The following is a 42596-nucleotide window of genomic DNA, read 5'->3' as shown; positions in this document are numbered from 1 at the left end:
TGGCGCGATAGACGCCGAGGGCAACGTCAACATTATGGGTGTAACCGCAGTTGATGAGACCGGCGGAATCGCTTCCGACGGCGCGGTGTCCATAACCGTTGGCGGCGGTGCTGCGACTCTTACCGGCAACGTGTACGGCGATCTCGGAGTGACGGTGACGGCTGACTCGGTTAATGCCACGGGTTCCCTGAACGCCGAAGCAGGGAGCGTTTTCGTGTGGGCTGACAACGGCGCGGCGACCCTTGCCGCAGTGACCGCAGGCATTGATGTGACTGTGGTTTCCCAGACCGACGCCGTTACCCTAAACGGTCTCGTGACCGCAGGCGACGATGTAACGGTGGGCGCTTCCACCGCATTGGATGAGAACGGCGGAATCATTGCCGGCGACGCAGTGACGCTGACTTCCGCCCTTTCCACGGTCACGGTTGACGGCGCGATTGAGGCAGGCGGCATTGTCACCACCGTGGCCCAGACCGGGCTTGACGTCAACAACGACATCACCGGCGATGGTGGAGTTCTTCTCACCTCCAACACCGGCGACGTGGCGGTTGACGGCGACATCCGGGCCTTTACGGAAGGCGTGATCACGATTGCCGCCACCACGGGCAACATCAATATAGGCGGCGCGGCGGCTTCCTCGCTGACCACCGACAACGGCCTCATCACCCTTACTTCCGGTAACCCCGGAACGGTGATACTTGGCGGAACCACCAACGTGGTTTCCACCGGCATAGGCGGCCTTGACGTGAACGCCGGAACGGGCTTCAACTCCCTGGCAGGCGGACAGGTCAACGTGGGCGGAACGGTCGCCATCAACGTGACGGACGGCGCTGCGACGCTTTCGGGCAACGTGTATGGCGACATGGGAGTGACGGTAACTGCTGATTCTGTAAACGCCACCGGTTCACTGAACGCAGAGGCGGGCAACGTCAACGTGATGGCCGACAACGGGGCTGTGGCCCTTGCTGCAGTGAATGCGGGCTTCGACGTTATGGTTGGCGCAAGCGACACGGCCACCCTTAACGGCCTGATTACTGCGGGCGACGATGTAACGGTCAACGCCCAGAACGCGGTGAACGAGCTTGGTGGAATAGCAGCTGACGGCGAAGTATCCCTCAATTCGGCTACCAGCACGGTTGCGGTCACCGGGGCCATCGACGCAGAAGGCAACGTTGGGATCGGTGCGGTTACGGGCGTGACTGAAGCCGGTGGAATCGCTTCCGACGGCACGGTCGCCATCAACGTCACCGACGGACCTGCGACGCTTTCGGGCAACGTGTACGGCGATCTGGGTGTGACAGTGACGGCCGATTCGGTGAACGCCACGGGTTCCCTGAACGCCGAGGCGGGCAATGTCAACGTTCTGGCCGATAACGGCGCGGTGGCCCTTGCGGCTGTGAACGCGGGATTCGACGTGACGGTGGGCGCAAGCGACACTGCCACGCTGAACGGCCTCATCACGGCAGGCGATGATGTAACGGTCAACGCACAGAACGCTGTGAACGAGCTTGGCGGCATCATCGCCGACGGCGACGTGACCCTTGCTTCCGCGACCAGCACGGTTGCGGTCACCGGGGCCATCGACGCAGAAGGCAACGTTGGGATCGGTGCGGTTACGGGCGTGACTGAAGCCGGTGGAATCGCTTCCGACGGCGCGGTGGCCATCAACGTGACGGACGGCGCGGCGATGCTCTCCGGCAATGTTTACGGCGACCTTGGAGTGCTGGTTAACGCCGACTCCGTCAACGCCACCGGGTCCCTCAACGCCGAGGCGGGCGATATTGTTGTCACCGCCGACAACGGAGCAGTGGCTTTGGATGATGTCAGCGCCGGAGGCGACGTTACCGTAACTTCTTTGACGGCCAACGTAGACCTGAACGGGCTGGTGAGCTCGGGCTCAAGCGTGATGGTCACCGCCGAGACCACCCTCAACGAACTGGGCGGCATTCGGGCCCTGGTTGACGTCGGACTTGTTTCCAACACCGCTGCAGTCAATCTTGTCGAAGCGGTTGCGGCAGGCGGCAGCGTGACCGTTATGGCCGAAACAGCGGTGGACGAGGACGGCGGAATCAGCGCAGGCGGCATGGTGCTCATTAGCGCCGACAACGGCCCTGCCGACCTTTCCGGCGATGTTTACGGCGATCTCGGCGTCATGGTGATGGCTGACTCCGTCAACGCCACGGGCCTTATCGAGGCCGAAAGCGGGGACGTCATCGTGCTTGCCGACAACGGCGCGGTGTCCCTGATGGAAGTCACCGCAGGAAACGACGTTTACGTGACATCCGCGACCGACTCGGTCACTCTTGACGGGCTCGTCACGGCGGGCGGGCAGGTGGACGCCATGGCGTGGACCGATCTTTCCGAAAACGGCGGAATAATCGCCGGTGGAGACGTTGATCTTGTTGCCCAGAACGGCTTGGCCACCCTTGACGGCAACGTCGATGCAGGCGGCGAGGTCGATGTATTCGGCATGGACGGAGTGGAAATAGCGGCCAATGTCACCGGCGAGCAGGGCGTCAACATCCTGGGCATCAACGGTGATGTCGTCATAGACGGCGACATCCTTGCCCTTGCAGGCGGGCCCATCGATATCACGAGCGTTTCTTTCGACGTTCTCATTGCCCAGAACGCCGACTCGACAATTACAAGCCAGGACGGCGACATCGCGATTACCTCCGTAGAAGGCTCGGTGCTCCTGGGAACCGGAGCCATTGACGGCCAGATAGTAACCACCGGCACCGGCAACGTGGAAATCAGCGCTCTTACAGCTTTCACCGAAGGCGCGAGCGATGGAACCATAGTCCAGTCCGGCGGCTACATCGACATCGACCCGGCCACGGTCACCATCGCGGGCGGCGGCCTGCTGGCTGTGGGCGACATAGTGGTTGACGCAACCGACCAGATTGACGTGAACGGCAAGGTTGAAAGCCTCACCGGAAACGTTGACCTGCGCGTGACCAACAACAGCGCGGCTGCGGGAACCATCAACATCGCAGACGACATCATCGGCGGCATGGTGACCGTTGCGGTAACCGACACAACGGCGGGCGACGCCACCATCAACGTGAACGGGGCCACCAGCAACGTGGGCGGCGCGACGCTTCTCGATGCCGACAACGGCGTCATCAATATTTACGACACCGTTTCGGCACTCTGGAGCATCGAACTCACCGCCACGGATGCAATAAACCTGGGCGCTGACCTCTACGCCGGAACCAGCGTGTGGGTGGACGACGCCCTTACCCTGACCGCCAATGTGAACGTAACCGGCGTTACGGGCGACGTGCAGTTCGCCAACACCGTTGATACCGACGGAACCCCGTATGATCTCACGGTAACCGCAGGCGACTGGGCAATCTTCGACGGTGCGGTGGGAGTTGTGAACCCGCTGGGCGATCTCGATGTCCAGGCTGCCAACCTCATCGATCTCAACGCGAACATCGGAACCGCCGGAGCCTTCGGCGCGGATGATGTCACCCTGACCGGGCTCGTCAGCCTGGGCGGAAACGTCCATGCCGACGGCGATATAACCGTGAACGGCGATGTGCAGCTTTACGGCGATGACCGCGTGATCATTTCTGACAACGGCGCAGTCAACATCCACGGCGACATCGATCAGGCCGAAGACTCACCCGTTGACGTGGGACTCACCGTAAATGCGGCCAACGGCTCGGTCTTCCTGGATAACGTGGGCATCACCTTCGAGCCCGTTTTCCTTACCATCGACACCCCCTGGTCGGTCTTGAGGGGCGACATAAAGATTTGGGGCCCCATCACCTTCCAGGATACCGTCAACGCAGGCCAGAACTACGTCAACCTGTGGAACGACGTGTCCATCACGGCCAACTCCAACGTAAACGATGACATCGACTTCTCCGACGCGGACATCAACGGGGCCTTCGACCTATCGGTGACCAGCAGGAACGGCGATGTGGTCTTCGATTCCATCGGCCAGACCGTGGCCCTTGACAGTCTTACGGTGAACGCCAATGACGGAACCATCCAGTTGAACGACGCAGTGACCGTCACTGGCGAACTAACGCTGAACGGCATTAACGGCGTGATCTTCAACTCCAATGGCCTAATCCAGTCCGGCCTTGACATGATGATCGCGGGCGGGCCGGTGACGCTGCTTGTCGACACGGCGCTCACCTCGCTGGACGGCGACGTCACCATCGCGGAATCAGTCACCGGCGACTTCGCCTTTGACGTTACCGCTCCTCACGGCACGGTGACCCTGCACGACGTGACGGTTGACTCCCTCGACGCGGCGGGCGACAGCCTCCTGCTGGCAGGTGACATCACCACGGATGCGGATATGAACCTCCTGACCACGGGCGGGCTCATAACGATTCTGAACGACGTTACCCTCACCACCACCGACGGAAACGGCGGTAACGTGAATGTGGGCGATATGCAGGGCGAAAAGAACCTGACCGTTGATTCCGACGGCGACGTCACCTTCCAGGATGCCGGAATAGGAAGCCTCACCGTGATTGACGGCGTCAACGTGACCTTCTTCGGCGACTACGCCACCGTGGGCGACGTTACGGTTGACACCGACATCACGGGAGTGATTCGGACGGAGGTGGGCGGCTCCATTCAGGCGGGAGGCGAAGTCACCCTGGCCAATGATTCTGTCGGAGGAATACAGATTTACGGAGACATTACGGGCGCGCAGGGCGTTTCCATCACCACCGCCCAGGAAGACATTGATATCAGCGCCAACGTGCGGGCGCTCGGAACCGGTCCGCTGGTCCTCGACTCAGCAAGGCGCATTCTCGTCGAAAGCCTGGTCGAATCGGATACCGGCAATATTGACGCCACAGCCGGAACGAGTGTCCTTTTCGGAACGCCGGGCCGGATGCAGTCCAACGCCAATATCACCATCACGGCAGCCACCACCGGCGTGGGCAACATCGTGGAAACCAACCCCACCGACGGGGCCAATGAGATCATCGGCGGCAACATTACGCTCACCATAGCAAGCGGTGACGGTTTCATCGGCGATGCCAACGGCATGGCCATAGAGATCAATGCCAGAAACAGCCTGACGGCCACGACGCCCGGAACCGGAAGCATCAACCTCTGGGATTCCGACGATCTTGATATCATCAACGTTACTGCAGCCAACGGCCCGGTTTCTCTTGGCGCGGCTGGCTCCATAAACGCCAGGGGTATCAACGGCGCAGTCGAGGTGGACGGTAACTCCATAGCCCTTAACGCCGGAACCGGCATAGGCGACGTCCGCAGGCTCGACTTGGCAAGCCCGTACTACTGGATACAGACTCTCACCGGCGACATCAACGTGCATTCCGACGCAACCGGCCAGGGCCCCGTGAACGTTGGCAACATCAGCTCCGGCAGCATCGGCGATGATTCGCACACCGGCCACGGTGACATCCTGTTCACCCAGACCGGCGGCGAAAACCTGGAAATCGTGAACGCCGCCACTGACGACGGCGACATCTCAGTCATCAATGACAACGGCGACTTCCTGTGGCTGAACACCGTGACCGCAGGCGGAAACGGCGACGTGTTCGCCCAGACCACCACGGCCGGTTACATCAGGGTGATCGGGCCCATAACCGCTGATGCGAGCACCATCACCGTCGATTCCGCCGAGTACGTGCAGCTCTACGACTATGCCTTGAACGCGGTTGACGGCACCGTAAACGTGACCGCCAACGGGCTTGGCATGTCGGGAATCTGGGACCCCAACTTCTCCATCGACGAAGACATAACGGCCACCCACATCAACCTTGTGGCCCACGGCGGCGACGGAGTGCAGGACTGGATTTCGGTCACCACCCGCACTGTCTCCAGCGACGATTCGGGCGCGTCCATCACGGCCTTCAGCGATGGCCTTGATCAGTCCATCCACATCATCAACTACAGCGACACCGACGTCACGCTGAACGTGGCCACCACCGGCGCAGATTCCGACATCGAGTTCTACCAGGGTGCGGACCTTGTGGGCGGCGGCGATCTCATCGTCCAGAGCGCCACCACGGCCCTCGACCTCATCTGGCTCATCGTGCAGGACGGCGACATGTACGCCAAGCAGGTGATCGCGGGCGGTGACGGCTCCATCATGCTGGACAACAACCTCCCGGCCGTCACGACCGGCCCGTACGTCATCGAGCTTGGCGAAGTGACCGCCCTTGACGACGATGTCGCCATCGAAAACCAGGCTGGCGCTGTCACCGACGGCAACGGCTACATCAACAACATTACCAGCGACACCCTGACCATAGAAGCGCTGCACGGAATCGACACAGATACGGATGTCAACACCTACGCCCTTATCCAGACCACGGCTGGCGACATTGACCTCGACCAGATGGGCGACATCAACGTGGACGTGATAAATGCCGGTAACGGTGCGAACGACGTGACCATGACCGTAATCGACGGCTCCATCATAGACGCCACCACGGGTCTGGTGGAGAACATCACGGCCAACTGGCTTATCGTTGACGGCGCCGTCAATATCGGAAGCGGCGACGCCATCGAAACGGCCGTTTACGGCATCGATTTGAGCCATATAAGCGGCAACGCATACATCGATGAGACCGACGACGTGCTTCTCACCGCTGAGGTCGCAGGGGAACTGGTTCTTACCGCCGGTCTCACCAGCGGCACTGGCTCCATCACGGTGATACCGGGCAGCCTCTACACCGGAGGAGACGCCACCCTGATCGCGGTGGATGACATCAACATCTTCGGTACCGTCAACGTGGGCGGCACCTTCAACGCCTTTGCCGAAGACAACATCACGGTTTCCGCCGACGTGGTGGTGGGTGCCTTTGCAAACCTGTGGGCCGATTCCGACGCCTTGGGCGGCGGAACCGACATGAACGGCGACTTTGTCCAGAACGCGGGCAGCATAGTGGTCAACGACGCCATCTGGATCAACGGCGTCAACGTGGTCATGGCTGATGTGATTGCAGACGGAACCTGGAACATGTTCGGCTATGACCTGGGCATCCTGGTTACGGCCGGAACCTCGCTTGCCATAACCGACGGCCTGATCGAGACCACCGATAATCTGGGCGACATAGTCTTCGGTGTTGGAGGCGATGTCACGGGCGTAACCGGCGGAGCCTTCCCGTACGACGTTCAGGGAGTCCTTACCCAGAGCAGCGGCTCCATCATCCGCACTGTGGGCGCAGCCGACATCGTCGTGGGTGTTGTCGGCCCGGCGACCTTTGCTGGCGACATCGAGGCGGGCGACAGCCTGAATGCGGCGATAGCCGGAATGCTGACCTTGAACAACGTCACCGCCGCTGTGGGCATCTATGCCGACACCAACTACGGCGTAGGCATTAACGACATAGTGGTCACCGGCGACCTCGCTGCCGGAACCCTTGACATCGACCTTGACGCCTCTGGCGATATCGACGCGAAGTTCGCGAACATGTCAGCAGGCCAGGATGTGCTCCTCACTGCCGACTTCGGCATCAAGGTCGGCGGTCTCACCTTGGCCGGTCGTGACGTTACCTATGATGCTGGCAACAACATTGAAATCCAGGGCGACACGTTTGCCGACGAGGACATTTCCTTGACGGCGCACGACGGGTCCATCGACGTGATCGGCCTCATGGGCGCAGGCGGAAACGTTGTTTTTGACGCCAACAGGGTAACCAACGACGCCAACATCTTCGTATACGGCACCGTGCATTCCGACAACGGCCTGATTCAGTTCACGGCGGATGATGACATCCAGCTTTGGAACGCACTGTTGGGTACGTCGGAGAATGGTGGCGGGAGCATAACCCTGGTTGCCGATGTGGATATGGACGGCAACGGCGATATCAGGCAGACCGGAGGCTCCATCGAATCCGGCCAGGGCGTATTTATTGCCGGTATGGATGTAACCCTTGCCAACGTAACCTCCGACGGCCTTGTGAACGTGGGCGGAGTCGACTACGGGATACTGGTGATGGCGGGTGAGGACATCGTTTTGAACGACGGGCTCATCCAGTCCTCCGCAACCAGCGGCCCCATAGTGCTGGCCGCCGGTGACGATGTCGCCGGATACTTCGGTGCATGGGGCTATCCCGGCAACACCGGCTCCGTAACCCAGACTTCCGGTTCCATCATCCGCACCCAGGGCCAGGACAGCGTCCTGGTTGAGGCCAACGGCCCGGTGACCCTTGCCGGTTACGTTGAATCCGGCGACGACCTGTGGGCCGACGCGGCGGGAGCCATAGTGCTTAACGACGTGAACGCGGCGGGCGACATACTCGCCAGCACCAACTACGGCGCGGCCCCGGCCTTCGACATCACCGTTACCGGCGACCTGGCTTCGGGCAGCAACATCTACCTGGATTCCTCTGCGGCGGTCTACGTTGACGAGGGCTCGCTCTCGGCTGCCAACAACGTCATCCTTCTGGCCGACACCCTCATCAGCGTGGTGGGGAACGTCCGGGCAGGCAACGACGTGACCTACACAACAGCCGATGTGGGCGGTGTGGAAAACAGCATAACGGTGGAAGGCAATACCACCGCAGGAAACAACATCACCTACACCGCCGGGACCGAGGGACTTGACGACATCGAAGTTCGCGGCAACAGCGTTGCGGGAAGCAACATTACCTACACCTCTGGCAGCACCATCGGGGTGGTGGGCGACACCGAGGCCAGCGACGGCGACATCGTTTACACTGCTGGCGGGCAAATATGGGTCGAGGGCGACACCCACGCAGCGATCTCCCTCACCTATGACGCTGTTGACAACATCTCGGTGTACGGCGACACGCTGACCAACGGCAGCTTCATCAGCTACGATTCGGAAAACGGCGGAGTCTACGTGGACGGCGACACCAAGGCCGGAACCACACTGACCTACAACGCAGGGGCCAACATCTACGTTGATGGCGATACCGATGCCAGCGATCTTATCTCTTACGACGCCTTCAATGACATCGAGGTCAAGGGAGATACCGAGTCGCTGAACGGAGCGATAGCTTATGAAGCGGGCGACAACATCACCGTAGAGGGCGGAACCACTGCAAGCACCACCATCAATTACGCTGGCGACAATATAACGGTTCGGGGCAATACCCTGGCCCGCACCCAGTCCGTAACCTATAACGCGCTTGCGGCCATCGATGTGACCGGCGACACCGAAGCCGGGACCTTCGTTGCCTACGACGCGGCCACAGATATTACGGTGGTGGGTCATACATCAGCAGGAACGTCAGTGGCCTTGGATGCCGGAGACGACATCATGGTGATGGGCGACACAATGGCCGGAACCACGGTGACTTACACGGCCGTAAGCGATATCGACGCTCACGGAGCAACCATGGCTCTTGGCAACATCACCTTTGACGCTGGCGATTCCATCTATCTGATGGGTGGGGCCATGAGCGAAACCAATGTGACCTTTAACGCTGATGACGACATCAGGGTGGAATACGCCGATGTCGCGGCCGGAAGCGGAAACGTGAACCTTATAGCTGACGCCGAGCTTAATGGCACCGGCAACCTGACAATGATGGAAAGCACGATTGCTGCGGGCAACGGCGTGCTGCTGCAGGCCGGACGCCAGGGCGCCGATTCCATAATCTTGACCGATGTTACGGTTTCGGCCGGAGGCAACAACTGGATTCGGCTCTTGGGCGGCGGAAACATCAGCTTGGTCAATACCGAGCTCCAAGCATCCCATGTCAACGGCGAGATCGTGATAGCAGCTGGTGATGACTTGAACCAGCTCGCTTTCTTCCCGTATGCAACAACCGGAACCGTTACCATTGATTCCCAGAGCGTTGTTCGCACCAATGCCAACGCCTTTGTTTACGCCAATGGTAACATTCTCGAAACCGGACTCATCGAAAGTGCCAGGAACACCTGGATACTTGCTCAGGGCAATATAACGCTGGAAGACATCAATGCTGGCGGCGTCGTCAACATTGACAATGTCAACGTTGGAGCTCCCGTGGCCGGTACCGATGTCACCATAACCGGAACGGTTTCCGGCAAGGGTGGCGGTCTGGGAACCGCAGTGGGTATCCAGGCAGTTGATGACATTATCATGGAAAACGATGCCCTGATCGAGGGCAACACCGGCAACCTGGTGCTGATCGCCGGCGGAGACGCCTTCCTGGCAGAGCTGGATGCAGTGACTGGTAACATCAGCGTCACCGCAACCACAGGCCAGATCGCCGATGTCAACAATGTTGAGATGAACCTTATCGGAAACGTGGTGACCCTCGTAGCCTCCACCGGCATCGGCACCGCCAATGCCCTGGAGACGGCTGCGGTAACCCTTACCGCCAACACCGCCACCGCCAACGTGGGCATCACCGAGAGCGACGATCTCATTCTTGGCGCGGCGGGAGTCACCACCGGCAACGGCAACGTGAACCTCACGGTTTACGGCAACCTGGATGCCGCTGCCAACGGCGCGCCCATCCGTGCAACCGGAGGAACCGCAACGGTAACGGCAGGCGGAGTACTTAACGCTGGCGGAAACAGCAGGATAACCGCAGTCAACGCGGTGCTCACCTCAGGCCGCGGCATGACTGCCAACACCGACGTCACCAACATCACGGCGTCCAACACGGTGACGGGCAACATGGTCATCACCGAGTTTGACACAACGAGCGCCAACGGCCTCATCGTTGTGGCTCCGGGCCTTGGAAACGAAGGCGACGGCGGCATCACGGTGACAGTGAACACCGGCAATCTTACCGTCAACGGTCCGGTGCGCACTGAAGGCACGGGCAACATCAGCATGGCCACCCTGGCAAACGGCAGCAACATTAACCTGAACGCCCAGGTTTCCTCGGGCGGAACGGTCGGTGTGACAGCAGGAGCGGGCGGACTCATCAACCTGAACGAGGACGTTGACGGGCGCTACAACGTGTCCATCAACTCCAACATGACGGTGGTGGGCGTTGCCAACGGCGCGACCCCGGTCTGGAACGTTTCGAGCCTTTTGGGCGACGTGCTCTTCGCCGGAACCATCAACAGTAACGGCGCTGCGGTGCCTGCGGGCCTCAAGGCAACGGCCCTTGGCGGCAAGGTTACCTTCATGGGCGACGTGGGGACGGGTTCCCGCGTGGCGAGCCTTGATGTTTCCGCCAACCGGGGCATCGTTGTAAGCGAGGCGGCGGGCGACAACGTCATCACCATGAACGCGGTTAACAGCGTTATCCTGGTTGACGATGTTTCCAGCTCCTCCACGGTGGCCACGGGCCTCAACATTTCCACCAGCGGCGCGGCGAGCACCATCAACCTCGACACCGTTGGCGACAACACTCCGGTGACCAGCCTCACCCTCACCGTTCCCGCAACCGGGGTGATCCTCTTGAACGGCGACATCCAGGTTGCAAACGCGGTGCCGCTGAACGGCGACATCACGGTGAACGGCCCGGCAAGGCTCGTCCACGACGTTGACATGGACGCCACCGGCGACATCACCTTCAACGCGGCAGGCGGCGCATACGCCTTGGGCGGCGGACGCCAGATGGTGATCGATGCAGGCGGAAACGTGGTCTTCAACGGCGCGGTTATCGAGCTTGACGAACTCACCGTCGACGCCGACCTCGCCATCACCACCACGGTGCTGGGCACCATAAACATGCCGGGTACGGTGAATTTCGACGCCGGCACCACGGTCAACATCAACGCGGCCATCGGCAACACCATGCCTCCTGAGTCCGTCACCTTCGCGGCGGATGACCAGGTGAACCTTGCAGCGTCCATAACCGCAGTAAGGAACATCCTGTTCAACGATGAGGTCATGCTGCTTGCAGGCGGCGGCGACGTCACCTCGCTTAAGGGCGACATAACCTTCGTGGAAGATGTCTCCGGAGCCCAGGACCTGGTTCTCACCGCAGGCGAAGAAGACATCCTTGGGAATCTCATCACCCAGGGCACGGTAACCTTGAACACAGTGGGCTTAAACGGCGCCAACCCCACGCTTCTGGATGTGGACGCCAAGATCGCCCGCCTTAACGGAAACATTTGGGTGGATGGAAACGTGTTCTTCGCCTACGACCTTACCCGTCCGGGCACCGACACCACCATCCTTGAGCGCGACGTGACCATAAGCATCAACGGCGCAGCGGCTGACTCCGAGGTTGATTTCTTGAGCATCGAAGGCGGCCACTTCCTTAGCGTGGTTGCGACCGACAACGGCAACGTGGCAGGCGTGCAGCGTCACAACGTGCGCTTCCTTGGCGACGTAACCGACCTCACCGGCCTCTACGTAGCTTCAACCGGCTCCACCTTCTTTGGCGAGAACCGGGTGCAGTACACCGAAAGCGGCGTCCTCACCTACATCCCCGGCGGCATTACGGTTATCGCCGGTGACGGGGTTACCGACGGCGCACTGGATACAGCCATTGACGGAACCAACCACGACGAAGAGATCATCCTCGTTGCGGGCGGCGACATGGTGGCGGGCGGAAGCATAGACCTCAGGGCTGATGACTCGGTCCTCATCGACGGCGACGTGGTGGTGGGCGGCGGAAGCACCATCGTAATCATGGCCGACGCCGAGGCCGCACCGGATGGAACGGGCGATCTCATCATCGGCGCGAATGATCTTGCCACCATCATGACCACCACCGGCGTTCGTGACCAGGGCAGCCCCTTCGGCGACTGGAACGGCAGGAACGACTGGGCCATCGTCCTGGGCGGCGATAACATCTACATGGGCGGCGACGCCAACGGCATAGGCGCCAACGGCGGAGCCACCATCGTCACCCTGGGCGGCGGAGCACTCAAGTTCTTCGTCAACACCAACCGTACCGACCAGCAGCTTGGCCTGATCATCGGCTACACCAATTCGGTGATCCACGCCACCGGCGACGTCTACGTCGATCCGCCGGACGATGATTTCGTCGGTTACATCAGGAACGGCATCGACGTTCAGCGGACCGCATGGCGGCACGAGTGGGTTGACCAGACCATCAACTGCGTGAACCTCTACATTGAATCCGATCTGGATCGGGCTTATGATCCCAACGAGGGTGACAACGATCCGTTCGGCAACAACCCCTACGGCAACATCTACATCTGCGGCAACGCCAATGTCGCCAACGAGATCATTCTCCAGTCCAACCTTGGCAACATTTACGGCTGCCCCAACGGCAAAATAACCACAGGGTCCGACGCACACTTTGAAGGACAGCTCGTCGGCACCCTGGCGAACCCGCTCACCGTGAACATTGGCGGAACCCTTTACATTTACGCCCATGACCACCTCCTGGGAATTTCAGGAGTGCTGAACGGCTCGGCAGAGGACCTTGACGTCAATCCCAATACTCCGGGCCTCGTGCTCTTCAACGGAATATCCGTCAACCACAGGGGCGACATGGCCCGCGCTTACCACCAGGCCTCCATCCAGACCAACTCGGCCCTTGGAAACGAGGTCGGCACGGGTATCATCGAGCGCCTCCGCGAGGGCGGCGACTTCTACAACGGCGGATATCCTTGGGACAGGGAACTGCTGGACGTGCGCAACCAGATCGAGATCTACGGCGACAGCCTGTACATGCCCTACGCCGATCTCATCAGCGATGTCCGGCCCTGCACCTACACCGAGTATGAGGAGCAGCTCAAATCCCAGAAATAACCTTCAGATGGGCTGATTCAGCCTGACAGCAGCCGGAAAGGTCGCAAGGCCTTTCCGGCTGTTTTTTTCTGGCCATGTCGCGGAAATTCAAAAGGGCGTTAAGTGGGGTTTTTACGATTGGGGTTGTCCGAAAAGCCGGATTGAGGTATGAAAGAAGGCTGATCGCTGTAAAATCACGAGGACGGGACGAGGAAAGAGCATGGACCCAAGCCGGAACAAGGCGCCTTTGAAGGTTCGGACAATCCACTTAAGCGGTGTGTGCGGCACGGGCATGGGTGCCCTGGCCGGGATGCTGAAGGATTCTGGCTACATGGTAAAGGGGTCGGACGCCAACGTGTATCCGCCCATGAGCGTCTTCCTGGAGAAAAAGGGCATCCCGGTGGCCCAGGGATATTCGGCGAAGAACCTGGAGCCGGCCCCTGATCTGGTTGTGCTGGGAAACGCCCTTTCACGGGACAACCCGGAAAGTGTGGCTGTAAGGGAAAACGGGCTTTATTACGTCTCGTTTCCTCAGGCCCTGAACGAGCTTTTCGCGTCCGGGAAAAGCGCCCTTCTGGTTACGGGAACCCACGGGAAAACCACCACCTCGGCGCTTCTGTCATGGGTTCTCTTCTCGGCGGGGCTTGACCCCACCTTCATGGTGGGTGGGATCGCCACCAATTTCGAGAGCAATCACCGGGTGGGCCAGGGCCCCCATATGGTGATAGAGGGCGACGAGTACGACTCGGCTTTTTTCGACAAGCGCCCAAAATTCCTGCATTACAGGCCAACGCGCGCGATTCTCACCAGCGTTGAGTTCGATCATGCGGACATCTATGCAGACCTCGCCGCCGTTGTATCGGCCTTTGGCCTTTTCGTGGAGGGCCTTGACCCAGAATGCCTTTTGGTCCACCACGTTCCAGATGAAAATATTGATGGCATCCTCAAAAGGGCCAGGTGCAGAACGGCGTCCTACGGAACAGGGCCCGATGCGTTCTGGCGTTTTTCGGATGTTTCGATTTCGCCGCCTTTCACAAATTTTTCGGTTTACAAGGGCGATGCCCTTTTCGGGAGTTTCAAAACTCCGCTTCAGGGCGAGCACAATCTTTTAAACGCCCTGTCCGTAATCGCCGTGGCCGACGACCTGGGGCTTTCATCCGCCCAGTTGGCGGAAGGCCTTTCGACCTTTGCCGGAATCTACCGCAGGCAGCAGGTAAGGGGGGTCAAAAACGGCGTTACTGTGATGGACGATTTCGCCCATCATCCAACGGCTGTTCGTGAGACCATCAAGGCGCTCAAGCCCTTTTATCCGGATGGACGCCTTGTGGCGGTTTTCGAGCCGCGCACCAATTCCAGCAGAAGGAACGTTTTTCAGGATGTTTATCCTGCCGCCTTTGACAAGGCTGATACGGTTGTAATACGAAAGCCGCCGCTACTTGAAAAAATTCCTGCAAACGACAGGTTTTCCTCCGAAAAACTCGTGGAGGACATAAACGCGCGAGGAGTCGAAGCCCGCTTTTTCGATGATACCGAATCCATAATCGGTTTTCTCGCGGATTTCGCCAAGCCGGGCGACCTGATCCTGGTGATGTCCAACGGCGGATTCGACAATATTCATGCAAGATTGCTGGAGGCCCTATGAAAAGAAACGCAATGACAGACCTTGACGCGAAACGGCCCCAGGGGTCGAAAGGCCCGAATCCTATGACCGGGCGCTTTGCCTTGTTAAAATGGCTGGCAGTGCTTCTTTTCTGGTCGCTTGTCATGCAGTCGTCGTCCTGCCGCCTGCCCAACGAGCCGCCCAAGCCTCCCGCGCACGTTTATCCGCCCTCCGTGCGCACCGATCTTCCAAGGTTCACCAACTCCCTTGGAATGGAATTCGTGAAACTGCCCCCCGGAACCTTCACCATGGGAAGCTCCACCGAAGACGAGGACAGGCAGGGCGGAGAAACTCTTCACGAGGTCACCCTCACCAAGGGTTTTTTCCTTCAGGTGACGGAAGTGACCCAGGGCCAGTGGCTGCAGGTGATGCAGACATTCCCCTCCAGTTTCACCACCTGCGGTTACGAATGCCCCGTGGAAAACATAAGCTGGTTTTTGATGCAGGAATTCATTGACCGCCTAAACTCGATGGACACCTCCAAAAAGTACCGCCTGCCCACCGAGGCGGAATGGGAATACGCCGCAAGGGCGGGCACCAAAACGGCCTTCGCTTACGGGGATTGCCTGGATACCCGGCTTGCCAACTTTGACGGGCGTTATCCCGTCAAGGATTGCCACAGGGGGATTTATCTTCAAAGGACCGTGCCGGTACGGACTTATCCGCCCAATGCCTGGGGCTTGCATGAAATGCACGGCAACGTTGCCGAGGCTTGCCAGGACTGGTACGACGAGTTGCCCGAAGCGCCGGTAAAGGACCCGGAGGGGGCTGAAACCGGTATCCGCAGGGTTTTTCGGGGCGGAAGCTGGTCCAACGACGCGAAATATTGCAGAAGCGCCACCAGGGGAAAATACGAGCCGGACAGCCCGAGCCAGCTGCGTGGTTTCAGGCTGGCGGCTGATGACAAGTAAGCGCCCCCGGATGTTTCCGGCGGATGGATTTTTCGATAACGCGGCTGGTTTTGCGCCGCCATACGAAAAAGGATCGCAACGTGAGAAAAAGGCCGATTTTTTTCTGCTATGATGTTGACAAGGACCAGCGGCTTCTGGAGCCCTTCACCAAGATTCTCGGAAGACCGGATTCCCCCTTTGTTCTGAAGGGGCAGTCCGCCAAACTGACCGAACCTGCCAGGACCTGGGAATACAACACCGGGCAGTTGATCCATCAATGTGAGATAGTAATACTCATTGTAGGCCAGTTTACCTTTGAGGCTCCGGGGGTGCTGAAAGAGGTGGCGATGGCGGTTGACGAGGAAATACCCATCATCCAGATCGCCGGATACAAGAACGTGGCTTTGAAACCGGTTCGCGGGGCGGGGCAGGTTATTCCGTGGAATTGGGAAGCGCTGAAGAAAATGATCTAAGGCGTTCATGCGGGAAGGCCGGGTGACCTGACGGCTTCAGTTAACTGCCGCCGTCCTCCTTGAATTCTTTCGTGTGGCCTTTTTTTTGCAGGCTTCCCCGCAGTAAAGCCTCTGCCTGCCCGTTAAGGGAAAGCCGCAGACCGCGCAAACCATGGGTGAATCTGCGGGCGCATCTTCGGGCTTCCGGGCGGCGGAATCGGGAAGGGGGCCAGCGTGGTGGATTTCCTGCTGGGGGCTTGTTTCCCAAAGCTCGTGGATCAGCCAGTAGATTTCCACCCATTGGGCGTCGCCGATGTGCCGGGCCATGGGGTACTGGGCGAAAAAATTGCTTCGCAGGGACGCAAGCTCCAGGGCCGCCGCCGCGTATCTGTCCTTCAAGGCCGAAAGCCTTGCCTGGTAATCACCGAAGCCCTTGTCTTCCATTGGTTTTTAAACCCGCTTAAGCTGGTCCTGTTGTGGAAAAGACGCGTTGGCCGCGTAATGGAGAAAAGCCTGCGCGCCGGAAAACGCCGTTGAAATGTTGGCTTGAAGGCCGGGACTGAGGCGTTTCGGGATGAGTTTCAGACAAGCCGGAAAATACCTTCTGTCGGCCTGTCAGAAATATTTGGAGGCGCTTTAAAGATAATCATTACATTTTAACCGGATAATCATGCAAGATAAAAAAATTCGATTTTGAGGTAAAAATGACTGCCCGCCGCCCTGAGCCATCCGGAGTGATTGCGGAAGAAAAGAAGCAGGGCCGGGAACCCCCAATGGCTGAGTTCCCGGCATTCGTTTCAGGATGTCATTTTTTCCGCAACTGTTTCTTGTCGATCTTCCCCACCGCCGTGAGAGGCAATTCAGTTCTCACTTCCACCTTCTTGGGAATCTCGTAAGGGGCCAGCTTCTCCTTGGCAAGGTCGATTATGCTTGCCTCCAGGGCTTTTTGGTCTCCGTCGTAATCGTATGAAGGAGAAATGGTGACGAACGCCTTTACAAGCTCGGAGCCTGGGCGTTCGGGGTTGGGCTCTCCGGTTATGGCAATCATATCCACCGCCGGATGCTGGCACAGAACCTCCTCCACCTTTCTGGAAAAGACCTTGAACCCGCCCACGATGAGCATGTCCTTGGTGCGGTCCACTATGCGAAGGAAGCCGTCATCGTCCATGACAGCCACGTCGCCGGTATGCATGTAGCCGTCCTTGTCGACGGTTTTTGCTGTTTCGTCCGGCTTGTCGAAATAGCCCACCATGATCTGGGGGCCCTTTACGCAGATTTCACCGGGGGTGTTGACGCCCACCTCTTCCCCGGTTTCGGGGTCCAGGAGCTTCATATCGGTATTCAGAATGGGCAGGCCGATGGAGCCCAGCTTTTTTTGGCCGTAACGCGGGTTCATGACCGTGAGGGGGGATGTCTCCGTCATGCCGTAAACCTCCAGGAGCTTTCCCTTGCCCACGATGGCTTCAAGCTCCTTCTGGGACTCCTCCGGGAAGGGCGAGGCCGCCGAGATGCAGGTTTCGAGCCCGGAGTGGTCTATGGCCTTGAATTTGGGGTTTGCGATGAGGAGCTGGAAAAGGCTTGGCACGTTGACCAGGGCTGTGGGCTTGTACTTGTCATACTGCTTGCAGATGCCGTCGGTGTCTCGCGGATTGGGGATCAACACCTGGGTCCAGCCAAGGTAGATGCAGTTGATGTTGAAAAAAAGTCCGGCTATGTGGAAGAAGGGAAAGCCGGAAAGCGCCAGCCCCGCGCCGCCTTCCCAGGCCAGCCAGCGCTGGACTATCAGAAGGTCGGCCACGGAATTCCGATGGGAAAGCTGTGCCCCCTTGGGAAGGCCGGTGGTTCCGCCGGTGTACTGCACGTAGGCTATGTCGTCGGGTGTGATGTCCACCTTGGGGAGCGCGTCCAGGAACTTGTTGCCCTTTATCACCTCGTCCATAAGGTACACGGTTTTTCCCGGAAGGGGCGTCACCTTGCCGGTGGGGGGAAGCTGAATTTTCCCCAGGGCGTCCTTTATCTTTTTCGGGGCTATGGGAAGGGCCGCCGCCTTTTGCAGATAGGGCAGAACCTTGATGACGGCCTTCTTGGCCGCCGGAAGAAAGCCCGTTATGCGTGCTGCGGCAACCACCTTGAGATCGGGCAGGCGGTCGGCGATTTTTACCAGGCGGCCCGCGAAGATTGCGTCTAACGTCACCAGGCCTTTTGCCTTGCAGTCGGAAAGCTGGTGCACCATCTCCTCAGGGGACAGGAGGGGTGAAACCCCGGAAACAGCGCATCCGGCCCTTAGGATTCCAAGCCAGGAAATGACGTATTCCGGGATGTTGGGAAGGTTGATCCCCACCACGTCTCCTTTTTTAAGGCCGCTTGCTATGAGCATGTTGGCGAAGCGGTTGGCGTAGCGGTCCAGCTCTTCAAAGGTTATTTCCACGTCCATGTAGCAAAGCGCCGCCTTTTTTCCGAAACGCTGGAAGGTGGGATTGGTTATGCTTACATAGTCGTTTTCCCATTCGGAGGGATCGAGGTCGGTGAGGCCGGGATCGTATGATTTTCTCCAAATTCTCTCCATGAATCTCTCCTTTGAAGTCCGTGAAAAGGTAAAAGGAACTTCTAAAATGGTTTGGTCCTCAGTCTTTCATGTTTGAAAAGGGATCATATCCATTTGAGCATTTGCACGAAAACGGCCCAAGAGGCCGCGTCCAGAACCAGGAACAGGGCCAGAAGCCTCGTTTTGGTGGGGCGCGACACCTTGAAATGGCCCCAGGTGCACAGGAAAAAGGGGAACATGTAATTTATGGTGACGCTCCACAGGTGCGGAAAATTCCAATACTTGTAGGTCCAGATCAAAAGCCCGGCCCGGTTGAGAAGGGCTTCCGTGAACACGCAGAAAAGGCCCCAGCAAAGGGGGATGAAATAGACGTAGCGGATGCCAAGGATTTTGGTGTCAGGCTCGTCTTCAAAGGCCTGGAGGCTTTTTACCAGGCAGACGCCGGCCAGTGCGAATAAGAGGAAGATTTCGATGTTGATGCCGGAAAAGATCAGAAAAGAGGTCCTGGCGGGCGTCACCCACAGGGGGGCGTAGCCCGTGAAATGAAGGATCAGGGCGTTTGCGACCTCCCAGAGAAATTCCACGGAGGAAAAGAGGAGGCCCATGAGAATGGCGTCCCAGTTTTTTTTCTCAATTTCGGCCACGTAGGCGTAAATCACAAGGCCCAGGCCGAAAAGGATGCTCCACTGCATGTTGTCCGTCTGCCTCAGTATGTTCAAGGCTTCCTGGCTGGCCGGGGTCATGGCTTCTCCCTTAAAGGATATTGGGTGGTGAAAAAGTGGAAAAAGGGCGGCCCGGATAGGGGCAAAAGGCTTGCTTGACGCTGGATTAAGGTCTAATATGCTATAAAATCGACCACAGTGTCAATTACCTTTGCGTCCCCTGCCGATAATTTTCCTTCAAAAAGGACCGGGCTCATGGACTTTGCGGAACAGTACGCCACAAGTTTCGACGACACGAAGATTTATTACATGACCAAGGGCTCCGGCCCCGCCATCTGCGCCTGCAATGGAATCGGCGTGTCGGTTTTCTTCTGGAAATACCTGGCGGAATATTTCGTGAAAGACCACAAGGTCATCCTGTGGGACTACCGCTCGCACGGAAAAAGCGGGGCTGCCCCCGATTATTCGGGGCTCACCATGAGCACCAACGCCCTGGACTTAAAGGCCGTGCTGGACGCGGCAGGGATCGAAAAGGTCGTGCTTCTGGGCCACTCAATGGGGGTTCAGACCATCTACGAGTTCTACCGCATGTTTCCGGAAAGGGTGGCAGCCCTCATTCCGGTTCTTGGCTCCTACGGCCAGCCCATGAACACCTTTTTGCACACCGACAAGATGAAGTACTTCTTTCCCGTGGCCTATCGCTTCGCCAACTGCTTTCCCCATTTTTCCACACGCATGACCCAGACCATGTACGAGGTGCTTTTCAAGGACCCCCTCCCGTTTATTGGCGGCAAGGCCATAAGGTTCATAAACAGCCAGCATTTCAGGAAGGATGACCTCATCCCCTACCTGGATCATCTGCGCACCTTGGACCTCAGGGCCTTTCTGGGCATGGCCCGAAGGATGCAGGAGCACACGGCGAAAGACTGGCTGCACGAGATAAAGGTGCCCACCTTGATAATCGCAGGCCAGGACGACCTTTTCACCCCCTGGCGGATATCCGCCGAGATGCACAAGCTGATTCCGGAATCGGAACTCCTCACCATTCCAAGGGGAAGCCACGCAGCCCTGGTGGAGCAGCCGGAACTGATGAACCTGCGGATAGAGAAATTTTTCCGGGAAAGGCTCGCCAAGAGCCAGTGGGAGGCGTCCGGCAAAAAGGCGAAGCCCAGGACTCCGCGCAGAGCCGCGCCCAAGACGGTGTAAAAACGGTCTAAAAACAGGTTGAAGGATTTGCGGGGGAGGGAGGGGAAACCTTTTTTGGAAAAAAGGTTCTCCCATCCCTCCCCCGCCCCCCCTCCCACCCTTTCCAAAAAACTTTAAATATCAGCGAGATACGCTTTGAAAACCTTGGCTGACAAGCATTGATTGGGTTTATAAGGGGCAGCGACAAATATTTTTAAGCTGGAATATAGACACCAAGCGTAACAAAGGAACCCCCATGCGCCTAACTTCGCTCGTCAGAACAGCCGTCCTTGTCGGCCTTTCCGTCCTGGCCTTTTCCTGCGCCGCCGGATCGGGAGGAAAGGAAACGGCAAGGGAGTCATCGGGCGCTGTGGCCGTTATGAGCGACGTTGAATTGAGGCGCAGGCTGAGGGACGGGTTCGAGCGCTTTTCCCTTATGGTGGTTGCCACCGCCGACCGCATCAAGGAGGAGACCGATGATCTTACCGTGAGGCGCAGGGCCGTTTACTGGAAGACCGTGGCGGTGCCCGCCTATGCTTCCATGATCTCCGAGCCCAACCCAAGGCTTGCCCTTGTTGATATTCTCACCTTCACCACCGCCATGCGCCGCTCCTTTGAAAGCGGCCAGGGGAAGGACCTGTTCGGCCAGTTTCAGCCCCTTGCCCTTGAAACCGCCAGGGCCGCTGAAAAAGACGCCAGGGCGACGGCTCACGCGCTCATGTCCGAAAAGGACGCCAGGGCGGTTCTTTCCGAGGTGGAGTCCTGGCTTGCGGCCCATCCGGTGGACGATCCTTACGGCACCACGGCGCTGGGGCAATCCGCCGGGGCCATAAGGCCCATGCCGGAAAGCCTGGTCAACGCGCCCCTTTCCACCATCAGAAAATGGACCAACCGCCTGGACGCAGCCACCGAGGCGGTGCGGGAAATCACCAGGGTGGGGGACCGCATAGCCCAGGTGGCCGAGCTTTCGCCCAACACGGGCCGCTGGTCCATGGAGCTTCTGGCCTACGACCTTCTGCAGACCAGGGAATTCGGCCAGACCCTGGCCAGCATCAAGACCCTTTCGGAAAGCGCTGCGGCCCTGGCCAGGCTGGGTCAGAGCCTTCCCGAACAGATGCGGCTCACGTCCGAGTCCCTTTTCGCCGAGATGAAGGAGCGCGAAACCAGGGTGCTGGCCATTCTGGGCGAAACCCGTGGAGCCATTTCGGAGGCCAACCGCACCCTTTCGGCGGCCCAGGTGCTGACACATGACTTCGCCAGCGGCATAACCGGCCTCGGAGAGGCCAGCCGGGACTGGAACGACACCATAGCGGCGGGCGCGGCACTCAACCGGGATTATATAGAAGCCACCAAAACCATGATGGTTTCTTCCGCCGAGATGCGCAAAATTGTGGATGAAACCCGCAAGGTGGTTATGGAAACCCGGATGCTGATGGACCCGGCGGCGTTCAGAAAGATGTCCGTGGAGGCCGAGGACCTTTCAAAGCGCATGGCCTTTCAGGCCGACCAGCTTTCCGAAAAGATAGTGGACCGGATTTTCTGGCGGGCCGTTCTTCTGATGCTGGCGTTTTTCGGGGCGCTTTTTGCCTACAGGATTTTTTCCGCATCGGTTTTGAAGCGCATGGAAAACAAAAATCGAGGGGGCCTTTCGGATGGCTGATGAACCTGGATTTTGGACTTCGCGCTATTGGGGCGCACGGGCCTGTTATCTTCTGATAAAGGACATGAACTGAGGCCAGGCGTCCCTGGAGGTTCTCCAGGACAGGATGGGAAAACCGGAGAACATCCTTCTAAAGGCCGCAACCGGCCTGGAAGGCGGGCTTGTGGCGTCCGGCTCCACCTGCGGGGTTGTGTCGGGCGGCTCGTTGGGGCTGGCTCTGGCCCTGGACGAAGCCGTTACCGCAGCCGGCGGGCGGGGAGAAGCGGCCCTGATCAACATGGCCGGCGACTACGCCCGGTGGTTTGCCGGAACCTACGGTTCCACGGCCTGCAAGGGCAGGGTGGGGGTGGATTTCAGAACCCTGTCCGGCCAGGTGCGTTATTTTGTAGGCCCGGACAAGATCGCCAAATGCATGAGCCACATAGCCGGGGCCTTCGGCTGGCTGGACAAGGCCATAAGCGGGGGTCTGCCCAAGGACCTGCCGAAGGCTTGGGGGGCGGATGAGCCCGGCATCCACTGCGCGCGCGCCGTGCTTTCAGGGGTTCGCCAAAGGACCGGGGTGTCCGATCCCCTGCTGGAAAGGCTCTCCTACGTTTACGACGGCGGGGTGGGGCTTTCGGGCGGTGCCTGCGGGGCGCTTGTGGGGGCCGTACTGTCCATCAACCTCATTTTGGGCATGGACCTGCGCAACGTTCCCTATCTCAAAACCTTAAAGCCCTTCCTGGTGGGCCACAAAAACGTTCTCACAAGCCCGAAGCCTGGAAAACCGGAACCCTTCGGCGTCGGCAAGGCGGTGATCGACAGGTTTCACGAGACGGCGGGGCACACCCCGTGCAGCATCATAACAGGCCGCAGTTTTTCCGGGTGGGAGGATTTTGCGTCTTACAGGATTTCGGGAAAATGCGGCGACATCATAAACTCCGCCACAGATGCCGCATGTGCGGCCATAGGGGCCATTACTGCGGCGGGGAAAGCTGGTTTTGCGGAAGCCTCATGAGTAGATGATGTTGTGGGCTATGGGCGTGAACTGGCGCACGCCGGGTTTGGGCAGGACGTGCTGGGACTCCACGGTCAGCCAGTGCAGGTCTGGTTTCAGCTCCCTTATGCGTCCGTCTTCGGGCGGCCTTGCGTACTCGGTGCGGGCGTAGGTGACCCTGAAAATAGCCACGCCGCTCTCTCCTTCCCGGGCTATGAGGTAGTTCTTGCGGAAGGCGGTCTGGCTGATGGCGGCAGATTCGCATAAATGCCCGATTTCAAGTTTTGTAAGGGGCATGAGCACGAACTTTGCGACACCCCGCTCTGAAAGCCGTATGATCCCCCTGGTTTCGCTAGAGCCCACGTAAACCGTGGAAACGAACGGGAGTTTTCTCAGGTACTGGGCCGCCACTATGGCCGCCGTGCGCCGTCCGCCCGCTCCAAAGGGAATGCAGTAATACTCGAAGAATTTTTTCTGCAATTCCTCCGCGTAGGTTTCGCCCTTTTCGTACAGGTCCTTGGAAATGTACCTCAACTGCCGCGCCAGGTCCTCGGCTGCGTCCGCTATGGGCCAGTCGACCTTCATGTGAAAATGGCTAAGATAATAGCGGTTGCGGGCCTTGGTGGACGGGTCCCTCTGAATGAGAAGGGCGTAGTCGATGGGCAGGAGTTTTTCGAAAAAGTCGAAAAACTTGATGGATTCCAGGTTTTTCAGATTTCTTTCCAGGGACAGGGAAAAGGGGATGGCCTTGTAGGTGAGAAGGTTCTGCTTGGTCACCTTGTTGGAATCGAAAAAGCGCATGTATTTTTTATGGATCGAGGGGATTACGTCTTCGGCCATAATTATCAGAAAGGCGTTCTGGTGGTGCACCTCGCCCAGCGAAAGGCGGGCTCGCGGCTTCAATTCGCGCTTTTCGGAATAGGGATAGACAAGGCCCGCTGAAAGGAAATTCTTGTAGGACTGGACAAGGGACCACGTTAGGACGTGCTGGTCCATCTCGTCGCGCAGGACCTCGTAATAGGAGCGCCTTACGCGATTCTGGATGGAAAGGTCTTCCCTGTAACCCCAGTGGGACGGCACGCTTCCCTCCTTTAGCAGCCTGTCTAAAAACGCGAACTTAAGTGTCAGGTTTCAAAGCGCGGGTCGGTCATATACGAACAGTATTATTCCTCCCCGCGATTCTCGCCTTCCTTGCATTTCATCGTTTTTAGCCAGGCATCATGTCCAGCCTTTTTCAACGGGCTGCTAGTCTTGGCACAAAATCCTCTTGGCCGCCTCGTCCAGGGCCGCCACCGCCGGAAGGGTCTGGCCCTCCATGAGCGACAGGAAGGCCCCGCCGCCCGTTGAGATGTAGGTTATGCGATGGCTCTCCCCGGCCCGGTGAATGGCCACGTCGGTGTCGCCTCCGCCCACTATGGTGAGGGCGTAGGAGTTGGCCACGTGGCTCACCATGGCCATGGTTCCGCGAGAAAAGGCGTCGATCTCGAAAACCCCCATGGGGCCGTTCCAGATTATTGTCTTGGCGCTGGCAAGGACCTCGGAGTAGAGGAGCGCCGTGGCCGGGCCTATGTCCATGATCATCCAGTCGGGCGGAACCTCCCTGATGGGCACGATCTTGCTTTCGGCAGAGGCGTCGTTCTTGTCCGCCACCACGGCGTCCACCGGGATGTAGAACTTGATGCCGGTTTCCTGGGCCTTTTTCATCAGGTTCCGGGCTTCCCAGAGAATGCTGGAGTCCTCCACCATGCTCTTGCCCACTTCGTAATCCACGCTTTTTAAAAAGGTGTTGGCCATTGCGCCGCCCACCACGAACTTGTCCACGTGCTTCATCATGTTCTTGAACGCCGGGAGCTTCGATGAAACCTTAGCCCCGCCTATTATGGCCACCACCGGCCTGGCCGGTTTTTCCATGGCCCGGGCGAAGTAGTTAAGCTCGCTCGCTAGAAGAAAGCCCGCCACGCAGACCGGAACGTGGTTTGTAATGGCCACCACCGAGGCGTTTTCCCGGTGGGCCACGGCAAAAGCGTTATTTACGTAAACGTCGCACAGGCTCGCAAGCTCTTTGGCGAACTCGTCGTTGTTTTCGGTCTCGGCCTTGTGAAAGCGGAGGTTTTCCAAAAGTATGACGTCGCCGGGCTGCATGGCCTCAACCATCGCCTTCACTTCAGGGCCTATGCAGTCCGGGGCCAGTTTCACGGGCTTGTTCAAGAGGCGCGAGAACCTTCGGGCCACCGGGGCAAGGGAATACTTGGGATCGACCTTGCCGCCCGGGCGTCCCATGTGGGAGGCGATGATAACCTTGGCCTGTTCGTCCAGAATGTAATTGATGGTGGGGATCACGGCCCTTATGCGGGTGTCGTCGCTTATGGCGCCGCTGGAGTCTAACGGCACGTTCACGTCCACCCTCACGAAAACGGTCTTCCCCTTTATGTCAACGTCCTTTACCGTGAGCATTCCTGTTTGTTCTCCAGTGTTATTTATTTTGGGAAGGCTTTTCGGAAAGCCTCCGGCTGAGTGATTTCTTTCTGCTCCACCGGGCAAGAAACCCTATGTTTCCAGCCTCATGGGCGCGATCGACCCGCTCGTTCTCGAACTCAATGCCTTTTCTTCCCGACAGGGCCGCCTTCAGGCACAAAGTTTTATGCTCGCAGGCGAAACATTCTTCGGGCGAACTCCTAAGGCCGTCGGGTCCCTTGGGGAAAACCTTCTCAATGTCGGAAAAACAGGGCGGCCTCTCGCTTTTCGGCGTAACCGCCTTTTCGTGCTCTTTTTCAAGCGCGGCCTTAAGGCAGCCGGTTTTGTGGACGCAGGCAAGGCATTCTTCCGGCGCGACCCGGAGGCCCTCCGGTCCCATGGGAAACACCTTGTCCATGTCGGCGAAACATTCAGGCAAGGCAGGGGCTGGGTCGGGCATGGCGGCTCTTTCGGCCTTGTACTGGGGGCCAATTCATTTCCTTAAATTTCGGCCCGGCTTTTTCACACGTTTAATCCCATAGCATGAGACAGATATGCGCTCAACAGGATAATTGCCCTTGACGCGGAAACGCGCCCGTAACATAAACATAAGGCAGGGCTTTTTACTGGGGATTCAAACGGGCCGGCCCCACGGGGCTTACGGGACTTTTGCATGAGCGACAAGGCGGCCATACTTCCGGAAAACATGGTGGATTTCCACGTCCACCTTTTCCCGGACCGGCTTTTCGATGCCATCTGGAAAAGGTTCATCGCCGATTACGGCTGGGACGTGATCCATCGCCTGTACTGGCGGGAGGCGGTTGATTATCTTCGGGAAAAGGGCGTAAAATACGTCGTTTACTCCAATTACGCCCATAAGAAGGGCGTGGCCGACGCGTTGAACGCGTTCAACCGGGAGGTTCTCGACAACAGCGAAAACGTCTTCTGCTTCTGCGCCTTTCATCCCGATGATGACGGCGGGCTGGAAAAAATCGCCTCCATGATGGATCACAAAAAGGTGATGGGGGTGAAGCTCCAGCTTCTTGTTCAGAATTTTTATCCGCATGACGAGAGGCTTTTTCCGCTTTACGAGCTTGTGATGGAGAAAAATAAGCGCATCCTTTTCCACGTGGGGACCGGGCCCGTGGGAAACCCCTTCGTGGGGGCGGCTCATTTTGAAAAGGTGCTTAACCGCTACCCTGAAATACCCGCCAACATAGCCCACATGGGAGGGCTGGAGTACGGTGTGTTTATGGATTTTCTGGAAAGCCATAAGAGCCTTGTGATGGACACTTCCTTTTCCTTTCTGCCGGGCATAAGCTACGACCAGGGACCAGAAAGGCTTCTGAAAAACCGGGAGCGCATCGTTTACGGCTCGGACTTCCCGAATCTAATAATGCCCCGGAAAACCGAGATCGAAAACTTGAAGGCCCTTGGCCTTCCCCAGGATTTTTACGACAGGGTGTTCCGGGACAACGGACTTCGGATTCTTGGGCAGTGCTGCCCCGATGGGTTTTGCGCCTGAACGGCGGCGCGTTTTGGGCTTGAAAGGACTTTTAAAATGCGCGTGGGCATGGGCTACGACGTTCACAGGCTGGTGAAGGGCCGCCCCCTGGTGCTGGGCGGGGTCGCCATCCCCTTTTCCATGGGGCTTCTGGGCCATTCGGACGCCGACGTTCTTCTTCACGCAGTATGCGACGCCCTTTTGGGGGCTGCGGGCCTTGGGGACATCGGCAGGCATTTTCCGGATTCGGACGAGGCTTTTCGTGGAATCGCCTCCACCGAGCTTCTTGCCAGCACCGTGGCCCTTCTGGCCGAAAATGGGTATCGCGTGGGCAACGTGGACGCCACCTTAATCGCCGAGGCTCCCAAGATCGCCCCGTTTCGTGAGGCTATGCGGAAAAATATGGCGGAAATACTTGGAATATCCGCCGACAAGGTCAACGTGAAGGCCACCACCACCGAGGAACTCGGCTTTGTGGGCAGGGGCGAGGGTGCGTGGCGATGATTTTTGAACAGGCTGCTTTCAAGGAGTGATTCATGCCTTTATTCGTCCATAACACCCTTACGCGCAAAAAAGAGGAATTCGTCCCCAACGAGCCCGGAGTTGTGCGCATGTACGTCTGCGGGCCCACGGTCTATGATTCCGCCCACATGGGCCACGCAAGAAGCGCTGTGGTCTTCGACGTGGTGTACAGGCATCTTGTGGCATCCGGCTACAAGGTGACCTATGTGCGGAATTTCACCGACGTGGACGACAAGATCATACGCCGGGCCGCCGAAAGGGGCGAGGAGCCAAATGCCCTTGCCAATCGTTACATCGACGAGTTCCACTCGGACATGGACGCCCTGGGTGTTCTGCGGCCCACCTTCGAGCCCAAGGCCACCGAGTTCATAGGCCCCATAATCGAGGTGGTGAACGAGCTTCTGAAAAAGGGTGCGGCCTATGTTGTGGACGGGGACGTGTATTTCAGGGTGGAAGCCTTTCCCGCTTATGGCAGGCTGTCGGGCCGGAAGCTCGCCGATATGGAGGTGGGAGCCAGGGTGGACATTGACGAGCGCAAGGAGAGCCCCTTTGATTTCGCCCTGTGGAAGAGCGCCAAGCCCGGTGAACCCTCCTGGGAAAGCCCCTGGGGGCCGGGGCGGCCCGGCTGGCACATAGAATGCTCGGCCATGAGCCGTGAAAGGCTTGGGCACAGCTTCGACATCCACGGCGGCGGAAGCGACCTCATCTTTCCCCACCACGAAAACGAGATCGCCCAGTCAGAGGCCGCTTTCGGCGGAACCTTCGTGAAATACTGGATGCACAACGGCTTCGTGAATGTGAATTCTGAAAAGATGAGCAAGTCCCTGGGGAACTTCTTCACCGTGGGCGAGGCGCTCAAAAAATACCACCCGGAATCCATAAGGCTTTTCCTTCTTTCAAAGCACTACCGGGGGCCGGTGGATTTTTCGGATGCGGCCATGAACGACGCGGCGAGCGGTCTGGACCGTCTCTACGCCTGCCTCCTGCGGGGCCAAGAACTGACCGGCCATTCCGCTGTTTCCGGATCGGGCTCCTGGGCCAACTATCCCATCAAGTTCCGGGAGGCGATGGATGACGATTTTAACACTGCTGCGGCCCTTGGAGTGTTGTTCGAAGCGGTGCGCTACGCCAACCGCCTGATGGACGAAGCGGGCAAATTATCCGAAATATCGATTTTGTTAAAAGACATAAGGGAGATGGGCGGGCTTCTGGGGCTTTTTTCCCAGAATCCGGCGGCATACTTCGAGTCTCGAAAAGAGGCTCACGCGGAAAGGTCATCAGTGGATACTGCCCGGATCGAGCGGCTGATCGCCGAGCGCGCCGCTGCCCGCAAGGCCAGGGATTTCAAGGCGGCGGACGAGGTTAGAAACCGCCTGAAGGAAATGGGGGTTTTGATCGAGGACGGGCCAGCCGGAACCACCTGGAAGTTTTCCGACTGAACCCGAAAGGGATAATTTGTGAAAAAGGAAGGGGGGCCGGAATGGCCCCCCTTCGATATTCGGGTCTAATCTTGTCAAGCCTTTGAAACGGCTTCCCGCCACCTGGCCAGAATTTTCCCCCGGCCAGCCTCGTCCATTTCAGGGTCGAAAACCCTGTCGGTTTTCCACGCCTGTTCGATGTCGCCCGTGTCCCTGTAGAGCCCGCTTCCGAGCCCTGCCAGGAAGGCGGCTCCAAGGGCCGTGGTTTCCAGCATTTTGGGCCGCACTATGCGGCATCCTAAGTAGTCGCTTTGAAGCTGCATCAAAAGGTTGTTGGAGGAAGCCCCGCCGTCCACCTTGAGGGCCTTTAGTTTGAATCCCGCGTCGGCCTCCATGGCGGTGAGTATTTCGGCGTTCTGGAGGGCGATTCCCTCCAGGGCCGCCCGCGCCAGGTGCTCCTTGGTGGTGGCCCTCGATATGCCGCAGATGAGGCCCCTTGCGTCCGCCCGCCAGTAGGGGGCGGAAAGGCCGGCCAGGGCAGGGACCAGGACCACGCCGCCGGAATCAGGCACGCTTCTGGCGAGGGCCTCTATCTCCTTGGCCTTTTTGATGAGGCCGAGCCCGTCCCTGAGCCACTGGACCAGGGCTCCCGCTATGAAGGCCGAGCCTTCAAGGGCGTAGTATGCCTTGTCGCCCCTTTTCCATGCAACGGTGGTAAGAAGCCTGTGGGTGCTGGCAACCGGCTTTTCGCCGGTGTTCAAAAGCATGAAGGCCCCCGTGCCGAAGGTGCACTTGGCCTCGCCGGGCGAGAAGCACGCCTGCCCGAACAGGGCCGCCTGCTGGTCGCCCGCCACGCCCGCCACCGGGACGCCGTCCGGAAAGCAGGAAACGCCTTGGGTTTCGCCGAACCTTGCGTCGCACGAGAGGATTTCGGGCAGCATTTTCATGGGCACGTCAAGGATGCCGCAGAGTTCCGCATCCCACTTGTGGGAGGCAAGGTCCATGAGAAGGGTCCGCGAAGCGTTGGTGACGTCGGTTGCGTGGGATTTCCCGCCCGTCAAGCGGTATATGAGCCATGAGTCTATGGTTCCGGCGGCGAGCCTTCCCGCCTCGGCGTCCTGCCTCATGCCCGGAGTGTTTTCCAAAAACCAGTTGAGCTTGGTGCCGGAAAAATAGGGGTCCAGAAGAAGCCCGGTGCGCCTGGTGAAAAGGGCCTCGTGGCCCATTTCCCTCAGCTTTTCGGTCAAGGGGGCGGTGCGGCGGCACTGCCAGACAATGGCGTTACGGCAGGGCTTTGCCGTGGCCCTGTCCCACACCACCACTGTTTCCCTCTGGTTGGTGATGCCTATGGCCTTTACCCGGCTCTTAGGGATCATGGCGGCCTGCATTGCCGCATTGGCGGCGGTGATCACCGACTGCCAGATTTCCTCCGGGTCGTGTTCCACCCAGCCGGGCTGGGGATAATACTGGGTGATTTCCTTGTAACCCCTGCCAAGCACGTTGGCTTCGGTATCCAGGACCAAAACCGTGGTTCCGGTGGTTCCCTGGTCAATGGCCACTATGCAGTCAGACATTTTTCAATTTCTCCCCAGGATGCTCTGAATTCTTGAGGGCAACCCATGAGCCGCCGCATAAAAAACCGGAAGGCCGCAGACGCGCGACCTTCCGGCAAAATTCATCGTGAAGGGTTCCGTCAGGAGGTCGTGGACGCTGCGGAACTGTTGCAGAAAATTCTGCTTTGCGCGGTGCCGCCGACCAAACTCCTGACCCCGCCGTCGGATATTGGTAATAAAATTCTGTAGCGCTTGGGCAACGCAGGAGCCGAGTCCGCAGCAGGGGTCACAGGAATAGGAGCTGCTTCTGGCTCAGCCGCAGGAGTTTCTTCAACCGGTGCCGCTGCTTCAGGCTCAGCCGCCGGGGATTCGGCTTCGGGCGCTACAGCAGGGGCTTCCACTGCGGGCGCAGGCGCGGGAGCTTCCTCTCCGGGCGTCGCCACGGGCGCATCCGGCAGGGGAGCCAGATTCTCAGGGGAGTTGCCGTAGGAGGCAGCCGGAGCCACCCGGACGGCGTCTTTGGACGTATCCGGCATCTCGGTTCCCGGAACCACCGCGCCCGCCTCGATAGCCTGCTTTTTCTTGTACCCGGCGTCCTTTACCATAAGACGGGCCATCTTCATTTCGCGCCTGGCCCATTTGAGGGTAAAAGCCTCCGGGTGATATTTTTCCAGGATGGAGGCGGCTTTTATAACCTCCAAGGCGGATTTTTCATCCCGTTGGGCCATGTACCAGCTTTTCTGGGCCGCGCTCATGTTTCCGGCCTCGTTCTCCTCAGCGGCCAGTTCCGCCTGGCTGGACGCTATCTCGGCGGCCAGGACGGCCTGGAGTAGCGGAGCTTTGTCGGCCTTTGCCTGGGAAACCAGGGGGGCGAAACCTTTCTTGTATTCGCCTATTTTGAAAATGGCCCTTCCCTTGTCCATTATAATCCAGGTCTTTTGCTTGGAATCCACGCTGACGTTGCCCCGGCCAAAGAACACGCCGATGATGGTCTGGGGGGTTATGAAATGGTGCTGGATTTTTTCCCGGCCCGTCTGGAAGAAAAGGCGGCCCGCCAGAAGGACGAAATTCCGGTCAATGAAGCGCTTGGTGCGGAAGGGCGTCCATTCCTGCAACTGCTGGGTGATGGTGAGGTTGGAGTCCGTGCACAGGCTCACCCTTGCCCCGTCCGGATATCCGATGAGGGCCGTGCCGTCCAGGGTCACGATCTTGTCGCCGGAATAAAGCGGCAGGTTGGGCGTGGGCAGCACCCCCCATTTGCCGCGCACCTTCAGTATCACCGTGCCGGTGTGATGCACCAGCTTGGCGATGGGGCGCTCCGGGGCCACTTCCTGGGGTTTTGCCCGGTAGCCCATGAAGGAGCAGGAGGTGAGCATCGCGCACAGGAAAAATGCGACAAGGATGAAAGCCGTCGCGGCAACGGTCCTTTTGGCCTTGAAAAAGGGCATCATGATCTCACCCGTCCTTCATTTCTGTTTCAGGCGCAAGGCCACGAATTCGGGCCCTTAAACGGGCCGGAACAACAGTGAACGCTTCTTTTGACTGGAAATGGACTTGAACATCATATTTATGCCACGAGGCGCACTTTCCGGTCAAGCACTTATTTACCGGATAATCTTGAATTTCCTTCCATGGAAACCGGATCGGGATGCTTTGGCCAAAATCGGGCGCCCAACCTACTTTGAAAGACGCACTTTCCTGTACTGCATGTATGCGTCACGGGCCGATGTGTAGGGGTCGAAGGCCGCGTCTTTCATGGTTTCGTACTCACCGATGGAAAGGGAGATGCCGTTTAACTTCTCGAAGGCTGAAATGCCCATGGAAGCCTCCAGGGGCTCGACATACGATGTCGGCGTCAAAAAAAATTTGTCCACGGCAGTGCCGCAGGCGTCCCTGGCGGTGCTTGGCCCAAAAAAGGGCAGCACCAGGTAAAAGCCGTCCCCAAGGCCCCACCTGCCAAGGGTCTGGCCGGCGTCTTCGGGGTCCGGCGGGGCGAGTTCGGGGTGCTTCTCCCCAAGGTCAATGAAACCCAGGCAGCCGAAAGTTGAGTTGGCCATGAAACGGGCAAGCTCCCCCTCGGCGGCCCGGCCCTTTCCCTGGAGCGCGCAGTTGACGAAGCGCACGGGAAAGGCAAGGTTGCCGAAGAAGTTTTTCACGCCCTTGCGGACGGGCTGGGGCGCGACCTTTCCGTAGCCTTTTGCTACGGGCTTCAAAACCCAGAAATACAGCTTGTCGTTGAACTTGAAAACAGCCCTGTTGAAGGGCTCCAGGGGGTCGGCAAGGCCCTTGCCGACAGCCCCGTTTTCACCTTCCTCATCAAGGAAATCGAGGTTTTCATCCGTAAGCCCGGCGTCGGCGGAGGGCGGCCCGGCGGGAAGCGCAGCCCCGGAATCCAGGCCATCCTCCGCCTTGTGGACCCCGGTTGAAATGGATGAAGCCGGTTCTTCGGCCACGGCCTGTCCGGAAAGAACAACAAGGCTCAAGGAAAGCGCCGCAGCCATCAGGCCAGCGGACAGGATCGTTTTCAGGGAGGGTCTCATTCGGGCAGCTTTTCCCCCCGCCTCTGCCTTGCAAGCTTGTCCTTAAGCGAGGCGAGCACCTTTGAAGGCGGGTCCTGGAGGAGCATCTGGTTGAACTGGGTGCGGTAGTTTTTGACCAGGCTCACGCCCTCCACCTTCACGTCATAGACCAGCCACTTGTCCCCTTTTTTAATGACGGAATAATCGATGGGAAGAGTTCCGTTCTGAAGAAGGACCCTGGTCTTCACCTCGGCCCTGTCGGCTGCGAGCATCTCCTGCCCGGAAAAAACGACCTTTTCGCCCTCGAAGGAGCGCTGAATCTGCTCGATGTAGATGTTGCCCAGAAGCTCCGAGAACAGGTCGCGGAACTGCTGGCGCTCCGCCACGGAAAACCTGGTCCAGTTCCGGGCCAGGGTCCTTTTGGAAACCTCGGTGAAGTCGAACACCTGGTTGATTATCTTCCAGAGAGCTTCGTGCTGGCGGTCTTTCGTGGCCTGGTCTTTTCCCTGGTATTTCTGGTCGGTCAGTATTCTCATGACCTCGTTCAAGGGGGCCCTCAGGAATTCGGTCGGGTTGGGCGCAGAGGACCACGCCCTGTGAGCGCCGGCCAGTATCAGTAATACCAGGGACGCGATGATCAGAAGTTTTTTCATGCTGTGAGCCTTTCCGCCCGGCAATAATACAGTCCTTGGCCCCGCAAGCGGCGGGCCATGTAATCTAATTTTCTGCGCTTCCGAAAACGTACTTGCCGATGAGTTCCTCTATGTCCATGACGGGCTCGGTTTCCGTAATGGCCCCTCCGTTTCCGAGAAGCCTTTCCGAACCGCCTGGAGTGAGCTTGATGTACTTGTCTCCTATAAGGCCCGCAGTCTTGATGGAGGCGATGACCTCCTCGTCCAGTTTCACGCCCTTGCGGATTTTCATCCACACGTCCGCCGCCATGCGTTCCTGGTCGAGATCGACTTCGTCCACCTGACCCACCTGGACGCCCGCGATTTCCACGGCCCCGCCCTTCTTGAGCCCGGAAACCGAGGAAAACCGGGCGTGGATGCGGTAGGTTTCCCCGCCGAACCATTCAACCTTCCCAAGCCTTATGGTGAGATAGCCCACGCAAAGAAGGCCGATGAACACAAAGAGGCCTATGGTTGTTGCAAGTGTGTTATTTTTCATTTTCCGATTCCGCTGCTGTCTGCTTCCGCCTTGGCGTCAAGACATCCTCTTGATTTCAGCACACGCTCTGCACCACGGTATGAGGGCCCGCCGACTCTGCGCTGGCCAGTATGTCCTGGATGGTGGATTCCTCCGTGGCCTGAACCACGTCCGCCCGGACCGACAGGCACATGGCCTTGGCCATGTCCGAATCCACTATGCGGCTCTTGTCCATCACGGACAGAACATGCGACAAAAGGCCCTTGGCCTCGTCCTGGCCCGTGTTGGGCAGGACAGCCAGAATCCTGTCCATGCCGAATCGCGCGCAGGTGTCCGAGGGCCTTAAATGGCGCTTCAGTTCCTGGGCGAAGTTGCGAAGCACGGTCTGGCCCGTTACGTGGCCCGCGTGGTCCGGCACCGAGGCAAGGTTTTCTATGGTGAACATGGCGAGCGAAAAGGCCGTTTCGTGGCGCGTCAACTGGTCCATCTCAGCATGATAGCGGTGTTGGATCTGCGCCCTGGTGCTCAGTTCCGTGAGATTGTCGTGGGGGGTTTCGATGCCCCTCAAAAACCGCTGGATGGTCGGGTCGCCGGAAGCCTGGAGCGCGTCGGGCGAGCCCTCGAAATGCACCATCCCGTCGTTCAGCATGGCCACTCGCTGGGAGATGAAGAAGATGTCGGGTATCTCGTGGCTCACCACTACCCCGGTGAACCCGAACCTCTTCTGGTAATCGCTTATCATGGCGAGGACGGCGCTCTTCCTGATGGGATCAAGGCCGGTCGTCGGCTCGTCGAAGAGCACTATCTCCGGGCCGGTCACCAGGGCGCGGGCAAGGCCCACTCGCTTTTTCATGCCGCCCGATATCTGGGACGGGTACTTGTCGGCAATGGATGTTATGTCTAACTGCTCCATGCGCTCCATGACGGCCAGCCGGATTTTGTCTTTGGGAGTCCGCCTTTTTTCCGAAAGCGGCAGGGCTATGTTTTCGAATATGGTCATGGAATCGAACAGGGCTGTGCCCTGGAAGACGTAACTGATCCTCCTGCGCCAGGCCTGCTTTTCGGCCTTGGTCATGGACGATTTGGCTTTTCCTTCAAAAAGGATTTCACCCTCATCCGGTGTAAGAAGGCCGATTATATTCTTTAAAAGCACAGACTTGCCGCCGCCGCTCTTTCCGATGACGGTGGTTATCTGGCCCTTGTAGATGGAAAGGTTGACCCCTTTGAGAACAAGGGACTCCCCGAAGCTCTTTTTGACGTTCTTGAGTTCTATGATGGGCTGGTCCATTGGGTCACCGGATGAACGAGGTAAGCACGTAATCGCTTACCAGGATAAGGACGCAGGACGTGACCACCGCGCTTGTGGTTGAATTGCTCACGCCTCTCGCGCCGAAGGCGTCCTTTCGCCTGTGCGTGTTGTAGCCCGAATAGCAGCACACCACTATCACCACCACCGCGAACACCACGGACTTGATGAATCCGCCCGTAACGTCATCCATGTTTATGGAGTTTTCCACCCGGTAAAAATACAGGTACGGATTCATCTTCAAGAGCATGGAGCCTGAAAGGTATCCGCCCACTATCCCAACGACGTCGAAAATCGCGGTGAGAAGGGGCATGGAGAAAAGCGCCGCAACCAGCCTGGGGGTGACCAGGAAACGCACCGGGTTGATCTCCATTGTTTCCAGGGCGTCTATCTGCTCGGAAATCCGCATGACCCCGATTTCGGCGGCCATTGCGCTTCCGGCACGGGCGGTCACCATGATGGCCGTGAGAACCGGACCCATCTCCCGGATAAGGGTATTGGCCACGGTTGCGCCCAAAAGCCCTTCGGAGCCGAAACCGGCAAGGGCGTAATAGCCCTGAAGGCCAAGCACCATGCCGGTGGAAAGGGCGGTGAGGAAGATGACGAAAAAGGAGCGGGCCCCTATGAAATCGACCTGGGACAGGGTCTTGCGCCAGGGAAAGGGCCAGGTGAAGATGAAGGCAAAGCTGTACGTGAAAAAAAGGAACAAGCGCCCCATCTCGGAAATGAGGCCGAGAAAGGCTCGTCCCAGGCTTGTGAAGGGGGCGAAGATGAAAGAAGAAACTGAATTCATGTGTCCCTCGAAAGGCCTGTGTCCAATGGGCCTTAAACTTTAATATTATCTGTATTTCGGAAAACTGTCAACTTCGGATCGGAACACATGTGTTGGCAAAGGGAACCGCCCGCATGAAAAATGCCTCAAAAGGTGCTTGAAATCGGTTTTGTACGTGATAAACATGATTCCCATACGGCGGTTATGGGGCGATTCACGTGAGATCATGAGGCGAACGGAGGAGAGGCATGAGCGCAGGAAAAATTGCCGGGCTTGTTTTTTTGTCACTGGTGTTTTGTCTTTTCGGTTGCGGAAACAAGGAAAAGGGCGCGGGGCTTGAAGGCAAGGTGGTGGACGGCCTTGGAAAACCGGTGGCTGGCGTCTCGGTATTGGCCAGGATGGAAAAGCCCTTGAAGGGCTACTCGGAGTTCGAGGCTGTAACGGACGCTTCCGGAACCTTTAATTTCGGGAAGATGTATCCCCTGTCCAAATATGTTTTGACGCTGCGGTCGGAAAAGTGGACCACAAGCGCAAGCGTTGTGGCCGAGTCCGGCCCGGACGGCGAAACGGCCCTGATGATAAAGCCTTTTGTCATTACCGCCGCGTATACGAAGGCTGGCACCCTGGTTTCCGATCTGGCCACCGGCGCGACACGGTTCTCCGTTTCTGCGGACGGCGTGATTTCGGATTCCCTGACTGGCCTTGAATGGGTTGCGGGTAAGGACTTCGACACCACCTATGAAGCCGCCGTGGCCTGGGTGGCCGATTGCAGCATCGCCGGGGGAAAATGGCGGATGCCCTCCCAGAAGGAGTTGGGCTCCCTGTATCGGAAGAACGTGGGCGAAAGGAACATGGACCCGGCTTTCAAAATCAAGGGCTGGTCGGTCTGGGCGGAGCCCCGTGATTCCTCGTCCGCTTTCGCCTTCGATTTTCTTGAAGGAAAAGAGGATTGGGGCGGCTTGAACGACTCGTATTACCGGCGGGCCTTCGGAGTGAGGAAGGCCGTCAAGGCAGGCTGATTGAAAGCGGTTCACGCTGTAAAAAAAAAGGCCCTCTCCGTTTATGGGTAGGGCCTTTCTGTTTTACGTGGCTATTTCTGACCGGTTAACAGGCTGTTGAAAAACACCAACCATACAGGCTGATGAAAAACGATGAGCCGCAAGGCGTGCGAAAAGCCAATGAGTCAAGCGTACTAAAGGTACGTGACGGAATTGGCTTTGACGCGCGAACACTGCCGGTCGCGTTTTTCGACAGCCTGTTAACGGGTGTAGGTGGCTGTCGCCTTAGTGTCCTGGCCGACGGTGATGGTTACGGTCTGGTCGCTGGGGGTTACCCAGCCCGGAACCGGTTTGAAGACCACCGTGTGCTGGCCCGTGGGAACCTTCAAAAGCCTTGCTCCCATGTAGAGCCAGTTCGACGAGTAGCCGGACGGGCCGTCGTAGACGCGCCAGCGGGCCTGGGCTCCCATGGCCATGGGGCGGGCAAGGCTTACCGTAAGGGTTCCGGTGGTTGTCGCCGCGATGGTGTATGTGCCGGTGAGGTTGAGTGTCTGACCGGCGATTACCGTAACGGTCTGGCTGGCAGGCGTGACAAAGCCCGCAAGGTCACTGAAAAAAACGGTGTGCTCGCCCGCAGGCACGTTGATCGGCCCAGTTCCTGCGGCCCGCCAGGGCGTTTCAAACGCGCCGTCGAACACCCGCCAGTAAGCCTTGCCGATCACCGCCTGGGGCAGGGCGGTCACGTTCAGGGCTCCTGGGGGCTGAATTGCCGCGTATACGCCGGTGGTGCAGGCAGTTGTGCCGGAGCTGATGGCAACCGTTTTGTTGAGAGGGGTTACCCAGCCCGGTATGATGTTGAACTTCACCGTGTGCTGCCCCACGGAAAGGCCGGTCAGCGTCGTTCCGCTTGTCTGCCAGGGCGAGGAGTCCACCCGCCATCTGGCCCCGGCCGCCGCCGCAGCCTGGGGTTCGATGGTCACCCTCAAGGCCCTTATGGTGGATGGGACCGTGTAAATTCCGGTGGTGGTGGAAGGCTGGCCCTCCGTCAGGTAGATTATCTGGCGGCAGGGCGGGGTCCAGTTGGCAACGGTGTTGAAAGTGATGGAGTGCGGCCCTGGTGCAAGGTCGGTGAGGCTTGCGCCGCTCGACTGCCAGGGCGAGGAGTCCACCCGCCATTTTGCCCCGGCGTTTATCGCCGCCTGGGGTGAGATCAGAACCTTCAGGCTGGGGCTTAAAATGTATTTGGCCGAAGCGGTTGCGGTCTGGCATGAGTATATGTTCACAACGCAATTCGGAACCGTGTTGTAGCCGTTGGGCGACAAATAGGAAACTGTGTGCTGGCCTATGGGGATATTGTTTACAGTGTCGCCGCTTTGCTGCCATGCACCGCCGTCCAGCCTCCAGCGAGCCCCTGCGTCTATGGCGGCCTGGGGGCTTAGCGTCACCTTCACCGAGCCGGGTTTGGGAGTGTATGTGGCGCTGGCGCACGCGACCGGCTTGTTTTTGACGGTTACTGTCTGGCTGGCCGGAGTGTTCCAGAGGTCAAGCGATTTGTATGTAATTGTGTACTGGCCCACCAGGAGGTTGTGCAGCGTCGTATCGCTGGGATACCAGTTTACTCCGTCCAAAGTCCAGAGAGCGCCTGCGTTTACGGCGGCTCCAGGGAAAATCGTAACGTTCAAAGAGCCTTCCTGGTGGTATGTTCCGGTGAGGTAAGTGATCTCCCCGGCGGGGATGTCTATATGCAGTATCTGCGGTTGAATCCAATCCGTAACAGACTTGAACCTGATGAAGTGGTGCCCCACGGTCACACCGGTTACCAGCTGGTTTTCATTATACCAATCTTTGTCGTCCAGGCACCAGGACTGCGTTGTCGAGGGTATCAAATAGCTGGGGGCAATGGTCATTTTTATAGCGCCCATTTCCCAGTCCTTTATAAAAATATCGGATAGTCCGTTGTTATCGTTTAGAACTATGTAAGGGTCAAAGGACGAAAAAGCGACGTATTGACCGTTTGAGGACATTACACAGGATTTGCCGCTCCCCGCCCATCCCTCTAAAGTATTGGAGACAAGGGTGGTGGTGCCCAGTTGAATATCACGGACATATATGTCCATATTGTCGTTGTTGTCATTGGTAGCCAGAAATGCATAGGATGAAAAAGCGATATATCGGCCATCAGCGGAAATGGAAGGATAATTACACTCAGAGGCTGCTTTGTTTCCGCTTGAGTCTTTGGAAACCAGAGTGGTGACGCCGGTTAACATGTCATGAACGAAAATGTCCTTCGACGTGTCAAGGACATCGTTGGGAATAAGGTTGTTCGCCGAGGACATGAAAGCCACGTAGCGTCCGTCTGCGGAAATTGAGGGTGCTGTACATTGTCCATTTGCAAATTGAGTGCCTGACGGGTCCATTGAAACGCAGGTTGTGACCTCGGTTTGCCTGTCAAAAACGAAAATATCTGCAAGGGTTCCGGGGTCACCAGGAACCAGGTTATTTGCCTCGGACCAGAAGGCCACATATCGTCCGTCTGCTGAGATGGAAGGATTTCCGGTGGGAAGATTAGCAGCATTTCCCGTTGGACTCTTTGATACAACAGAACTGCGACCGGTTTGCATATCGTATACGTAAATAGGGCCATAATCAAAAGCTACATAACGGCCATCTGCAGAAATTGAAGAAGTTTCACCTCCACCTAGCTCAGTGCCGACACCTTCCTGGGTATCGAACACCCTAATCCAATTAAGATATCTTCCGGGACTATCTGGATCTGGCGTAAGGTATGTGAAGGACACGAAGCGCCCATCAGCGGAAATAGAAGGCTCTTTGGCACCCCATTCAGAGGGAACTCCAGGTGAAACCTCTGAAACGCGAATAATGGCTCCGGTTTGCATGTCCTTAACAAAGATATCTTGGATATTGGCTGCATCCGCAACCAAATTTTTTGCAGAGGACATGAAGGCTACATAACGACCATCAGCGGAAACCGAAGGCGTTCCACTATTGGAGTTACCTTCTTCACCGGATGAATTCACCGAAACGCGGATGGTTTCATTAACGGCCAGGGCCGCGCCGGGCAGGGCCGCGAGAAGGATCAGGCAGGTGAAGGCAGCGAGAAGAAGAACTTTCGGCCCGAAAACGGATTTCATAAAGCCCCCTTGGCATAGGTTGTGCGAAAGCGCACCTTTGAAAACGATATGGATGTCTTTTTTAAGCGAGGAAAAAACGCCGGCGTCTCCGGTATTTTGCCCGGAGCCGGGTCGGCAAAAAATAATGGCAAAGTCCGTAAAGCCCCGCGCGCCGTCGCGTTTCTTCCTCTGTCGGCCCGTGAAAAAATACGCAGCCGCGCCTTACGGCGGATTGCGGGTGTTTAACATGAAAAAATTTGATGCTGAACTTATATTCAACATGCCACGTGTGTCAAGCAACATTATTGTCAAAGGTGATCAAACCCACAGGCTCCGGATTTTGGGACAATCTCTGCTCTTCCTGAAATCCGAAGCCCGTTCGTTTAAAAGTCTACGGGGAAGAACCCGAATTATTGGCGCGGGAAAGGGCTGCTTCCAAAAAATTACCTTTGACTTTCAGGCATCCGCCGGTTAGTAAAAGCATAGACATGCAAGCGGCCCACAGGGCCTTTATAGGGAAGACGGTGCAAGTCCGTCGCGGTCCCGCCGCCGTAACCGGGGACGAAAGCTGCACCACGCCACTGTCGTTATCGACGGGAAGGCGCAGCGAGTAGAGCGAGCCGGAAGCCGGAAGACCTGCTTGCCGCAGTGGTTGGCCGTTTCCTCGCGGACTGGGAAACGGGCGGTCGAAATTTTTTTCGCGGATGAAAAACGGCATCCCCGAACCTTGGTCGCAAGGGTTCGGGGATTTTTTTGTTCCGGTGAAAAATCGCCCGGCTGCGCCCTTCGAGTCCGGTTCCCGCCCCCAAGGCCGGGGTTTTGCGCGAAACGGCGGCCTTTGGAGGAAAAGAAGAAGGAGAAAATCATGGCCGATGAAAAGGATTTCTGGGACAGGGGCTACATCCAGGTTTACACCGGGGACGGCAAGGGCAAGACCACCGCAGCCTTCGGGCTTGCCATGCGGGCGGCGGCCGCGAATCTCAGGGTCTTTGTGGCCCAGTTCGTGAAGGGGATGCGCTACAGCGAAATAGAGGCGTTCGAGCGCTTTTCCGACCTCATAACGGTAAAACAGTACGGCCTTGGCTGCTTCATAAGGAACAAGCCAACGGAGGAGGACGTCAGGGCGGGTAAAGACGGCCTGGAGGACGCCCGGAAGGCGCTGATATCTGGTGAATACAGGGTTGTGATCCTGGATGAGGCCAATATAGCGGTGTTCTTCAACCTTTTTTCCGCCGATGACCTGCTTTCGCTTATGGACCAGAAACCCGAAGGCGTTGAACTTGTCATCACCGGAAGAAGGGCCGACCCGAAAATTCTGGACAGGGCGGACCTTGTGACCGAAATGCGGGAGGTGAGGCATTACTACCAGCGCGGAGTAATCGCCAGAAAGGGAATCGAAAGCTGAGATGAGGCAGCCATAGGCCCGTCTCCATGCCCGGACGTTTTTATCGATAAATCAAGCCTCCACCGCCGGTTTGAAGGATTAGCCGTGAACGAGAAAGAAAATTCAGCCCGCTGCCTCGCCGTTCTTGGAACCGGCTCGGACGTGGGAAAGAGCGTCACCGTGGCGGCCCTGTGCAGGATATTTTCCGACCTGGGGGTGAATGTCGCCCCGTACAAGGCCCAGAACATGTCCAACAATAGCCATGTCACCGGGCTTGGCGGCG

Annotated in this window: 28 protein-coding genes and 1 riboswitch (1 of these 29 only partly in view); of the genes, 14 read left to right on the top strand and 14 right to left on the bottom strand. The window is 58.1% G+C overall.

All coding sequences use genetic code 11. The features are described from left to right. From HZB23_08685 to HZB23_08670, 4 genes are all read left to right on the top strand, one after another. On the top strand, positions 1-13594 hold a 13594-nt coding region (locus HZB23_08685), incomplete at its 5' end, for a hypothetical protein (protein ID MBI5844730.1). Between the two features lie 199 nt (positions 13595-13793). Continuing rightward, complete coding sequence (gene mpl / locus HZB23_08680; GenBank protein MBI5844729.1) at positions 13794-15215, top strand: UDP-N-acetylmuramate:L-alanyl-gamma-D-glutamyl-meso-diaminopimelate ligase; 1422 nt, start codon at positions 13794-13796, stop codon at positions 15213-15215. Next, positions 15212-16144: a formylglycine-generating enzyme family protein gene (locus HZB23_08675; protein ID MBI5844728.1), complete on the top strand. Its 933-nt coding sequence runs from the start codon at positions 15212-15214 to the stop codon at positions 16142-16144. Before mpl ends, HZB23_08675 begins: the two co-directional genes overlap by 4 nt. Positions 16145-16167: 23 nt before the next feature. Continuing rightward, a complete protein-coding gene (locus HZB23_08670; protein ID MBI5844727.1) occupies positions 16168-16596 on the top strand; it encodes a hypothetical protein in 429 nt (142 codons plus the stop codon). A 36-nt stretch (positions 16597-16632) separates the two neighbouring features. On the opposite strand, the gene HZB23_08665 is transcribed toward HZB23_08670, so the two are convergent. The 3 genes from HZB23_08665 to HZB23_08655 form a co-directional block, all read right to left on the bottom strand. Beyond that, complete coding sequence (locus tag HZB23_08665; GenBank protein ID MBI5844726.1) at positions 16633-17019, bottom strand: hypothetical protein; 387 nt, start codon at positions 17017-17019, stop codon at positions 16633-16635. A gap of 361 nt (positions 17020-17380) precedes the next feature. Next, positions 17381-19141 (bottom strand): AMP-binding protein, encoded by a 1761-nt coding sequence (locus HZB23_08660; protein MBI5844725.1) that lies wholly within the window; start codon positions 19139-19141, stop codon positions 17381-17383. Between the two features lie 83 nt (positions 19142-19224). Beyond that, complete coding sequence (locus HZB23_08655) at positions 19225-19863, bottom strand: hypothetical protein (protein ID MBI5844724.1); 639 nt, start codon at positions 19861-19863, stop codon at positions 19225-19227. Positions 19864-20037: 174 nt separating this feature from the next. On the opposite strand from HZB23_08655, the gene HZB23_08650 reads away from it, so the two are divergent. The 3 genes from HZB23_08650 to HZB23_08640 all read left to right on the top strand — a co-directional run bounded on the left by HZB23_08650 (position 20038) and on the right by HZB23_08640 (position 23624). Beyond that, on the top strand, positions 20038-20988 hold the full coding sequence (locus HZB23_08650) for an alpha/beta hydrolase (protein MBI5844723.1): 951 nt from the start codon (positions 20038-20040) through the stop codon (positions 20986-20988). A 235-nt stretch (positions 20989-21223) separates the two neighbouring features. Further along, entirely contained in the window at positions 21224-22627 is a 1404-nt protein-coding gene (locus tag HZB23_08645; protein MBI5844722.1) for a hypothetical protein, read from the top strand. Between the two features lie 106 nt (positions 22628-22733). Next, complete coding sequence (locus HZB23_08640; GenBank protein ID MBI5844721.1) at positions 22734-23624, top strand: C_GCAxxG_C_C family protein; 891 nt, start codon at positions 22734-22736, stop codon at positions 23622-23624. Here the strand turns inward: HZB23_08640 and HZB23_08635 are convergent. The 3 genes from HZB23_08635 to HZB23_08625 form a co-directional block, all read right to left on the bottom strand. Further along, entirely contained in the window at positions 23619-24683 is a 1065-nt protein-coding gene (locus HZB23_08635) for a hypothetical protein (protein MBI5844720.1), read from the bottom strand. The genes HZB23_08640 and HZB23_08635 overlap by 6 nt on opposite strands. 165 nt (positions 24684-24848) lie before the next feature. Continuing rightward, positions 24849-26057 carry a phosphoglycerate kinase gene (locus HZB23_08630; protein MBI5844719.1) on the bottom strand — a complete coding sequence of 403 codons (1209 nt, stop codon included), beginning with the start codon at positions 26055-26057 and terminating at the stop codon, positions 24849-24851. Positions 26058-26076: 19 nt separating this feature from the next. Further along, on the bottom strand, positions 26077-26316 hold the full coding sequence (locus tag HZB23_08625; protein MBI5844718.1) for a hypothetical protein: 240 nt from the start codon (positions 26314-26316) through the stop codon (positions 26077-26079). A 414-nt stretch (positions 26317-26730) separates the two neighbouring features. Between HZB23_08625 and HZB23_08620 the strand changes: the two genes are divergently transcribed. From HZB23_08620 to HZB23_08610, 3 genes are read left to right on the top strand one after another with little or no spacing between them, the layout of a single operon-like run. Continuing rightward, on the top strand, positions 26731-27582 hold the full coding sequence (locus tag HZB23_08620) for an amidohydrolase family protein (protein MBI5844717.1): 852 nt from the start codon (positions 26731-26733) through the stop codon (positions 27580-27582). A gap of 36 nt (positions 27583-27618) precedes the next feature. Beyond that, on the top strand, positions 27619-28065 hold the full coding sequence (locus HZB23_08615; GenBank protein MBI5844716.1) for a 2-C-methyl-D-erythritol 2,4-cyclodiphosphate synthase: 447 nt from the start codon (positions 27619-27621) through the stop codon (positions 28063-28065). Positions 28066-28097: 32 nt separating this feature from the next. After that, on the top strand, positions 28098-29522 hold the full coding sequence (locus HZB23_08610; GenBank protein MBI5844715.1) for a cysteine--tRNA ligase: 1425 nt from the start codon (positions 28098-28100) through the stop codon (positions 29520-29522). Positions 29523-29596: 74 nt separating this feature from the next. Here HZB23_08610 and glpK read toward each other — a convergent pair whose 3' ends face one another. The 7 genes from glpK to HZB23_08575 form a co-directional block, all read right to left on the bottom strand. Continuing rightward, positions 29597-31075: a glycerol kinase GlpK gene (glpK, locus tag HZB23_08605; GenBank protein MBI5844714.1), complete on the bottom strand. Its 1479-nt coding sequence runs from the start codon at positions 31073-31075 to the stop codon at positions 29597-29599. 119 nt (positions 31076-31194) lie between these two features. Further along, positions 31195-32505: a hypothetical protein gene (locus tag HZB23_08600; protein ID MBI5844713.1), complete on the bottom strand. Its 1311-nt coding sequence runs from the start codon at positions 32503-32505 to the stop codon at positions 31195-31197. 225 nt (positions 32506-32730) lie between these two features. After that, positions 32731-33594, bottom strand: coding sequence for a VacJ family lipoprotein (locus tag HZB23_08595; GenBank protein ID MBI5844712.1), 864 nt, complete (start codon positions 33592-33594; stop codon positions 32731-32733). Continuing rightward, entirely contained in the window at positions 33591-34226 is a 636-nt protein-coding gene (locus HZB23_08590; GenBank protein ID MBI5844711.1) for an ABC transporter substrate-binding protein, read from the bottom strand. Before HZB23_08590 ends, HZB23_08595 begins: the two co-directional genes overlap by 4 nt. Positions 34227-34290: 64 nt before the next feature. Continuing rightward, positions 34291-34743 (bottom strand): outer membrane lipid asymmetry maintenance protein MlaD, encoded by a 453-nt coding sequence (mlaD, locus tag HZB23_08585; GenBank protein ID MBI5844710.1) that lies wholly within the window; start codon positions 34741-34743, stop codon positions 34291-34293. A 55-nt stretch (positions 34744-34798) separates the two neighbouring features. Continuing rightward, entirely contained in the window at positions 34799-36010 is a 1212-nt protein-coding gene (locus HZB23_08580) for an ATP-binding cassette domain-containing protein (protein MBI5844709.1), read from the bottom strand. A gap of 4 nt (positions 36011-36014) precedes the next feature. Continuing rightward, entirely contained in the window at positions 36015-36821 is an 807-nt protein-coding gene (locus HZB23_08575; protein ID MBI5844708.1) for an ABC transporter permease, read from the bottom strand. 227 nt (positions 36822-37048) lie between these two features. Here HZB23_08575 and HZB23_08570 point away from each other — a divergent pair, with 227 nt between their 5' ends. Further along, a complete protein-coding gene (locus tag HZB23_08570; GenBank protein MBI5844707.1) occupies positions 37049-37819 on the top strand; it encodes a DUF1566 domain-containing protein in 771 nt (256 codons plus the stop codon). Between the two features lie 239 nt (positions 37820-38058). Here the strand turns inward: HZB23_08570 and HZB23_08565 are convergent, their stop codons facing one another. Further along, the gene (locus HZB23_08565; protein MBI5844706.1) at positions 38059-40143 is read right to left on the bottom strand and encodes a PD40 domain-containing protein; all 2085 of its coding nucleotides are present in this window, start codon (positions 40141-40143) and stop codon (positions 38059-38061) included. A 661-nt stretch (positions 40144-40804) separates the two neighbouring features. On the opposite strand from HZB23_08565, the gene HZB23_08560 reads away from it, so the two are divergent. The 3 genes from HZB23_08560 to HZB23_08550 form a co-directional block, all read left to right on the top strand. Next, a complete protein-coding gene (locus tag HZB23_08560) occupies positions 40805-41404 on the top strand; it encodes a hypothetical protein (GenBank protein MBI5844705.1) in 600 nt (199 codons plus the stop codon). After that, positions 41405-41588, top strand: a riboswitch (cobalamin riboswitch). It abuts the gene before it with no gap. A 206-nt stretch (positions 41589-41794) separates the two neighbouring features. After that, the gene (locus HZB23_08555; GenBank protein MBI5844704.1) at positions 41795-42334 is read left to right on the top strand and encodes a cob(I)yrinic acid a,c-diamide adenosyltransferase; all 540 of its coding nucleotides are present in this window, start codon (positions 41795-41797) and stop codon (positions 42332-42334) included. A gap of 84 nt (positions 42335-42418) precedes the next feature. Then, positions 42419-42596, top strand: the 5' end (the start) of a protein-coding gene (locus HZB23_08550) for a cobyric acid synthase (protein MBI5844703.1). Its footprint extends 1370 nt past the window's final position; only the first 178 of its 1548 coding nucleotides appear in the window; its start codon is at positions 42419-42421; its stop codon lies beyond the right edge, outside the window.

This window comes from Deltaproteobacteria bacterium, from assembly GCA_016235345.1.
Lineage (GTDB): Bacteria > Desulfobacterota > Desulfobacteria > Desulfobacterales > Desulfatibacillaceae > JACRLG01.
The sequence above is the reverse complement of the archived record's forward strand: the minus strand, read 5'-3'. Positions and strand labels throughout refer to the sequence as shown.

What these genes read in the sequence shown, in the direction of transcription:
- mpl (MBI5844729.1), top strand. Translation starts at nt 13,794, where the DNA reads ATGGACCCAAGCCGGAACAAGGCGCCTTTGAAGGTTCGGACAATCCAC.
- HZB23_08675 (MBI5844728.1), top strand. Translation starts at nt 15,212, where the DNA reads ATGAAAAGAAACGCAATGACAGACCTTGACGCGAAACGGCCCCAGGGG.
- HZB23_08670 (MBI5844727.1), top strand. Translation starts at nt 16,168, where the DNA reads ATGGATTTTTCGATAACGCGGCTGGTTTTGCGCCGCCATACGAAAAAG.
- HZB23_08665 (MBI5844726.1), bottom strand. Translation starts at nt 17,019, where the DNA reads ATGGAAGACAAGGGCTTCGGTGATTACCAGGCAAGGCTTTCGGCCTTG.
- HZB23_08660 (MBI5844725.1), bottom strand. Translation starts at nt 19,141, where the DNA reads ATGGAGAGAATTTGGAGAAAATCATACGATCCCGGCCTCACCGACCTC.
- HZB23_08655 (MBI5844724.1), bottom strand. Translation starts at nt 19,863, where the DNA reads ATGACCCCGGCCAGCCAGGAAGCCTTGAACATACTGAGGCAGACGGAC.
- HZB23_08650 (MBI5844723.1), top strand. Translation starts at nt 20,038, where the DNA reads ATGGACTTTGCGGAACAGTACGCCACAAGTTTCGACGACACGAAGATT.
- HZB23_08645 (MBI5844722.1), top strand. Translation starts at nt 21,224, where the DNA reads ATGCGCCTAACTTCGCTCGTCAGAACAGCCGTCCTTGTCGGCCTTTCC.
- HZB23_08640 (MBI5844721.1), top strand. Translation starts at nt 22,734, where the DNA reads ATGGGAAAACCGGAGAACATCCTTCTAAAGGCCGCAACCGGCCTGGAA.
- HZB23_08630 (MBI5844719.1), bottom strand. Translation starts at nt 26,057, where the DNA reads ATGCTCACGGTAAAGGACGTTGACATAAAGGGGAAGACCGTTTTCGTG.
- HZB23_08620 (MBI5844717.1), top strand. Translation starts at nt 26,731, where the DNA reads ATGAGCGACAAGGCGGCCATACTTCCGGAAAACATGGTGGATTTCCAC.
- HZB23_08615 (MBI5844716.1), top strand. Translation starts at nt 27,619, where the DNA reads ATGCGCGTGGGCATGGGCTACGACGTTCACAGGCTGGTGAAGGGCCGC.
- HZB23_08610 (MBI5844715.1), top strand. Translation starts at nt 28,098, where the DNA reads ATGCCTTTATTCGTCCATAACACCCTTACGCGCAAAAAAGAGGAATTC.
- glpK (MBI5844714.1), bottom strand. Translation starts at nt 31,075, where the DNA reads ATGTCTGACTGCATAGTGGCCATTGACCAGGGAACCACCGGAACCACG.
- HZB23_08600 (MBI5844713.1), bottom strand. Translation starts at nt 32,505, where the DNA reads ATGATGCCCTTTTTCAAGGCCAAAAGGACCGTTGCCGCGACGGCTTTC.
- HZB23_08595 (MBI5844712.1), bottom strand. Translation starts at nt 33,594, where the DNA reads ATGAGACCCTCCCTGAAAACGATCCTGTCCGCTGGCCTGATGGCTGCG.
- HZB23_08590 (MBI5844711.1), bottom strand. Translation starts at nt 34,226, where the DNA reads ATGAAAAAACTTCTGATCATCGCGTCCCTGGTATTACTGATACTGGCC.
- mlaD (MBI5844710.1), bottom strand. Translation starts at nt 34,743, where the DNA reads ATGAAAAATAACACACTTGCAACAACCATAGGCCTCTTTGTGTTCATC.
- HZB23_08580 (MBI5844709.1), bottom strand. Translation starts at nt 36,010, where the DNA reads ATGGACCAGCCCATCATAGAACTCAAGAACGTCAAAAAGAGCTTCGGG.
- HZB23_08575 (MBI5844708.1), bottom strand. Translation starts at nt 36,821, where the DNA reads ATGAATTCAGTTTCTTCTTTCATCTTCGCCCCCTTCACAAGCCTGGGA.
- HZB23_08570 (MBI5844707.1), top strand. Translation starts at nt 37,049, where the DNA reads ATGAGCGCAGGAAAAATTGCCGGGCTTGTTTTTTTGTCACTGGTGTTT.
- HZB23_08555 (MBI5844704.1), top strand. Translation starts at nt 41,795, where the DNA reads ATGGCCGATGAAAAGGATTTCTGGGACAGGGGCTACATCCAGGTTTAC.